This window comes from Catenibacillus scindens, assembly GCF_014202115.1.
Classification (GTDB): Bacteria; Bacillota; Clostridia; order Lachnospirales; family Lachnospiraceae; genus Catenibacillus; species Catenibacillus scindens.
In genome coordinates this window covers 1-57,671 of the sequence record NZ_JACHFW010000010.1, presented here as the reverse complement: position 1 = coordinate 57,671, position 57,671 = coordinate 1, and the positions used below count along the sequence as shown (strand labels likewise).

Sequence of the window (57,671 nt, the reverse complement as noted above, 5' to 3'; positions counted from 1 at the left end):
TGATCGCCATTGACCAGAGTACCCAGGGGACAAAGGCTATGGTCTTTGATCCGGCGGGGAAGATGATCCTTCGCCGGGACCTTCCCCACCGTCAGATCATTAATGAAAAAGGGTGGGTCTCTCACGACCCTTCTGAAATTTATGAAAATACCATTAAAGTTGTTGGAATGGCTGTTAAAGATTCAGGCATTCTGCCGTCGGATATTGCCGGGGTGGGGATCAGCAATCAGAGAGAGACGTCCATGATCTGGGAGCGGTCCACAGGTAAACCTCTGGGCTTGGCTGTTGTCTGGCAATGCTCAAGGGCAGAGGCCATCTGCCGCCGTGTGGGAAAAGAGGGACTGGCCGGCCCTGTTTATGAGAAAACCGGTTTAAAACTATCCCCCTACTTTCCGGCGGCAAAATGGGCGTGGCTTGTGGAGAATACACCTGGAGCAAAGGCATTGGTCAAAGAGCATGGCCTATGCTATGGGACGGTGGATACCTGGCTGATCTGGTGTCTCACCAAAGGAGCGTCGTATAAGACCGATTATTCTAATGCCTCACGGACACAGCTTTTTAACATTTTTGATTTGTGCTGGGATGAAGAAATCTGCCGGGGCTTTAATATAGCGCCCAAAGATCTGCCACAGGTCTGCGATTCGGACAGCTTTTTCGGAAGTACGGATTTTGAAGGACTTTTTGACCATCCGGTACCTATACACGGTGTTTTAGGGGATTCTCACGGTGCCCTCTTTGGACAGGGCTGTTTAAATCCCGGCATGATTAAGACCACATACGGAACAGGCTCATCTATTATGATGAATATTGGGGAAAAGCCTATGCTTTCTTCCCACGGCGTTGTCACATCACTGGCCTGGGGACTTCACGGAAAGGTGAATTATGTGCTGGAAGGAAATATTAATTATACTGGAGCGGTGATCTCATGGCTCAAAGATGATGTGGGGTTAATTTGCGATCCGGGTGAGACGGAAAGATGGTGCCGGGAGGCTGTCAAAGACGATGAGCTTTACTTTGTTCCAGCATTTACAGGGCTTGGGGCACCTTACTGGGTCAGCAGGGCCACAGGGGCGCTTCTTGGGATCACAAGAACTACCGGTAAAGGGGAGATCGTCCGCGCCTGCATTGAGTGTATCGCCTATCAGATCACCGATGTGATCCGGGCCATGAGCCAGGATTGCGGGATCGGAGTGAAAGAACTCCGGGCAGACGGCGGCCCTACAAAGAACAGTTATTTAATGCAGTTTCAGAGCGATCTTTTAGACGGGACGGTTCTCGTCCCGGAATGCGAGGCTCTATCAGGCACCGGGGCAGCTTATGCTGCCGGACTTGGACTTGGGATTTATGATGAGAAGGTTTTTGAAGCCCTTGAGCGAAAAGCATACCGCCCCACAATGGCACAGGATGTGCGGGAGAAGAAATATGGCGGATGGAAAGCCGCGGTGGGACGGATACTAACATAAAGAGACTTCTGTTTGGCCGTCTTCTTCATGATGGCTGAACGGTGAAAGTTATTAATTATATTGAGGAGGTTAAAATTAATGAAAGGGAAAAAATTATTAGCGCTTATGCTCACAGGAGTGATGGCGGCCTTGGCAATTGCCGGCTGCGGAAACTCAGAAAGCACTCAAAGCACATCGGGAAGTACGTCTGTGAATCCGGAGAGTACAGGAGCCGGTGAAAGCCAGACAGCATCGGAGGCACAGTCTCAGGACACAGCTACATCTGAAGTATCAGAGGCAGAATCTGCAGGGGATTATAATGTTACATGGGATGACATGGCTGAAATCATTGTGGTTTATCCATCCATGAGTACAATAATGGCGCAGCGCCATGAATGAAAGCGGATGGAGAGTGAAATGAGCGTTTATAAAACATTTACAACGGTCACGGACTTTGGCCCTTACATTACAAAACTGATTTTGAAGTTTAACCGGAAAACCAGCAAACAGTCGGTAAAGCCGGAAGATTTCAGGGTGCAGGTCCGGCGCAGGAATCCTGAGACAAAAGCGGTTATATTGACAAAGGAGTTTTTCAGGTGGGATGACGCGCCTGAACCGGCTGAAGGAGAACGGCAGGTGTACCGGGCGTATCCCTGCGACAGTATGGGAAATTACTGTGATGCCGGAGATTTTGTGGCGCTGGAAATGGGCACGGACAATCTGGGAAAGAAAATTGAAGGGACTATTGACAGCAGCATTTTTACAGACAATGAGTACAGGATTTCTTTTACCCCTGGTCAGGGGCAGCAGACGCCGGAGTTGGTCTTTGACCAGTGTGCCGGAGACATATGCCCTCAGCTTGAAGGGTGGAGAAGCTGCGAGAGCTTGGGAGAGGGCCGTCTTGGTTTTGGATATTACACCCCGGAAGTGGTCAGGCGTGAAAAAACTACTAAAGAAAAACTCCCTCTTTTAATCTGGCTTCACGGAGCAGGAGAAGGGGGAAATGTTCCGGAGATTGCCTATACCGGCAATAAAGTTGCCAATCTGTCATCCGCAGATATCCAGAAAAAGTTTGGAAACGGGGCCTGGATTCTTGTGCCACAGTGCCCCACGGTATGGATGGACGATGGAAAAGAGCAGCTTGGGCGCAGCAACCAGAGTATTTATACAGAGCCGTTAAAACGGTGCATTGACGAATTTATACGGGACCGCCAGGATCAAATTGACAGCTCACGTATATGGCTTGGCGGCTGCTCCAACGGAGGGTTTATGACGGTGCGGATGGCTGTTGATTATCCCCATACTTTCGCCGCCATTTTTCCTGTGTGTGAGGCGTTTTTTACGGAAAATATCACCGAAGATGTGATCCGGAAGCTGAAAGACATGCCCTGCTGGTTTGTCCACGCCAAAGGTGACAGACTGGTCAATCCCCAGGAGACAGCGATCCCTTTGTATCAGCAGCTCATTAGCTCCGGGGCGGATAATGTCCATATGACTTATTTCGACAATATGGACGAGGAGGCCAGGAAATTTTATAAAAATAACGAACTTTTGCCTCATTTATTTGACCACGGCGTGTGGGTTCGGGTGTATAATGATAAATGTACCACAGATTTTGACGGACAGCCGGTCATGGCCAATGGGCGCCCGGTGACACTTTTTGAGTGGCTTGGAAAACAAAAAAGACCCGATATGGGCCAGATTGGCGGATAAAATGAATTTGAAGGAGGAACCAGGATTGTTTGATTATGGTTTTACAGTGCCGGATAAGAAAAAAATCCGGCTGATCGTACATACCGATTGTAAAAATGAGGCGGATGACCAGTTTGCCCTGGCACACCATCTGATGACGCCAAAGTTTATGATTAAAGCCATCATTGCCGGACATTTTGAAAAGAATCCCCAGGAGTACGGATCGGGAAATACGGTCTATGCCAGCAGGGATGAAATTTTAAAAATATTGTCTCTTATGGGGATTGAGAAAGAATACAGAGATAAAGTCTTTACCGGAGCGCCGGGGCCTGTGCCGGATGATAAAACACCGGTGGATTCTGAGGGCGCCAGAGCTATTATTGCTCAGGCCATGGAAGAAGATGAACATCCTCTGTTCGCTGTTTTTCTGGGAAGCCTTACGGATCTTGCTTCCGCCATCTTGCTTGAGCCAAAGATCTGTGACCGGATGACCGCAGTGTGGATCGGCGGCGGAAAGTATCCATGCGGGGGTTGGGAATTTAATCTCTGGCAGGATATCGCTGCGGCCAATGTGGTTTTTGCTTCTTCCATGCCCCTGTGGCAGATTCCTATTAACGTGTACAAACAGATCGCTGTCTCCCTGACAGAGCTGGCTTTAAAGGTCAGGCCCTGCGGCGCAGTCGGGAAGTATCTCTTTGAGCAGATGGCTGATTTTAATGAAAAACATGGCGATCAGATGGCCTGGCCTCACGGGGAGAGCTGGGGGCTTGGCGATCAGGCAAGTGTGACGGTTCTTCTGGAAGAGAGGGAACGCATGAATTATGACTGGATTCCCGCGCCTGCCATTTCACCGGAATTAAATTATATTCACGGGCAGAATCATCGTCCTATCAGGGTTTATCATACCCTGGACGCAAGGCTGACTATGGAAGACTTTTACGCTAAGCTGCAATTTAATTTTGGCAATGCTTCAGCCTCGTAAGCGGCGGTAAAGCACGATTAGCTGCGAGAATCTTAAAATGCATGGCTGAATCAATGTCAGTTAGTTGATGGCTGAATAGTTACTCAATAAAATATAAGTAAATAAAGGTGAGTTTTATGGAAAAACTGAGAGTATCAAAAGATCACAGACATCTTGAGACTGTCAGCGGAAAGCCCTTTTTCTGGCTGGCGGATACAGACTGGACGCTGCCTATGCGTCTGAAATGGGATGATGTGCTGTATTTAATGGATAAACGTGTGTCCCAGGGATTTACAGTGCTGCAGATTGTTGCCCTTGATCCTGAAATGGATGTGCAGATGCGCACTCCTGTGGGAGAAAAAGCGCTGATCAACGACGATCTGGCCTGCCGCAATGAGAAATATTTTGAATATCTTGACTGGATCATTGATATGGCTGAGGAAAAGGGCCTTTATGTGATGCTTCTCCCGGCATGGGGCCAGTTAGTTGTAGGTGAGGACTGGGGCGGACACACTTATGAAAAGACAGTGACGGAAGATAACGCTTACGAGTATGGGGACTGGATCGGACGCCGCTATAAGGACAAAGCTAACATTATATGGTGTCTTGGCGGGGACCGCCAGCCTATACATAAAGGTGTGGATTATAAAAATGTATGGCGGAAGATGGCGGAAGGTATCGGTCACGGCGTCACCGGCTGCGACCTGAAATGGAATGTTCCGGATCCTTGCTGGTCAGAAGCGCTGATGACCTATCACACATGTTTTGAGATGGAAACAGGAAAATATTCCACCATGACCTACTGGGATGACGGGGAGGCGTGGATCGACTTTATTATGCTCCAGTCTGGCCACGGGGGAAAGACTCAAAATTATCTTCAGGTTAAAGCAGAGTATAACCGGAAAATCCCAATGCCGGTATTTGACGGGGAACCGGCCTATGAGCAGATGCCGTCCAACTGGCCCGACCCCTTCCCTCTTCACGATGAGTGGATTGTGCGCAAGCGGGCTTACTGGTCCTTATTTGCCGGTGCATTTGGACATACTTACGGGCATTCATCGGTGTGGTGTACCATTTCTGAAAAGGAGCGGAGCAAAGGCCGCCCCTATACGTGGTGCGAGGCTCTGGACCGTCCGGGGGCATGGCAGATGCGGGTGCTTAGAGATCTGATAGATTCAAGGCCCTTTGCGGACGTCGTTCCCTGCCAGGATATGATCGGACACAGCCGGCACTGCGGGGAGGGCTGCCTTGATGATCATCGCCAGGCATGTGTGGATAAAAACGGCCGTTTTGCTATGGTCTACCTGTCTTCCGGTGGTACGGAGAAGGTAGATCTCGGACGCCTGAGCGGGGAAAAACTTAATGTGTGGTGGTTTAATCCGAGAAGCGGAGCGTGTGAGAATGGCCAAAATATAGCTAATACAGGCGATTGGACAGACTTTACATCGCCGGATTGGGGAGAAAAGAAAGACTGGATTTTGGTGCTTGACGATGCCGCCGCCGGTTTTGACCGTCCCGGTCGTCCCCTTAAAGAAGTCCTTGAATTTAACAAAACAGAAGAGACTGTGGAAGCGAAAGTTTTTAATTGGTAAAAAACAGCAGGCCGAGAGTTTTTTTGATCTCGGTCTGCTGTTTTTTTGAACCGTATTTTTATTCCCGCAGGCAGTGAGCCAAACAAACGCGCTTGCGCGTCCATAAATTTTATTTTTCCACAGCTTTTCTTAAATCTTCAATATAGGCATTGACCTGCTTTTTGAGATAAAATCCGGCAAAAGGTTTGAAATACCACTTGGCGTCGGCGTCAAGGGTAATCTCCAGGGAAGTCTCCCCTTTGTCGTTGGAGAAACGGTAGGTATAATGTCCTTTCATTAATTTGTTTTCCATATTCAAATCATAACGGCGGCAGGTTTCACTGGCTGTGACCCGGAATGTAGTCTGTCTGCCTTTTTTTGTATGTTCGATAAATTTCTTGCCGCTCTTGATGATTTCTACCTGCTCGATATTGCGGCGCCATGAATAATTGGTCAGCGCGACAACTGTCTGCCATACTTTCTGAACCGGACATTGAAATGATGCTTTCGTATTTATTGTTGCCATTTAAGGCCGAACCTCCTTTTTTCGATATAACCGTTTGACCGTCAGTGCTGGACGGATCAAGCCGTTAATGTCTGTTTTTTATTGTATCATGATTTTCTTGCAAAATAAAGTGTAAAAGTGTATACTGTACCACATTGTGTAACAGTAACAACAGGCCATCCCACTTCATCCCTGATGGCTGAACGGTTGTCACATTGTAATGAGATGTTGGAGGTATTATGAAATATTATTTTGCGCCCCTTGAGGGGATTACCAACTATATATTCAGAAAGATTCACAGTATATATTTTCCCGGACTTGACAAATACTTTGCCCCATTTATCAGCCCTAATCAAAGTAAAAAAGTGATGACTAAAGAGATGCGGGATCTTTTGCCGGAAAACAATGAGGGGATTTATCTTGTGCCCCAGATTCTTACGGCCAGCGGCGGGGATTTTGTGGCGACGGCCAGAAAACTTTCTTCCCTTGGCTATGAGGAAGTCAACCTTAATCTGGGATGTCCTTCGGGCACTGTGGTGGCAAAAAATAAAGGCTCCGGCCTCCTTGCCTTTCCCGAAGCAGTGGAACGGCTATTAGATGAGATATTTTCCAGACTGGATATGAAAATTTCTGTAAAGACCCGGTTGGGAATGACGGAGGGGGATGAGTTTTACCGGCTGCTGGAAATTTATAGTCAATATCCTATGGAGGAATTAATCATTCATCCCAGAGTGAGGGAAGATTTTTATAAGAACAATCCACGGACGGAATATTTTGAGTACGCGGTTTTGGAGAGCAAAAATCCCCTCTGCTACAACGGTAATCTTTATACGAAAGAGGATATTGAAAAGCTCCGCAAACGATTTCCAGATGTGGAACGGCTCATGTGCGGCAGGGGCCTTTTGACTGATCCCGGTTTTATCTGGCAGATCCAAAATGGCGGGAGCGAGGTGCAGGTCTGCCAGCGGATCATGGATTTTCACAATACTCTTTACCAGGCTTACCGGGAATATATGTCCGGGGAGAGGAATGTGCTGTTTAAGATGAAAGAGATATGGTTTTATATGATCAGCTATTTTCCAGGAAATGAGAAGGCCATGAAAAAAATTAAAAAGGCTCAGCGCCTGGCGGATTATGAAGCGGCAGTGAGGGAAGTTTTCAGCTTTAAATAAGACAAAGAAAACCGTCCGCCCCATACACTGAGCTAATCCGTCTATGGAACGGGCGGTAATGCTATTCATGCCCTGTCAGCGTGCTGCAGGGAAAATTGAATCGAGGCTGCCATTACATTAATTTTCTGAACAGTTCTTTCAGATCTTCTATGCAGGTATCTTTCGGATTGCCCGGACAGCAGGCGTCGGCAAATGCGGACTGGGCAAGAAAATCAAGATCCTCCTCTTTAAGTGCCTCAAGCTTGGCTGGAATACCTACATCCGAAGAAAGTTTGCGCACCGCGTCAATAGCAGCCCTGCGGTATTCGTCCACGCTCATGGCGTCAACGCCGGGAACGCCCATGGCTCTTGCAATCTCACGGTATTTTTCACCGGTGCATTCCTGGTTGTATTCCATGACAATGGGGAGCATCATAGCGCAGGCAACGCCGTGAGGCGTATCATAGACGGCGCCAAGGGTGTGGGCCATGGAATGGGCGATGCCAAGACCTACATTGGAAAAGCCCATGCCTGCAATGTACTGTCCAAGGGCCATGCCTTCACGGCCTTCTTTTTTGTTGTCAACGGCGTCTCTTAAAGATCTGGAAATAATCTCAATAGCTTTTAAGTGGAACATATCTGTCATTTCCCACGCGGCTTTTGTTGTGTAGCCTTCAATGGCGTGGGCAAGTGCGTCAAAAAGGGGCGCTGCGTGCAGGCCGGAGCCTAGAAAAACGCGGCAAAGCTGCGAGATGATCGGGAGATCGCGGTAAGGGGATCAGAGGAGTTTAAGGCGGATAAACAATTGTTCCAGCTTGGCTGGCATGGCCTCCACCATAAACGGAGCCAACTGCTCCGGAGGGGTTTTCATCCCTGTTAGAACCCATTTGACAGTCATGTAGATGGAGCTGTAACAGTACATTTCTAAAATAAATTTAAGCTCCTGGGACAGAGAAGCCCCGGTCTTTTTCTCAATTAAGTCTGTATAAAATTGAAAGATCAGTGCAAAGTCATGTTCTTTCAGAGAATTGCAGTCATCGGAGCGGAAGGCGGCCATAAAAAATACCCGTTCCTGCTGGATATATCTGAATTTTTTTACCAGTCCTTCGGTGACAGTCTTGCCGCTGCCCATGTGTTCAAAGGATTCGTGGAGCAGTTTGTCGAAATACCAGTTGATCAGATCGTATTTATCAAGAAAATTCCGGTAGAAGGTCTGACGGCTCAGATGGCATTTTTCAACAATCTGGCGAACAGTGATATGGTCCACAGGGGTGGTCTGCATACATTCTTTGATGGCCTGAGCGAGTTTATACCGGGTCTGCTCTTTTTTATCGGAAGGCGCCATAAAGCCACATCCTTTCATCGTTACTTAATTGAATTTTAGGGAGTTTATCGCGTTTTGTCAATGACAAAAGCAAAGGAGCAATGAAGCTTCATTAGCTGTTGATTTACAGGGGCGTTATATATTATACTGGACATAGAAGTTAATTAAAGCTTTGGCGTCAGGGAAATTAGCCGGCCTATGGGACAGGTGGAGCCCAGTGAAGTGCAGACAGGGGGAGAGAGCCAATGATCGTTCGTATATGCCCGTATTGTGATCAGAGATTAAAAAAGAAGCATCACTGCAATAATTGCAACAGTTTTGTGTGGAAGGCAAATACCATGGAGGTTCACGAAGCTGCTGAAGATGAGGCGTTTGGAGACTTTTCAAAATACAAAACCTCGGAAAATACGGCTTCAGAATATAGGACCTTTGAATACGAAAATTCTGAATATAAAACTCCGGAATACAAATCGTTGGAGCGGGAAGCAGAGGAAACAGGACCTCGGTCTGAGCCTGGGTACATTCAGGTTCAGCTTCCTCTCCAAAATGAGCCGGCGACGGACAAGAAGCCGCAGCCTTCCATGACATCAGACACAAAGGCGCGAGGAACCAGGACACCGACGGCAAAGTCGGCGATGACAAGAGCGGCAGATGTCACCAAGAAATCTGACCGGAAGAAAAGCGGCAAAGGCGCTGTGGCCATTATAGTGATTGTTTTCGTCGTTATCGGGATCTCATGGGTTGTATCGGCCCTGGGAGATATTATCGCGGATTACGAATATACGGACATGGCTGCGGATGAAGCGGAAGAGACATCTTCGGAGATTGATCTGACTAGCGATGATCTGGCCAACTATACCCAAAACTGTACAGAGATTATCCATCTGGATATAAACGGGGAAGAACTCCTCCAGGCCACAGAAACATTTCTTGAAGAAAAAGGTTACGATCTAAGTGAGGCCGACCAAAATTTTTACGGCTACGCCGACCGGATGAATCCGGATGACTGTTTTTATGAATGGGAATATCATGTATATCTGGATGAAAATTATGATCAGTTTATGCAGCTTTCCTATGACGGGGTGACAGGGGACGTTCATGAGATCCGCTACTGCCTTTTATCGCAAGAAGAAGCCATAGAATATCTCTTGCTTGTGTTTAGGGATTTTATGGGGGTAGATACGGTAGAGACCGAAGAACTGGAGACGCTTTTTAGTGAAGATTCGCCAGGGGGTTACTGTATGAACAGCGTTGTCAGTGTGTACCAGAGCAGTTACAGCGGAGGGTATACAGTGAATATTGAAGGGACACAGGAGCCTTATGATTATGCCCAGGAGCCTGAGGAACGCCAGCTTACCCAGCAGGAAGTGATGGATTATGGCCGGGAATGTAATTCAAGCCCCCATCTGGATATAGCCCAGGGGGAAGATGTGACTCTCCTTGTGGAGAACTGGATGGAAGAGCATGGATATACCGGATTTGAATATGATATTTATTCCATAGATACAGTGAGAACTTATACCCAGCTTGGGGGTCTGACCTATGACAAACTCATACTCAATACTCTGGAACACTGGTATAATTATGATAATAATATGTCTGTCTGGGTTGAGACAGATACTTATTCCGGGCGTCTCCACCGGGTCAGCGCCTCAAATTTTGACGAGGACTCGGCATTAAGCCTGTTGGAGCTTATGACGGAAATGGTGGGAAAGGGGGACGCGGCCTCTATTCTTGAAATGTGCCAGTCTCAATTAGATGAGCAGGAGTATGCTTTTGTTGAGATCGAAGACCTGGAATTTTATATGGCTTTGTATGATGGTGATCTTACCGTACAGATGTATGGAGCCTACTAAAACCAATATGCCATTTAAAAAAATGCCGCATTCACCCCGGCTGATGAAAGACCGGGATGGACGCGGCATTTTTCATACCCCGTCAGCCTGCTGCCGGGTATTTGACTGGTCCGATGATCTGGCCAGCAGCTTTTTTCTGTGAAAGAGATAATATCCGAGGCCAAGGACATCGGCGAGAAACCAGCCGATGGGAACGGACCACCAGATTCCCATAACGCCCAGCACCGGTATGGCCGACAGACCGTAGGCCAGGCCCACACGGGTTCCTAAAGATACAACGGTTAAGATTACAGACATGCCCGGTCTGCCAAGGGCGCGGTAAAGGCCGTAGAGTAAAAATAAGATGCCGATCATAAAGTAGAAGGTGCCTTCAATGCGAAGGTAGCCTACGCCCTGGGAAATAACTTCCCTTTCCCCGGCGTCGATAAACATGGACATAAGGGGCTTCGCAAAGATAAATACGCACAGGGATACGGCCAGGCTGAATATGATCGAAGTTAAAAAGGCCAGCCGGATGCCTTTTTTAATCCGATCCGGCTTTTTGGCGCCGGAGTTTTGAGCGACAAAAATGGAAAAGGCATTGCCGAAATCCTGAACCGGGAGATAAGCGAAAGCGTCAATCTTTACGCCGGCGGCGAAGGCGGCCATGATGGTCGTTCCAAAGCTGTTGACAAGCCCCTGAACTGCAAGGATTCCCAGATTCATAATGGACTGCTGCATACAGGTCAGTGCAGAATAGCTGGCGATCTCTTTGATCCGTTCCATCCGAAGCCGTACACCTTTGTCCAGCCGTACAAGCTCCGGAAACTTGATTTTTGTATAAATGGCGATGCCGATGCCTGAGACATACTGGGAGATGACCGTAGCCTCGGCGGCGCCGGCTACGCCCCGGTGAAAGACCGCCACAAACAAAAGATCCAGGCCAATATTTAAAATAGCGGAGATAGCCAGAAAAACAAGGGGAACCACAGAGTTTCCCAGGGAGCGCAGCAGGGAGGCAAAAAAATTGTACAGGAAAATACCGATGATCCCTGCAAAGATGACGATGAGATATTCACGCATCATTCCGGACAGAGAGGCAGGAGTCCTCAGCGCCCATATGATCCAGTCGATCCCGGCAAAAATGATTACATTCATGACCACAGCCACAACGCCCAGGAGGGCGAAGGACGCCAGGATACCTTCTTTTAATCCGGAGGTATCTTTCTGGCCAAAACGGATGGAAAAAACGGTTCCGCTTCCCATGGCAAGGCCAAGTAAAATGGAGGTGAGAAAGGTCATCAGGGAAAAGGCGGAGCCCACAGCCGCCAGGGCGTTAGCTCCGAGAAACTGGCCGACAATAAGAGTATCCGCAATGTTGTAGCACTGCTGTAAAAGATCTCCCAGAATCATGGGAATGGCAAAGCGTACCAGGGATGTCATGACAGGTCCCCGGATCAGGCTTCTTTCCATGGATAGATCACCACTTTCGTTTCGAAAAAAATATATTAACATTCGTAATTTATTATAGTTTTAGTGTTTATATATGTCAAGTTAAACCTTGCCATATTCTTGACGCGGCGGAAAAACTCATTGTATAATAAATGTTGTCAACAAGGTTTTATAATGGGCGGGATATCCGAAGAAAAGGGGACTGTTTTATGTTTTTAGATGGGTTAGATGAGCTGGACCAAAAGATCGTACAGCTCCTTATACAAAATGCCAGAATGCCCTACGCGGACATTGGAAAGCAGGTAGGGCTGTCAAGAGTGGCGGTCAGGACACGGGTACAGGCTCTTGAGAAGAAGGGAATCATTGAGGAGTATACAACGATCATCAATCCTCAGAAGATCAGCGGAGCGATTTCCTGCTATTTTGAAATAGAGACGACGCCGGCAGCTCTTATGGAAGTGGCAAGGTTGCTGGAGAAAAATGATACTATTACGCAAATTTATCGGGTGACGGGGAAAAGCCGGCTTCATGTCCACGCTGTCGCAGCCTCTAATGAGGAAATGGAAAAATTGATTTATGAAACTATAGACCGTCTGCCTGGCGTGACCCAGTGTAGTTGTAATATGATTTTTTCGCGGATCAAGGATATTAAAGGATTAAGGCTTTAGTGCGGCTTGGGGTGTTCTAAAACGTTCGCAGCGTCAGCTCAGGTCTGCTGACGCAGTCCTGAGCTGAGTGCTGGCGCCCTATATGTCTGTAAAAAGATGCGTCCCGGTGAGCAAGCTCCCCGTTCCGTACCTTTTTACAGACATGCACGGCTTGATTGTATCAAAATCCATACAAGATTTTGGTTGATATTTTCTTGACGAGGGGGCGGGGATTGTATTACAATAATAACGAATGTGAATTATATGAAACACATATATGAACACAAATGAAAGGAGATTTTTTAAATGGCAAAAGTTATGAAAACCATGGACGGTAATACAGCGGTTGCTTGGTCGTCCTATGCGTTTACCGAAGTTGCCGGTATCTTCCCAATCACACCATCTTCTCCGATGGCTGAAGTGACAGATGAGTGGGCTGCGAACGGAAAGAAGAACATTTTCGGACAGCCTGTAAAGGTTGTTGAGATGCAGTCTGAGGGAGGTGCTTCAGGTGCCGTTCACGGTTCCCTGGCCGCAGGTGCCCTTACAACCACTTATACAGCTTCCCAGGGTCTGCTCCTTATGATCCCTAATATGTATAAGATCGCTGGTGAGCTTCTTCCATGCGTATTCCATGTAAGCGCCAGAGCGTTAGCTACACATGCGCTTTCTATTTTCGGTGATCATTCCGACGTTATGGCCTGCCGCCAGACAGGTTTTGCCCTGCTCTGCTCCAACTCCGTGCAGGAAGCTATGGACATGGCAGCGGTAGCTCATCTTTCCGCAATCAAAGGAAGAGTTCCATTCCTTCATTTCTTTGACGGTTTCAGAACTTCTCATGAGATTCAGAAAGTTGAATGTCTTGATTACGACGAGCTGGCAAAACTGGTAGATTACGATGCTCTCAATGCGTTTAAACGCCGCGCTCTGAATCCGGAACATCCGGTTGTCAGAGGTACTGCTGAGAACCCTGACATCTTCTTCCAGGGCAGAGAGGCTTCCAACAGCTATTACAATGCACTGCCTGCAGTTGTTGAAGAGTACATGGCAGCTATCAGCAAACTGACTGGCCGCGACTATAAATTATATAATTACTATGGCGCTCCGGACGCTGAAAAGGTGATCATCGCTATGGGTTCTGTCTGCGAAGCAGCAGAGGAGGTTATTGACTACCTGACAGCTAAAGGTGAAAAAGTTGGTCTTGTAAAAGTCCATCTGTACAGACCGTTCGCTATTGAAAAATTCCTTGAAGCTATTCCTGAAACAGCTACAAAGATCGCTGTTCTTGACAGATGCAAAGAGTCCGGTTCCATCGGCGAGCCTCTGTACGAGGATGTATGTACAGCGTTCTTCAAGACAGGAAGAAAAGCAACGATCGTTGGCGGACGTTACGGCCTTGGTTCCAAAGACGTTACACCGGCTCAGATCATCTCTGTATATCAGAACCTTGACGCTGACGAGCCTAAGAACGGCTTCACTGTTGGTATCGTAGATGATGTGACATACACATCTCTGCCTGTCCTTCCGGAAGTTGACGTTGCCGGCGAAGGCACAACAAGCTGCAAGTTCTGGGGCCTTGGCGCAGACGGTACTGTAGGCGCTAACAAGAACTCCATCAAGATCATTGGCGACCATACAGATATGTATGCTCAGGCATATTTCTCCTATGACTCCAAGAAATCCGGTGGTATCACTCAGTCCCATTTACGTTTCGGTAAAAAACCGATCCGTTCCACATACTATGTTAAGACTGCAGATTTCGTTGCCTGCCATAATCAGGCATATGTATATCTCTATGATATGCTTGGCGAGATCAAAGAAAACGGCACATTCCTTTTAAACTGCGAGTGGGATGCCAAAGAGCTGGATGAGAAGCTTCCTGCTTCCATGAAACGCATCATCGCTCAGAAGAACATTAAGTTCTACACCATCAACGCTACAGACATCGCTCAGGAGATCGGTCTTGGAAACCGTACAAATACAGTTCTCCAGGCAGCATTCTTTAAACTTGCCAACATCATTCCTATTGATGACGCTGTAAGATTTATGAAGGAAGCGATCAAGAAGACATACGGCAAGAAAGGCGATGCTATCGTCAACATGAACTATGCCGCAGTTGATGCCGGCGTTGACGGCGCTGTCGCTGTTGAAGTTCCTGCTTCCTGGGCTGACGCTAAAGATGCTGAAGCAGCAGATGTTAAGGATGTTCCGGAATTTATCAAAGACGTTGTAGAACCTGTAAACGCTCAGAAAGGTGATGACCTTCCTGTCAGCACATTTGCCCGCGAAGACCGCGTTGACGGTACATTCCCTCTGGGAACAGCCGCTTATGAAAAACGTGGTGTTGCCGCTATGGTTCCACAGTGGGATTCCAGCAAGTGTATCCAGTGTAACCAGTGTTCCTATGTCTGCCCACATGCGACAATCCGTCCATTCCTCTTAACAGAAGAAGAGAACGCAGCCGCTCCGGCAAACTATGGCGCAGTTAAAGGCAAAGGCAAGGGCGTTGACCAGTACTACTTCAAGATGCAGGTATCCGTACTTGACTGTCTTGGATGCGGAAGCTGTGCAAATGTCTGCCCGGCTAAGGAAAAAGCCCTGACAATGGTTCCTCTTCATACACAGTATGACGAAGCTCCAAACTGGGAATACTCCTTAACTCTTTCTAAGAAAGAGAACCCGATGAAGACTGACACTGTAAAAGGCAGCCAGTTCGAGCAGCCGCTCCTTGAGTTCTCCGGCGCCTGCGCAGGCTGCGGTGAGACACCGTACGCAAAACTGATCACACAGCTTTTTGGCGATAGAATGTACATTGCCAACGCTACAGGATGCTCCTCCATCTGGGGTGGCTCCGCACCTTCTATGCCATACACAACTAACGAGAAGGGTCAGGGTCCTGCATGGGCAAACTCCCTGTTCGAGGATAACGCTGAGTATGGCTATGGTATGTATTTAGGTGTTAAGGCTCAGAGAGAAAGAATCGCTTCCATGGCTAAAGCCGCTATCGAGGCTGGTGCCGGTGATGCTGAAAAAGCCGCTCTCCAGGGCTGGATTGATACAATGAACGATGGCGATGCTTCCAAAGCTGCTTCCGCAAACCTTCTTGAAGTTGCGAAAGCATATAATGGTGACAACGCTGAAGTTAAGGCAGCATTTGATTTTATCGTTGAAAACTCCGACCAGCTTGTTAAGAAGTCCCAGTGGATCTTCGGCGGTGACGGATGGGCTTACGATATCGGTTACGGCGGATTAGATCACGTACTTGCTTCCGGTGAAGATGTAAACGTATTTGTATTCGATACAGAAGTTTACTCCAACACAGGCGGACAGTCCTCCAAATCTACTCCGATCGGTGCTGTTGCGAAATTTGCCGCTGCCGGTAAGAGAGTGAAGAAGAAAGACCTTGGTATGATGGCTATGTCCTATGGCTATGTATATGTAGCTCAGGTTTCCATGGGCGCTAACCAGGCTCAGCTTTTGAAAGCTCTTAAAGAAGCTGAAAGCTATCATGGTCCTTCCCTGATCATCGCATACGCTCCATGTATCAACCATGGTATCAAGGGCGGTATGAAGTTTGCTCAGACAAGAATGAAACAGGCTGTTGAGTGTGGTTACTGGAGCCTTTACAGATTCAATCCTGATCTCGCTAAAGAAGGAAAGAATCCATTCAGCTTAGACTCCAAAGAGCCGACAGGCGATTTCAGAGAGTTCATTATGAGTGAGGTTCGTTATTCTTCACTGACAAGAACATTCCCTGAAGTAGCTGAGGAACTGTTCGAGAAGACAGAAGCGACAGCTAAGGAAAGACTTGAAAATTACAAGAAGCTTGCTGCTCAGTAATAAAAATTAAATGATCAGGCGGCCATTGGCCGCCTGATTTTTTAGTGGGTTTCCGTTTCGGAAGGATTGCCGTCAGAGTCGTCTGTGTCTCCGGTCACTTTGCCGTCTTCCGTATTATAACTGCCCTCGTCAAGATTTTCCGCGATATCTCTGGCAAATTTGCTGAAGATCGTGTCCTCATACATATCTTTGCCCCGGATATATGCCCCGGCCAGACGGTCGTCCACATAGCGCAAAATTGCCGTGCTTCCGTCGGAGAGACTGTAAACGTCCACGTCTTCTTTTTGGGCCAGGTGGTCATCGTCCTGGCCGAGAAGATTTTCTACATCCCGGCGCTCCATGTCCGCAGAAAGTTCCCGAATATTATCCGACGTCAGGTCTGTGCGGGACTGTGCGGAGGTTTCGCTTCCGGAGGAACATGCGGCAATGGTTAAAATACCTGCTAAGATACAGAAAACTAAAAATAATTTTTTCATGGCTGACTTCCTTTCCTTATGATCGCGCTGCGTGCAGCGCCGATATTCTTCTGGCTGTTATCATTATGTCCAAAAGACCATAAAAAAAGCTTTTATCCTGCTGGAAAAAACAGGATAAAAGCTTTTTATTTATTCCCGCGGGCAGTACGCCAAGAGAACACCGCGATGGGGGATTAGATTTAAGTGAAGAACCGTTAAAGTTCTTTTTAGCTGTAAGCCAGGTTTTCGGAAGGATATTCCGCGTCGCAGGTCATATCCACACCCAGCTTGCGCAGCGTTTGTTCGTCGTTGTGGGTCAGCATAATAGTGCTGTGGCCTTGAACGCCATTCAGTTTTTCTAGTTTGTTAAGCGCCATCTGAGCCGTGGGATTTGTCACGGCGCTGATACTCAGCGCGATAAGGATCTCCTCCAGGTTCAGGGCACAGTATTTGGAATGGAGATCATTCTTTTTCAGATTCACGATAGTTTCCAGCACATTAAGGGAGATGAGGGGAATTTCATCGGCAATACCGGCAAGGTATTTGATGGCATTTAAAGTTGCCGCAGCGCAGGATACCATAATGTCGGAACTCTTTCCGGTGATGATCGTGCCGTCATCCATAGCGAGGGCAGTTGCAGAAGAAATATCGTTGTTGCTCAGCTTCTTCATATTCTTCCGGGCGTATTCTCTGGCCGGAGCAACGACAACACGGTCTTCTTCTTTAAGTCCAACTTCCTCCATGATCAGTTTGATCCGCTGCATCGTCGATTCGTCGGCCTGGCCTTTTTTATATTCACAGGCGGTCTTAAAATAGCGGCGGATGATCTCTTGGAGGGAAGCTTCACGGACAACCTCGTCATCCACAATGCCAAAGCCAATACGGTTGACACCCATATCGGTCGGAGATTTATATACGGACTCTTTATTTGTAATCTTCTCAATAATACGCCGTACTACAGGGAACATCTCCAGATCACGGTTATAATTGACGGCGGCGATGCCGTAAGCCTCATAATGGAAATAATCCATCATGTTTACATCTTTAAGGTCGGCGGTGGCTGCCTCGTAGGCGATATTTAGAGGATGCTTTAAAGGTACATTCCATACAGGGAATGTCTCAAATTTAGAGTATCCGGCAGACTTTCCAAGGCGGTGTTCATGGTAGAGCTGATTAAGGCATGTGGCCAGCTTGCCGCTGCCTGGACCGGGAGCGGTAACGACAACGATGGGTTTAGTTGTTGTGATGTAGGGGTTTTGTCCGTAACCTTCAGGGCTGACAATGGTATCCACATCGGCGGGATAGCCTTTGATCGCCTTGTGAGTGTAGACTTTAATATTGCGCTGTTCCAGCTTGTTAATGAAAACAGTGGTTGCCGGCTGATGGTCAAAGCGGGTAATGACAACGCTGTTGACTTCCAGGCCGTATCTTCTCAGATCATCAATCAGGCGAAGCACATCCATATCATAAGTAATGCCAAAGTCACCGCGGATCTTATTGCGCTCAATATCCCCGGCATAGACGCATATAATAATTTCTGCCTGATCTTTAAGCTTTTGAAGCAGTTTGATCTTTGCGTTTTCGTCAAAACCGGGAAGGACTCTCTTGGCGTGGAGATCGTTAATCAATTTACCACCAAATTCAAGGTAGAGTTTGTCGTAATTGTTTACCCGTTCCAGAATATACTGGGACTGCTCTTTGATGTACTTTTCGTGATCAAATCCGATTTTCATAATTTCCTCCTTGCTCGGCTACCCTTAAAGGCTGCGCCTGTATCACCTTGCCGGGTTCCTGTACTCTTAAATTCATTTCATAACATCCGATAATTATATCATACTTTTACAGGCTATGAAATAAGAAATTGAAAAAACTTGAAATGATAATTAAAATTCGATATGATATAGGCTGAGAAATGACAGACAGGAGATTAATAGAGAGAATGGTTATCCGTAAAATACTTGAAAATCACATACGTGTTGTTATGGAACCTATGGAAAATTACAGATCTGTTTCCATTGGCGTCTGGCTGGAGGCGGGATCTGCCGATGAAAATAAAGAAAATAACGGTGTGGCCCATGTGGTGGAGCATATGCTTTTTAAAGGCACTGAGCGTCGCAGCGCCAGGGAGATTGCCGATGAGATGGCAGCTATCGGCGATAACCTGGACGCTTACACAAGCAAAGAGTGTACCTGCTATTATACCCGGACTCTGGGCGAATACGCCTATGAGGCTTTGGATATTCTCGGAGATATGCTCCAGCACGCCAAAATCGACGGTGAAGACCTTAGGAAAGAGCTGGGTGTTGTTCTGGACGAGATGGATATGTATGAAGATGATGCCGACGAATTGTGCCATGAGCTTCTTCAGAAGGAAGTGTGGGGGGATCACCCTTTAGGATATATTATTTCCGGAGAAAAAGAGGTTGTGAGAAACTTTTCTGCCAGCACTGTCCGCCGATTTATGGAAGACTATTATACAGGAGATCATATGCTGATCTCTGTCGCAGGAAATTTTGAACCGGACAAAATGCTGGCCGCCATTGAAATGATTTTTGGAACAGTCCGGCCGGGCTCGAAAACTCTTTCCAGGCCGGATCCGGTATATCGTCCGGTGATGGTCTGCCGGCATAAAGATATTGAACAGATGCACCTGGATCTGGCCTTTGACGCCATACCTTATGAGCATGAGGATAAATATGTTTTGAGCGTTGTCAACAGTATTCTCGGCGGCAACGGCAATTCCAGACTGTTCCAGGAAGTCCGGGAAGATAAAGGGCTGGCCTATTCTATTTATTCATACGGCAGTTCTTTTAAAAACTGCGGTCTGTTCCAGATTTACGCCGCAATGGCGCCCAGACAGACGGATAAAGTCCTGGATGCCATATTGGAGGCTGTTGACCGGATGAAAAGAGTGCCAGTCAGCGAACATGAGCTTGAGCTGACAAAAAGGCAGATATGTACAGAACTTTATCTGGGTTCGGAGAGTACCCATAACCGTATGGATGTCAACGCCAAAACGTGGATTTACATGGAGAAAGAGGAGAGCCTGGAGCAAATTGCGGACAAGGTTCGCCAGGTGTCTGCCGGGGACATACAGAGATTTATGGAGACGTATGTAGATTTTAATAAAATCAGCGGGGCTTTTGTGGGAAATTTCAGTGATATGGACGCAGATCAGGTCAATGAAGTTTTAGCCCGCTGGAAGATTCCACAGAAGATACACAAGGAGGATATATGAGCAAAAAAGATTTTTTAAGGGAACTGAGAAGTTATTTGACGGGCAAAGTGAGCAGCGGCGAGCTGGAAGAAGCTATCCGCTATTATGAAAAATATCTGGACGGGGAGGTTGCTTCCGGCAAATCAGAAGCTGAGGCCACCGCCGGCCTTGGAGATCCCCGGATCATCGGGAAAAGTATCGCGGACGCGGCTGGCCGCAGATCACGTCATCACAGCCGAAACTCCTCCGTCAATGCGTCCCAGAACAGATATGAGAAAAAGCCGGAAAAGGGAAACTGGTCCCGCCTTAAACTTTATGGGGCCATCGGGATTGTGATCCTTCTTGTTCTGGCCGTTCTCATCGTTCTGACGAGAGTGATCGCCTTTTTCTTCCCTCTGCTGGTTGTGGTTTTTGTGATCGCTCTTGTCCTGCGCAGAAACGGAGGCCTTCGATGAAGATGACGCTGCTGGCCGTGGGTAAGGTAAAAGAAAAATTTTATACCCAGGCCATCGCTGAGTTTGAGAAACGGCTGAGCCGGTACTGCCGTCTGGATATTGTGGAGGTGGCCGATGAGAAAACCCCCGACGGTGCCAGCCCTGGTCTTGAGGAGCAGATCCTTCAAAAAGAGGGAGAGCGTCTTTTGAAAAATATACGGGAGGACGCATTTGTCATTGCTCTGGCCATCGACGGAAAGGCGTTGTCTTCCGTGGAATTGGCCAAAAAAATTGAAAAACTGGGCATTGACGGCGTCAGTCATATCCAGTGGGTCATCGGGGGCTCTCTGGGCCTTGCGCCCCAGGTGCTGTCCCGGGCGGACATGCTTCTCAGCTTTTCAAAAATGACTTTTCCCCATCAGTTGATGCGGGTGATCCTCCTGGAGCAGATCTACAGAAGTTTCAGGATTATCCATCATGAGCCATATCACAAGTAAGGGCGGTTTTTTCGCATTTGGGTGTGATATGGTGTGAAGTAATAAATCATGTAGAGTATTTGTAAGGAGAGTGGACAGATGATGTTCTGCTCTCTTTTTGTATGAGTGAAAAATAGTAATGACAGGGAAATATTTAGGGTGTTATAATAGACTAAATCGTTTGACAACTTGGAATTTGAAAGTATCGCTAATGGGATATAATATAAACAATAAATATCGTATAAAAAGCAGGGAGGAACGATAACATGATGTATCCTTTTATGACATTGAATGATGAGACAGAGATTGTTCATTCTGATATGCAGAATGATGGAAGAGTAAAAGTGTATATTGAGAGACCTGATGAACAATATGGCTTTAAACATGCTACATGCTGGCTCCCCGATTATACTTGGGAAGATGTTTACCATTTTTCAGAAGAAGAGATTGAGCAGTTTGAAGAAATCATAAGATCAACGGCACATCTTATTATTGAATTTTCTCAGGAAGGAGGCTTTGAGAATGCCTCAAATCTTTAGAATGGGAGAATACTGGATTTATTTCTGGACAAATGAGAATAAACCCGTTGAACCGATTCATGTACATATCGCAAAAGGAAAGCCTTCTGAAAATGCAACAAAGGTATGGATTACCAGTGCAGGGAACTGTCTGCTTTGCAATAATAATTCAAGAATACCTTCACATACGTTGCGAAATATTATGAGAATGATTGAGGCACGAAGTGCTGATATTATTCAGAAATGGTTTACATATTTTGGCGAAATAAGCTATTACTGTTGATTTTTTATTGGATCGCACTTGGATGTATTATGGGGAAAAATATCGCAAATAGGACGAGAAAGTGCAATTTATTAAGTGGAATGGTGATATAAATGAAGAAATATACGATAATGTCTAAGATTGCTTTAGTAATATGTTCAGGTTTAATCGCTTTAGCTTTGATTAACGGCGCCACAGGATTTATAAATTCAACAATTTCATTTAGCGGGACTGTAATCTGTATTGTCGGATTACTTATTGCTATACTTGCAATTACAATATTGGAGAGGGAAAGGCTAAAAAGGAAGATAGATAAATCTTAACTGTGAAGGGGGGAAAAGTATATGATTTTATATCATGGAAGTAACGTAATAGTTCAAGAACCGCAGATTTTGGAAAATGGTTTTTACAAAGATTTTGGCTATGGGTTTTACTGTACAATTATAGAAAAGCAGGCAAAACGCTGGGCTTTGACAAAACGTAGAAGGCATACTGTAAATTTTTATGAATATTCACCCGATAAGAGCCTGAATATTTAAAAGTTTAGCAAAATGACAGAGGAATGGTTGCAATTTGTTGTAAATTGTCGGCTTGGCCTAAAACATGATTATGATGTTGTCGAGGGACCGATGGCAGATGATACAATCTGGGATTATGTTGAGGACTATATGGCTGAACGAATTTCAAAAGAGGCGTTCTGGGAACTGGTTAAGTTTAAGTATCCGACGCATCAGATGCCGGACCCCTTTAAGAATTAAAGGTTTGCGGTAGGGGGAATTTTTCCAGTCCAGTAATTTTTTCATAAATAAACGTTCCATAGACTCACTCCTCACATTTTCTTTGAAATTTTAGTGAAAAAAATCACATTTTTATTATATGCTAAACGATGGCAAAATACAATGGAAATCACATAATTATATATATTTTAGTGATATAAATCACGTTTTTATAATTTTTTATGTGAATAGAGCAATGCCAATGGCCTGAAAGTGGAAAAGAAGCGGTGCAAGCCGCAGGTCATCGCGCATACGAGGCGAGGCATCCGTGCGAGCGAAACTTCTGAATGTTTAATCAATTAAAACTTTGCAGTAAGTATTGACAAGCGATCTGTAATATGTATCATATAGACAAGTAAACCTGACGTTAAGAAGGCGGAGCTATATAGGTGCATTTGAAAGATAAAATTGGCTGTAAGGGCTGTAAGTCAAATAAGGGGATCATGGATCCAGAATCAACAACCTGAATAACTGGAAAGCCGGAAACTATGTCTATGAGAAATTAAATAATCTGGCACAGGAAAAAGCAAAAGAATTGAAATAAAATGAAAAAGAAAGTATTTATTTTTACGGCAGGCATAGCGGTCATTTTGTGCGCGCTGATCATCCTTTTCCGTTATCAGCATACGTCGTCTCGACGGCCTTCCGATCAATACGGTACGGCTGTGGAGCAGTTTGTCAGCACTACAGACAAGGATGGGGACGGCATTGACGATGAGACGGATATTTTGCAGGGCGCTCTGGAATACGCTGCCACAAAGCCAAAATATAAAAGCAAATATTATTCAACAGGCTATCCGGACGACGGCTATGGCGTGTGTACAGACCTTGTGGCCTTCGCCCTTAAAAATGCAGGTTATGATCTGATGACACTGGTGGATGGGGACATCAGGGACAACCCGTCGGACTACCATGTGGAGCGGCCGGATAAAAATATTGATTTCAGGCGTGTACAAAATCTGAAAGTCTATTTTGAACATTGGGGAATACGTCTGACCACTGATCTTTCTCAGATCGAAGAATGGCAGGGCGGGGATATTGTCATTTTCCAGGATCACATTGGCATTGTCTCTGACCGGAGGAATGAAAAAGGGATTCCCTATGTGATCCACCATAACAGCCCGTGGCAGACGGCCTATGAACAGGACATTCTCGAAATGAGAGATGATCTGGCAGGACATTACAGAATTTCTGAGTAGAGGAGATGAGCGCATGAGAAGAGAATCCGGCCGCATGGAAAAGAATACGCCGGCCCTTGAGACAGAGCGGCTTATTTTAAGAAAATTTGAACCGGCTGATGTGAGGGCTATCTATGAAATTTACAGCGATAAAGACGTGAATCGGTTTCTGCCGTGGTTTCCTGTGAAAACAATGGCGCAAGCCCAGGCTTTTTATGAAAATCATTTCCTGAGCAAATATACTCAGGAAATGGCTTACAACTATGCTGTCTGTCTGAAAAAGGATAATATCCCTGTCGGATATGTCAATGTCAGCACAGAGGACAGTTTCGATCTGGGGTATGGTCTTCGCAAAGAATTTTGGGGGCAGGGGATCACCACTGAAGCTGTCCTGGCTGTCATAGGCCAATTAAAAGGGGACGGGATTCCCTATGTGACGGCGACCCATGATGTGAACAATCCCGGCAGCGGAAAAGTGATGAAAAAGGCCGGGATGAAATATGAGTATTCATACGAAGAACAGTGGCAGCCCAAAAATATCCGGGTCACTTTTCGCATGTATCAGCTTAATCTTGATGGACAGAAAGACAGAGTTTACAGGAAATATTGGGAAAACTCAGCCGTTCATTTTGTGGAGGCGGATATATAGGTAAAGTGCCGCTCCGCCAAATAATAGAAGGGGATACCACAGATTTCCCGGATAAAGACCCTGATCCAGCATCAGGCGGTATCCCCAGAAAGCAGGGAAAAGGCGCCCGATAGCTTCTAAAAAATCAGGCAGCAGATTCACAGGAAACATGATCCCTGAGAGCATAATAGACGGTAAAAATAAAAGCTGGGCGAGCATCGTCAACTTTGCCTGGTTTTTTACTGCCAGTCCCAGTATGCACCCCAGGCATAATGAGACTGTAATAAATATGGCGAGGGCGAGCAGAAAAGGGGGAACATGGGCGGGTAAAACCGCGTCAAACAGCACCGGGGAGAGGAGCAGTATAATGGCGCAGGTGATATACAGATGTATAAAGGCCGAGAAAAACATGGTAATAAGGCCGGAATACAGCGGCACGCCATTAGCTTTGTAAACCTTCTTCACATCTGTGGCGTAAGTTTCCATCAGCGATGGAGGCAGCCCGATAAAAGCGCCCATAGATACCGTCAGTACGATCATAGATTGTATCAGAGTACCTTTCATTTCAGGCATTACAGAAGTAAAAATACGTCCCATGAGAAGAAAGAAAATAAGAGGTACAATATAGCAGGTCACTAATAATGATCTGCTGCGTATGTCTAATTTTAACTGTAATCTCAGGCTATATAAAAATCCGCTCATTTAACGTCCCTCCCTGTCATTTCCATGAAATGCTGTTCCAGTGTGCCCCGATCAACTTTCAGATCCCATATGGGGATCTTTTTATTTTTTAGTTCTCTGAGGAGAGCGATCAGAGTATCTTCAATATCTTCGGCCTCAAAATGCTTCTCGCCTTTTGGGGTCTTTATGTAAATAACATATTTTTTACTGATTTTATCTGTTAATTCTGAGGCTGTGCCGCAAAAGACGATATTGCCTTTATTTAAAATAGCGATGCGGTCACAAAGGGTTTCAACCTCCGCCATGTCGTGGCTTGCTAAAATAATCGTTTTTCCCTGTGATTTAAGCCTCCGGGTGTGTTCATGAAGCGCCAGCCGTCCCTCAACGTCAAGTCCGGCCGTGGGCTCGTCCAGGAAAATAATATCCGGATGGCTGATCAGGGCAAGGGCCAGATGCAGCCGCCTTTTCTGCCCGGTGGACAGCTGAATATACTGTTTTTTCTCTATTTCCCCGATGCCTAAAATATGAAGCATGGAGTGATCAATTTTGGATTTATTCCATTTTGCGAAAAGGGTCACGGCCTCCATTGGCCTGATGTGGGCGGGCAGGGCCGATGATTGAAGCTGGATACCCGTTTTGCCATAGACAATGATCCGGCCGGCGTCATATTTTTTTAATCCTTCTATACACTCAAGAATTGTCGTCTTGCCAGCGCCATTGACGCCCAGAAGGGCGAAAATTTCGCCGGATTGAATTTGCAGATCAACTCCATTGAGAACCAGGTGATCACCGTAGCTTTTTCGTAATCCGTGAACTTCTATAGCGCAGCTCATTGTTCCACCTCCCCAAAGGGATTTTTTTCAAGTTTGGAAAAATAGATTTCAAAAGCCGGGGAAAGATAATCGTTCACTGTTTTTTGTCTGCTTTCCCGCGGCACTGATGCTGTGTCAATACTGCCGATTTCCATTAATTTCGGAATCATACTTAAATCGCCGTCGGCAAACTCCATGATCAGATCCCAATATTTTCTGACTGCCTGCTGGCATTTCTCACTTTCCGGTGGAACGCCCTTCTTTTGCAGTTCTATGATCTCATCGGTCAGGCGGTTAAACCTGTCCATAAAATCCATCCCACTTGCCTTATCAAACTGGCTGCGTATATGGTCAAGGGTGTCATCATCAAAATGTTTGATCAGATAGTATGAGTCATTTTTCATTTGCAGATTGACAATGATATCTGCATACTTTTTAAAATTTACTGTCTGCATCTGAAGGACTTCTTCTTTTAACTGTTCGATTTCGGATAAAGCGATGCTTAATTGTTCAATTTTTTCTCTTATGTCATCCGCCTGTTTTGTGAGAACGCTGGCAACATCCGACGGCGTCTCTAAAGAAACCATGTATTTTCTGATATCCTCCAGAGAAAATCCCAGAGACTTCAGGGACACAATCTGATGAAGGGTGACAAGATCTTTATCAGTATAAAGTCTGCGCCCGCCTTCGCTTTCCGCCGACGGGGAGAGCAGACCTTCTTTATCATAGTACTGTAAAGTGCGGACAGTCACCCCCATTTTCTTTGCTATTTCTCCGACGGTCATATAACCTTCCGGTATTGCTCTGTGTTCTGCCATGCTCATCTACCTCCTGAATTTAAGACTCGCTCGCCAGTCTTGGCGCGGGATTCGGGTCGGCTTTAGCCGACATAATTCCCGTCTGATATATTATAAATTATGACGCTGCGTCACAAGCAAGTTTTTTTCTCAATAAAAATCATTTATGGAACCGATAAAAATGCTAATTTCCATATTAAAAAGGACTGTGTTAAAATTATGACATAACCAAATCAGGCCTGATGAACAGCAGCTATCTGGCCATGTTTTCCGGAATTTTCTCTGCCGGATAGCTGCGCAAAATCTATATTTCAAGCGCGCTTCCACATTTATGGAGGAGGAAAAAATGGGTGATAAAAAGACACGCGACTGGAAGTATTATTTAAAGTCGCTTATCGGTATTCTGATTATGATACTTTTTCCATTACTGCCTGCACCGGACCCAATTACCCCGGCAGGCATGGCAGTTATCGGACAGATGATCGGACTTATTGTTCTTTGGACATTTGTTGACATGATGTGGCCAACCTTTCTGGCGATTATACTTTTTGGATTGCGGGCATTGGAGATTTATCCCATGATCCAGATTGACGATGATCCGTGGGAGATCGGCAAAAACTTTCCTGTAGAATGTGGTATCCTTGGGGATATTCAAAAGTCTGTGGCCCGCCTGAATATTCTGCTTGAACCGGAGACGGAGCTGGCTGAAGCGGCAAGGGCCCGCGCACAGGTTATCGGCAAAAAGACAGGGGTTATCTATGAGGCCTTAATGGCAAAGGCCGGGGCAGAGAAGGACCGTTCTCCTGTGGCAGTTACCGCTCTGGCATCGGCAGTGGCAAAAGTCATGGACGAAGATGTTTGTATTGTGGACGATTGCTGGTCTTCGTTGGCTATTTTGCGCCAGATCGTGGATTTTAAAGATGAAAACACACTGTTTCGTCCGAGAAACGGCGGAAGCATCGGCTTTGGCCTGCCCGGAGGCCTTGGAGTTAAGATGGCTCTGCCAAAGAAAAAGGTTCTTGTCATTTCCGGCGACGGCAGCGCGGCCTGGTCCATGCAGACATTTTGGACAGCGGCTCACTATAAAATCCCTGTTACCTTTGTCATTACCAACAATGGTACTTATCGTCAGGTGAAAAATGTGCGCCAGTGGATTTTGGGGGGGGGAATCCGGCCAAGGAGCGCCATCTAGGCATGGATATTGACCAGCCGGTGATCTCATTTTCAGATCTGGCACAGTCCATGGGAGTCAAGGGCTGCCAGGTAAAGGAACCTTCCCTTCTTGCGGATACCATCAGGGAGGCCATGGACAGCAACGAGCCCAGGGTTGTGGAAGTTTTCATCGAAAGCAAGTAAGATCGGCGGGAGAATATGCTTACCCATACCCCAATATACGGACTTTTGATATTGAGATTCCTGAGTCCCAGATTAATCATATGATCGTCTGGAAAAGCCTAAAAAGCTCCGCGGCTGTAAAGTTTAAGAGCATTGTAGAGGAAATATACGGTTGAAACAGAAAAAAATTTAAAAATACTATTGTGTATTTTACCGAAGTTGTTTATGCTAGTATTGTTACAAAACATAAAGAAGTGAGGTAAATAGAATGAAACCGATTAAAGAAGGAAAAGTTCGTGAAATTTACGACAACGGCGACAATCTGATCATGGTTGCCACAGACCGGATCAGTTGTTTTGACGTTATTTTGAAAAACACCGTGACAAAGAAGGGAACTGTGCTGACACAGATGTCCAAGTTCTGGTTCGATATGACCGAGGACATTGTTCCGAACCATATGATCTCCACAGATGTTAAAGATATGCCGGAATTTTTCCGGCAGCCTCAATTTGACGGCAACAGCATGATGTGCCGCAAGCTGAACATGCTTCCCATCGAATGTATTGTCCGGGGATATATTACAGGAAGCGGCTGGGCAAGCTATCAGAAAGACGGGACTGTGTGCGGTATTAAGCTGCCTGCGGGCCTGAGAGAATCTGACAAGCTGCCGGAGCCTATTTATACACCGTCCACTAAGGCGGAGATCGGCGATCATGATGAGAATATTTCCTATGAGCAGAGTGTTGCCCATCTGGAAAAGTATTTCCCAGGAAAAGGGGAGGAGTACGCTTCCAAACTGAGAGATTATACCATCGCTCTGTACAAGAAGTGTGCTGATTACGCTCTTAGCCGCGGGATTATCATCGCGGATACAAAGTTTGAGTTTGGCCTTGACGAGGACGGCAACATTGTTCTCGGCGATGAGATGCTCACACCGGACAGCTCCCGTTTTTGGCCGGCAGACGGCTATGAGCCTGGACATGGCCAGCCTTCTTTCGACAAACAGATTGCCCGCGACTGGCTCAAAGCCAACCCGGATAGCAATTGGACCCTTCCGGAGGATGTTGTTCAGAAAACGATTGATCAGTATCTTCTTGGCTACGAGATGCTCACAGGCAAGAAACTTCAGTAAATTTCATAGCTTTGAGATAAGCGTTGGGCCGCGGCGGCAGATGATGCCATCGCGGCTCAACGATTATTTTGCTTTGCGCACCGGAACGAAACGATCAGTAGTGCCTCCCCTTTTGGCGGAAGGGAATTGTCTGGAGGATAGCAGGAATTATGGGTTATTCAGATATTGGGGTGACGTTGAATATCTGCATCTATTTGGGATTTGTGGAGGCTGAACCTGAATTGAAAATCAGGACACTTTTCGGCGGTATTGTCTTGGAGACACGCCGTAGTGTCGGGCAAATACCGTAGAAAAGTAAGCTGGAGATAGAAATCCACAGGCAGCACCAATGTCGTGGATTGGCAGGGCTGTGGAGCGAAGAAGCTGTCCTGCCTTTTCCATGCGCAGGCTGGTGATGTATGTGGAGAAAGAGCAGCCTGCACAGGAGCAGAAAAGTTCAGACAGGTAGGCTTTGCTTATATATAAATGATCGGCCACATCCTCCAGATGGAGATTCTCATCCAGGTGGCTGGATATGTATTCTCTCGCCCGGATAATATAAGGGTTATCCTGGAGGTTTAAGGCCAGTTCATGGCAGTAGGCGTGGATAATCTGGCCGGCTTTCTGGAAAAATTCATTTTTGTCTTTGCATCGGTGGATCAGCCGCACATTTTCATAACAGCATTGGTACAGAGAAAGATCCATAGTATATAATATGTAATTATAAAAACTCCGGTTCATGGAGGTCAGGAAAACAAGAATATCCGCCTCGCGGATTTCTCCATCAAACAGGCATCTGGACTGCTTTTCAAGGATTGCCTTTGTCTGGCTGGGGTCTCTGTGGAGAGCCGCGTCGCAGAGGGCCTTAAAATTATAAAATTCTTCTTTGCAAGTCACTTCTTTACTTTTATCATTCATTTTTGCTCACCTTTCCCGTAAAAATGAAAGTTCTGTCAAATATTTTGAAAGACATGGGAGATTTTGTGTGTTATAATCCCAATTGTTGGTTAGATAACACTAACTGCATGGTACCATGTTTTGCCAAAAAAAGGAAGTCCTTAAATAATAAAAAGAAAAGGTGATTGAGTTTGGAGGACGCAGTGAAGCGCAAAATTGCTATTTATGGTAAAGGCGGGATTGGAAAATCTACCACCACGTCCAATTTATCCGCGGCTTTAGCGGGGAAAAATTACCGGGTCATGCAGATTGGCTGCGATCCGAAAGCCGATTCCACAAAAAATCTTATGGGTGGACGGCGCATTCCCACAGTTTTGGAGCAGATTAAGGAAAAGGGCGAGGATATACGTCTGGAAGATATAGTTTTTGAGGGATACGGCGGTGTACTTTGTGTCGAATCGGGAGGACCAACTCCTGGTGTAGGCTGTGCCGGGCGGGGAATTATCTCCGCTTTTGAACAGTTGGAAAGTCTTCATGCTTTTCAGGTCTATGAGCCGGATATTGTTATTTATGATGTTTTGGGCGATGTGGTCTGCGGCGGATTTGCCATGCCGATCCGGGGCGGCTATGCCCGGGAGGTTTACATTGTATCCTCAGGGGAGATGATGAGCCTGTACGCGGCTAACAATATTGCCACGGCCATTCGTGGATTTGGCAGGCGGGGTTACGCCCGGCTGCAGGGGTTGATCCTCAACGCGAAAAATATTGAAAATGAAGAAGCTATTGTCAATGAAGCTCTGAAAGAGATTGGGACCCAGATGGTTCAGTATGTCCCGCGTTCGCCAGATATCCAGGCGGCGGAAGCTAAAGGCGGAACTGTGTTTGAAACTTTAGAAGATTCTCCGATGAAGGAAGTTTACAACGCTCTGGCCGATAAGATTCTGGCCATGGAAGAAAGGAATGAGTAAATATGAAGATGAAAAAAATAATGTCCCTGGCCCTTGGGACGGCTCTTGTGATTTTAGCAGCCGGCTGCGGCCAAAATAGTACGGCCGGCGAGGGCAGCCAGACCGCCGCAGAAACAGAGACGGCTGCGGGAGAAACTGGAGGGGCAGCCGGGGAGGCTAAGGCGCCTTCTGAAACCGGAAATGAGGACAGCGGCAGCACCTCACTGGCCGGGAAAGAGGAGGTGGCCGGAACCTTCTGCCTGGAATATCCGGCCCATATGCAGGAACTTGGATATACTGACATTATTGAAATGGATGTCATGCCGGAGCGTATCGTGTGCCTGACCACATATCCGGTGATGACTCTCTATGATATGGGGGTTCCCCTTTTGGCCGTGCCTACCACCAGTGTTTTGGATTACCCCGATGATCTTAACGCTCAGGAGCTTCCCGCCATAAGCAGTGACACTTTCAGCGCTGAATCCATCGTAGAACTGGAGCCGGATCTTGTGATTATGGCTGCGGGACAGCAGGCAGATTATGGTGATACACTCACATCCCTTGGAATTCCGGTATATTATGTGGCTACCAACTCCCAGACCCACAATATGTACGATGTTATCCGTGAGCAGAGCCAGAGCCTTGTGGATGCCTTCTCAATGACTGAAGAGCTGGCCCGGAAAGGGGCTCAGACCATGGACCGGTTTAACGCTTTGGACGCCCGGGTGGAGGAATTGAAAACCATCTGCCAGGGTAAAACGGTGCTGATGCTTCTGGCCGGCGGACCGACAGATATGTATCTGCAGACGGAAAAAGCCACCCTTGGCTGTATGGCCACCATGTGCGGGCTGGAGAGTGTTTACCACAACGACCAGGCAGCGTCTATGATTCCGCTGGATATGGAGGCGGCTATTGAATATGATCCGGATATTGTACTGATTACAGGTTCCGGCACCTCTGAGGATGTTCAGGCCCTTATGGAGGGCGTTTATGAACTAAATCCTGACTTCTGGAACAGTATTCCGGCGGTGGCCGAGGGCCGGGTAATCTATCTGCCGGGCGAGTATGTGTCAACGGCGGGCATTAATATTATCAATAATATCCAGGATCTTGCCGACCTGCTGGAACAGTATTTCAGTCAGGAGTAGAAAAATGTCAGCAAAACCATTGAAAAAAAATCAGGGAAGCGTGGGCATTCTTAAAGTAAGTATGGTGTGGACTATTCTTATCGCCCTTTTGGCGGTTCTGGCTGTGGCGTCCATGGCCATTGGCAGCGCCGGATATTCTTTTAGGGAAATTTTGTCCGCTATTTTTCTTGACACAGATGCCACCACCCGTGTGGTTGTTTTAAGCCTTCGCCTTCCGAGAGTGATCCTGGCTATACTTATCGGAGCGGCCCTGGCCGCAGGTGGGGCTTTGCTCCAGGCAGTTATGCGCAATCCCCTGGCAGATCCGGGAACCATCGGCGTGTCTGCGGGGGCGGGAACGGCGGCCATCACAGTGCTGTTGATTTTCCCAAACCTTTCCCTTTCCCTGCCGCTGTTCGCCTTTGTGGGAGCGTCCCTGGCATGCGTTTTGATCTATATCATGGCGTGGAAAGGGGGTGTGGACCCGGTGCGCATTATTTTGTCTGGAGTGGCTATTAATTCTGTACTCAGCGGCTATAATTCCCTGCTCCAGCTATTAAATTCCGATAACCTTTCCGGGGTACTGTCCTTTATGAACGGAAGTCTTTCAGGAATGTCCTGGGTCCATGTACGGACCATGGCCGTCTATGCTGTTGTCGGTCTGGGATTGTCCCTTTTGTGTATCCGCCACGCCAACGCCCTCCAACTGGGAGATGAGATGGCTAAAAACCTGGGTATCCGTGTCAATGCCAGCCGCATTTGTCTGTCGGCGGTATCCGCCTTCCTGGCGGCATCTACAGTATCTGTGGCGGGAATGATCGGTTTTGTAGGTCTGGTCGTTCCCCATATTGCCCGGATGCTGATCGGTTCGGATTATAAAGTACTTCTTCCCACATCCATACTTTTAGGCGGAGTTACGCTGTTGCTTGCGGACACTGTGGGAAGAACCATCATTCCCGGGCTGGAAATCCCTGTGGGGATTGTCATGTCTGTAGCCGGCGGTCCATTCTTTCTTTATATGCTCAGAAAGCGGGGGAAATTTAATGGGAGTTAAAGGAGAGCATTTGCAGATCGGCTATGGCGATCATGTCGTTGTGGATGATCTGGACATCTGTATTTCAAAGAATAAGATTACAAGTATTATCGGCCCCAATGGTTCAGGAAAATCTACAGTATTAAAATCTCTGACCCGGCTTTTGCGGTACCAGAAAGGCACAGTATCCATCGACGGCCGTGATCTTCGGGATTTCGGCCCAAAGGAGCTGGCCCGCAGAGTGGGAGTGCTGCCCCAGATTCACTCCGCTCCGGCGGACTTTCGGGTCAAAGAGCTGGTGGGCTATGGCCGCATGCCTTACCAGGGATTGTTTTCAAGACTGACGCCGGAGGATGAGCGAATTGTTGAGAATGCCTTAAAGGCTACGGGTACCTATCATTTGCGGGATAAATCCATCCATGAAATTTCTGGAGGGGAAACTCAGCGGGTGTGGATTGCCACAGTTTTGACTCAGCAGCCGGAAATCTTGTTTCTCGATGAACCTACCACCTATCTGGATATTGGCCATCAGCTTGAGACAATGCGCATGGTAAAAAAGTTGAATCAGGAGACGGGGGTAGGGGTTGTCATGGTTCTTCATGACCTATCCCACGCTCTGGAGGTCAGCGATCACATCGTTGTTATTAAAGATGGCAAAAAATACAGTGAAGGCCCGCCCTGCGAGGTGATTACCAGCAAAATGCTCCGGGAAGTGTATCATGTTAGCGGCACGATCGTCCATATTCCCGGGCGGACAAAACCAGTGATCGCCTTTGGAGAACTGGGATGACAACATTTGAATTGGAGGTATTGATTTGGACGGAGATAAGCTTATTGGGCGGATGAAACGCCTGGCAGACGTTAAAAATATTAAAGAAGTGACGCCATTGTCCAGCGCCATATTTCCCGGATCCCATTGCCCTCTTATGGGGGCGATGATGGCGGTCAAAGGTATCAGGGACAGTATCCTGCTTGTTGTGGGTACGGATGAATGTACTTATTACACAAAAAATACAACGATCAGCAACAGCGCTTTCGGAGGGCTGGACGGGCGGTGCCTGTCTGTTGTACTGGATCAGCATGACATTACTTTTGGGTGCAGGGATAAGCTTTACGATGCTTTTTCCCAGCTTATGGAGGAATACAGTCCCAAAGCTGTCTTTATCGTCACGACCTGTGTGGTGGAGATTACCGGGGATGATGTGGATTCTATGGCGGAAGACCTTGGGGACATATACCGAATTCCCGTCATGGCAGTTCACACAGAACATTTTAAGACGGAAAATCATCTGCCGGGAATCCGGGATACGATTACTGCCTGCTTTTCCATGATGGAGGCCCGGGCTATCGAAAAAACAGTGAATGTTATCGGCCAGAGGATGGGAGATTTCTCCACAACAGAGCTGTACCGGGTGCTGGAAGGGGCAGGTGTTTCTATAGGCATGAAACTCCCCGGCGGGACGACTGTGGAGGAGATCAGGGAGGCCGCCGCTGCCCGGGTAAATATTGTAGTCAACCCCATCGGACTGCCTCTGGCAAAGAAAATGGAGAGTGCCTTTGGGACTCCCTATGTGCTGTTTGATAAATATATTGATCCAGAGCGCATTTACAGTCTGTATGGCCAACTTTTTACTTATCTTGAGCTGCCGCTGCCGGAAAAAGTAAAGCAGCTGTACGTCCAGGCGGCGGAGACGGTGGCCAGGGCGGAATCTGAATTGAGAGGGATCACTTATATTTATGGGAATACGCCTGTGGACTGCTTTGAACTGAATGCTTTTATGACAAAGATTGGCATGGAACCGCTTCTGATCCAGACGAACGCTATACCAGAGAAAGGGGATGAAAAGCTGGAGGCTATTTTGGAAAGATATAATCCTTATGTGACAAAGACTGCCAACATAGCGCCTCTCCAGTATGTCTATGATGTTTTAAAGCCAAACCTTTATCTGGGCCATGAATACGGGGAACGGCTGCGGGCCAAAGGGATTGAGATTGCCCATATGGATCTTGTCTCCCCTATGCTTGGTATGGAGACAGCCATTACCGGCATCGGTGAGTTGGTGCGGGCGAGCCGGGCTGCCAGAGAACTTGAAAAAGGGAGGAATATAAGATGAGTCTTTGCCGTTATTTGCCAGTGCCATCAGACCGGATGGCTATTATGTGGACCCTTCTGGGGGTAGAGGATGGGATTGTGCTGGAATATGGCCCTGCGGGAACGACCCATTACTGTGTCAGTCTCTTTGCGCAGATGGGAATTTCTCCGGATCAGAATCTTTTTACAACTCACATGAGTGAGGACGATGTAATCATGGGGGATGTAACACGCCTTGAAAACGCTATATGTGAAATTGATGAGGGATATCATCCCAGGGTAATTTTTGTCATTGCCTCGGCGGTGACGTCCGTCATCGGCACAGATCTTGCCGGGGTCTGTAAATACATGCAGTCCCAGGTCAGCGCCCGCCTCATCCCTGTAGAAAACGGCGGTTTTTCCGGAGATTATACTCTGGGTCTTTCTAAGATTTATACGTTGCTTGTCAGAGAATTAGCCGGAGCCAAAGCCCAGTCAGTTCCCCACAAGCTGACTGCCAATGAAATGTCCGCAGATAAAAAAACGGCAGGAGACAGGGGAGGATCTGAAACCAGGAAGCCCGGGACTTACAACGTTCTTGGCGCCTCCGCCGGAGCTTACCGGATCTCTTCGGATTTATGGGAAATTGAAGATTTAATGAGACGGGCCTTTGGACTTACCCGGGGGGCTGTTTTAGGAGTTCATTCGTCTCTGGATCAACTTTCAGCTATGGGAACAGCCCAGGTCAATCTTGTCCTGCGGCGGGAGGCACTTGAAGCTGCCAGATATTTATGGGAGGTATATGGCGTTCCCTATGTGTACGGGGCGCCCTACGGCTACGAAGGTACGCAAAAGTGGCTGGAGGAGACCGCCAAAGCTGTGGGCTATGAGATGTCTTTGGAGGTTAAAACTTGGTTGGATGCCAGAAAATCCCAGGCCGCCACGTTTCGCATGTATGCCAGTATGTATGCTGCCAGGCCCCATCAGCCGTCGGCGGCTATTATCGGAGATTTTGATACGATCCTTGGCTTTTCTTCCATATGCCGGGAGCTTGAGATTAAGCCGGATCTTTGTATCTGTCCACATACATTAAAAAATACGGACATACCAGAGGATCTTGATATTCGTCATCCGGCATCTGAAAAAGAGCAGATCCGGTGGCTTAAGAGTCTTGAGTATCATCTCGTTTTTGGGGATGATGTGTCTCTCCATCTTTGCGGCGGCACTAACACAGGGCTGTGTGTCAGTTTCCCGCTGGTCAGCCATGTGCAGACCGCTGAACATTTGCCTTTCATGGGAATCCGGGGCATGGATTTCATCCTTGAAACTGTGGACCGGTATTATCAGGTATTGGAATAGTAAAGACTGTCAATAGTTTTTCAATATGAGATGAAAACACCCCACCCGTCGCTATCATTAAAAACTATGCGGAGTTTCTCTCAGGTGACTATGTGACAGAGGAGCAGCGAAAAGCTTACGCCGTGAATATTGAGCAGGCATCGGTTCGGCTCACCGACCTGAGCAGCAATATTCTCTGGCTGAACAAGCTGGAAAAATCAGACCATTGACATGGAACAGGAACGACGATTACCGCCATTATTGTGGGGATTATCGGAACTGTGTTTACGGCTTGCTCTGTCTTTGTGTGACCGCACAGACTCCTCTGGTCATCCTGAGCTTTTTTAACAGACTGATCCATTTAGATCGGTCTGTTTTTGGCGTTTAGCCCGCTCTATTCCTGATGGCTGAGATGGGCGCTAAATTTTCCTGATTATGCCTGACAGGCATATGCCTTTATAAAACTAAAGTATTAGAATTAATACAGGTTTTGACTTATAATATAAATACGGCAAAAAAAGAATTTTTTTGCCGCACTTATTTTTAGAATGTGAATAACTGATATTTAGGAGGTTTTTGTTATGAAAACAATTCAGGATATGACGTTTGATGAGGAACGCGCCCTTTATGGCAGCGATGGGATTATTATTAAAAACTGCGCTTTTGATGGTCCGGCAGATGGCGAGAGCGCGTTTAAGGAATGCCGGGATGTGGAAGTCTGGCATAGTTTCTTTAATCTCAGATATCCATTCTGGCACGACCATGGACTGACGATCCAAGATAGCGAGATGACTGAACTTTGCCGGGCAGCCCTGTGGTATTCGGATCATATTACGATTGAGCATACAAAGCTTCACGGCATTAAGGCTCTGCGGGAATGCGCCGATGTGAAGATGGAAGATTGTCATATTGTTTCCCCGGAATTTGGCTGGTTTGTCCATAATGTAACAATGGAAGATTGTGACGCTGAGAGCGAATATTTTATGATGCGCTCGAACGGCCTTCATTTTAACAATGTCCGCATGAAAGGCAAATATTCTTTCCAGTATATTGAAGATTCAGTTTTTGAAAACTGCACCTTTGATACAAAAGACGCTTTCTGGCACGCCAAAAATGTCACTGTCCGCAACAGTGTTGTTAAAGGGGAGTACCTGGCCTGGTACTGCGAAAATGTTACTTTTGAAAACTGCAGGATTATCGGTACACAGCCTCTGTGCTACTGCAAAGGGCTGAAACTGATTAACTGCGAGATGGAGGACTGTGATCTGGCCTTTGAGCGCAGCAATGTGGAAGCTGAGATTACAACCCCCGTGGTGAGCATTAAAAATCCTCTTCCCGAAAGTCACATTAAAGTGCCTTCGGTTGGCGAGATCATCCGCGATATTCCCGAGGGAACCGGCGCTGTTTTGATACAGCAGCCTGCGGAGCAGCGAACCTGTTATGCCTGAGAGGTATAGTGGGCCGCACATTATGCAGTGTATTTTTTCTGTATCACATACAATATTAAAAAAGAACATTTGCAACAGTTGGGGTCATTGGACATGGCCGGGCAGACTGCTGAGAAAATAAAAAGGAGAGATCATTATGCGTAAAAATTTTGGAGTAAAATCATGGTTTTATCCACTTCCGGTGCTGATCATCGGTACTTACAATGAGGACGGCAGCGCCAACGCCATGAACGCCGCCTGGGGCGGACTGTATGACGCCGACAAGGTTGTCCTGTGCCTGAGCGCAGGACATAAGACTACAAAAAATATTAAAGCCAGAGGCGCCTTTACCGTAGCCTTTGCTGACGCCGCCCATGTAGTTCCCTCGGATTATGTAGGTATGGCTTCCGGCAATAATGATCCCGGAAAAATGGAAAAATCCGGATTTCATACGACAAAGAGCAGTTTTGTCGATGCTCCTCTCATTGACGAACTTCCGGTAGCCTTGGAGTGCCGACTGGATAAAGTCAATGAGGACGGGAATATTATTGGCCAGATCGTCAATGTAAGTATTGATGAGAGTGTCCTGGATGAATCAGGGAGACTGGACATGAATATGTTCCAGCCCATCGCCTTTGAACCGGCCAATAATGGCTATCATGTTTTAGGTCAGCGGGTGGGCAGCGCCTTTCATGATGGCAGCGCCCTGAAATAAATGGGCAAGTCTTTACAGACAGCGGAGTATAGGATTTGATTATGGATAAGTATAATTAATAACTATTTGCTATGCGGCCGTATTCCAATTATACTAAGATATAAAGGCATTGGGATCGTAAGTTTCTACTTTATTAATGCATGGCCTTGCGATCCATAAAAATATGTAAAGTATAGAAAGGAACCGTGAGTGATCCAATGAATTTAGATATGTTTTTAGACCATTTAAACAGCGGCAGGACGATTATCGCTGGCTCACCGGAACATGTATATATGTGCCAGCTCTCCCAGGAGGCTATCCGCCTGACAACTGAGCTGAACAGCCATTATCATACCCCTGAGGAGATCCGGGAGATTTTTGAAAAATTGACAGGAAGGCCGGTGGATGAAGGACTAAGCGTATTTCCTCCCTTTTTTACAGACTGTGGCAAGAACCTGTTTATCGGAAAAAATGTATTTTTTAACAGCGGATGCAAAGTTCAGGATCAGGGAGGACTTTATATTGGCGATGGAGCCCTCATTGGCCATAACGTTGTCCTGGCTACTCTCAACCATCACAAAGATCCGAACCGCAGAGGTGATCTGATCCCCGCGCCGACCCATATCGGAAAAAATGTGTGGATTGGGTCAAACGCCACCATTCTCCCGGGAGTGACTATCGGCGACGGCGCCATTGTTGCCGCCGGGGCAGTCGTAACAAAGGATGTGCCGGCCGGGATGATCGCCGGCGGCGTGCCGGCAAGAGTCATAGGCTCTGTCAGCGAGGACAGCCGGCCCTGACGATATATAAAAAAATCTCTCAAGTCAGCATAATGCAGGTGAAATGTAAGTGGCTGCGGCGCGGGCAAAGACTGTAGAGATAAAATGAGCGGGAGTGGTCATAAACAGGAGAAAACTATTCAGAGGAGATTATTTTTATGATGCTTAGAAAATATGAGCCTGGGGATGCGGAGAAAATGGCGGCTCTTTTTTATGACACGGTCCACAGCGTCAATATCCGGGATTACACAAAGGATCAGGTGGACGCCTGGGCTGCAGGGAATGTGGATCTTGAGGCGTGGAACAAAAGTTTCCTGGAACATAATACTCTCGTGGCTGTGGAAGATGGAAGAATCATAGGGTTTGGGGATATGGATCTGTCCGGCTATTTTGACCGGCTTTATATTCACAAAGATTATCAGGGAAGGGGCATTGCCACAGCCATCTGCGATGCCCTGGAAGAAAAGGTCTGTCCCAAAACCATTACCGTCGCCGCTTCCATTACTGCCCGGCCCTTTTTTGAAAATCGGGGCTATCATGTGGTGAGAAAACAGCAGGTGGAGCGCCGGGGTGTGCTTTTGACCAATTTTGTCATGGAAAAACATTTTTCATGAGTTTATTCCACCGATGATCATATCGGGGGGATTGTGTTCAGCCATGGCGCATTTCAGAGTGTATTATGGTTATGGAACAGGGCCGGATCATTGAGCAGAGACGGTGACTGTGGAGGATATCAAGCGTTATCTCTTGATTATGCTGGGAAGTGAAAAAGCCTTTTCTTTTTTCATCTATTGTAGGGGAAGAAACCAGGAGCAGGCTGTTCAAAATCTCTGCCCGGCGGCAAAACAACTTGAAAAGAGGTGGCTTTATGAAAAAGAAAGTGACTATGGCATTGGCGGCCGCTATGGCTTTTTCCGGGATACTGACCGGTTGTGGCGGGACTGACACTATTGCAGAGGAGACGCCCGGCAAGGTTTTGGTTCAGACAGAAAATGGGATGGCAGAGACTTCCGGGGCTGGAAATACAGAAAGTGTGGATGGAAGAGAAAGTATAGAAAGTGGAGAGAAGGCAGAAAGCATAGACGTTACATCGGGATATCCGGCGGTTTATATGATTTCAGATATCAGCTCCGATGGTCTGATTGCCGTCTACCAGGCCCTTGAGGCATCACCGGAGGGAAATATCGCGGTTAAGCTTTCCACCGGGGAGCCGGGCAGTAATTATCTTAGGCCGGACTTGATCGGAGATCTGGTACAGTCATTTGATGATCCCACCATTGTGGAATGCAATACAGCATACGGCGGTTCCCGGGCCAGCACTGCGATGCATTATCAGGTAGCTGAGGATCACGGGTACACGGCCATCGCCGATGTTGACATTATGGATGAGGAAGGCTCCATGACTCTTCCGGTTACCGGCGGAACAAATCTGGAAGAAAATTATGTGGGAAGTCATTTCTCCAATTATGATTATTATATCGTGCTTTCTCACTTTAAGGGACATTCTATGGCAGGCTACGGCGGCGCTATTAAAAATATTTCCATTGGCATTGCTTCGGCCGAAGGCAAGTCCCATATTCACAGCGGCGGCACCGGTGGCAGTATGTGGGGCGGAGATCAGGACGCTTTCCTTGAGTCTATGGCGGAAGCCGGAAAATCGGTGGTAGATTATCTGAATGGAAATATTCTCTATATTAATGTAATGAACCGGCTCTCAGTGGACTGTGACTGTGATGGAAGTCCGGCAGAGCCGGATATGCATGATATCGGCATTCTCGCCTCTTACGACCCGGTGGCGCTGGATCAGGCATGTATTGATTTGGTCTACGGCGCGGAGGACGGCAATTCTCTTGTAGAGCGGATTGAGTCCAGAAACGGTTTGCACACACTGGAACATGCGGAGTCTATCGGCCTTGGAAGCAGAACCTATGAACTGATCCATATTGACGGCTGAAAGTGTGGAGGGCGCGGGAATGGAGTATAGCAGGAACCGGCTCCGCCCCATGTAAACAAAGATGGGGAAAGGCGTGAGCGGATGGATATTATAAGAAGAGAATTTATTTATATATGGTATTATTTCAGCATCCAGATGGAGCAGGTATTTTTCTACTGGGTGATGGGCATGGCAATCGGTTCTCTCATCTCTGTGTTCGGCAAAGGGAAGATCCATTCCGCACTTCAGTCTCTGGACGGGAAAAAACTGGGCGTTCTGGGGCTGATCCCTGCCAGTCTGCTGGGCATTGCTTCTCCGCTGTGTATGTATGGCACCATACCTATCGCTGCGTCTTTTTCCCAGAAGGGGATGAGAGACGATATACTGGCAGCTTTTATGATGACTTCCATCCTTTTGAACCCTCAGCGCCTGATTACAAGCGGAATCCTTGGCCCGGAGGCTGTGGCAGTGAGATTTATCTCCTGTTTTGCCGGCGGTCTGGGAGCAGGGATCTGCGTAAGGTATTTTTATAAGAATCGAAGTTTTTTTGATTTCACCGGTTTTTTCCAGACATCGGGGAGGGACATAGATCCCAATCCTGTTATGCGTTTCCTGAAAAACTTGGGGAGAAATATACGGACCACTGCGCCATGGTTTCTTCTGGGAGTTTTTCTTTCCGCTCTGTTTCAGCGATATGTGCCTGCAGATGCCTTTGTAAAACTTTTCGGCGAACAGGAAGGTTTCGGCGTACTACTGGCCGCGACCATCGGAGTACCCCTGTATGCCTGCGGTGGAGGAACAGTACCCCTATTGCAGCAGTGGCTTATCTCAGGTATGAGTATGGGGTCAGCGGCGGCCTTTATGATTACCGGACCGGCAACGAAAATCACAAATCTTGGGGCGCTGAAGATCGTATTGGGCGTAAAAAAATTTGTCATTTACCTTCTCTATGTCATCACAGTATCCCTGGTGATCGGGCTGGCAGTGGACCGGATTATGTAAAAAGGAGAATGAAAAATATTTAAAGAACAGGAGGATATTAATGAAAGCAAAGATATTAAAAAAGATAGACTTGGGAGCAGTGCAGCGGCAGACTCTGCAAATGCTGTCTCTGGTTGGCTGAACACTATTGGTCTGGCGGGATAAGGATAAAAAGCTGATAATATGAAAAAACAGGAGCTGCCCCATTTTTTCGGCGGCTTCTGTTTTTTTCTTATTAAGATTAGCGTATGATTCTTGCTTGAAGGGTATAGTGGTCTGAAGGACCCCGCGGAAATCAGCGATCATATTAAAAATGTTTGGATGGAGCGATAAAAGTATAGATCGGATATGAAAAGTATTACAGACGTCAGAATTGTTACTAAATATTATAATTATCCCCAAAGAGCGTATCAATTAAATGTGTTGCTTGAGAGAACGGACATATTATGATAAAATCCTGGGAAAGAGGTGATTTTTGTGGCAAAAGAAGTGAATCCGAAAAACACAAGCCGGGCAGCGGCCTATGAACTTTGGATGAAGGCGCCCAATCCCATGGTGACATTTTTTAAGACCATGGATGTGACCAATCTTGTCAGAATAAGCAGAAAAGGAAACTTAAAGTTTAATATGCTTATGGATTACTGTATTGGGAAAGGAGCTTCGTGTGTGAAAGAATTTTATATGCTTCCGGTAGGCGATAAACTTATGGTCTATGACAAAATTGCAGTCAATACGATCGTCAAAAATAAAGATGGCGAGGTCAGTTCTTGTGACATTGCCTATAGCTCTGATTTGAAAGTATTTAACCGGCAATATTTAAAATACACCCGAGAAGTGGCTGAAAGCTGTCGGGATAGAGATTTGTCACGGGACTATATGGTGATCGGCACATCGGCAGTTATAGATACAGAGATTGACGGCGCTGTTGGAATGAACAGCGGTATTTTTAATAACCCCTTTATTATCTGGGGAAGATATAGAAAGAAATGGTTTAAATACAATCTGCCTCTTTCTTTTCAATTTCACCATACACAGATGGACGGAGCCCACGCGGGAACTTTTCTGGCCAATCTCCAGAGGGCGATTAATGCATTGGATTTATAGTAAGTTTGAGATTGTAACCTGAAACGAAGAATGAGGAGCTGGCCTCTGACTTTTCCATTTGATCCTTACCGCCTTTGTGAGACACTGCTGGATTTTGAAAAAAATTCTCACTATCCCTAAAACCCCTATAAAATGGCTGGTATGCCGGTATGGCCTCCCTTGACAAATACTGTAGAGTGATTTATTATAACACTGTTATATAACATTGTTATATGGAGGCTTTCATGGAAGAAAAAGGATTAGATACACTGGAAAGAATACAGCAGGCCGCAATGGAAGAATTTTCTGAAAAGGGATTTTTGGGCGCTTCTCTGCGGAAGATCGTAAAGAACGCCGGAGTGACTACCGGGGCATTTTACGGCTATTTTTCCAGTAAAGAAGCGTTGTTCGCTTCTTTAGTGGAACCCCATGCTGCCGCTTTAATGGGTAAATTTATGGAGGCGCAAACCCGTTTTGCCGAGCTTCCGGAGGAAGAGCAGCCGGGAAAGATGGGTGTGGAGTCTGGCAACTATGTGACTTGGATGGTGGAGTATATCTGTCAGCACCGTGAGCCGGTGAAGCTGCTGCTGTGTCGGGCGGAAGGAACGTCCTATGAGTTCTTTATCCACAATATGGTGGAGATGGAGGTGGAATACACTCTGAAATATATGGAAGTGCTGCGCCGGCTGGGCAGAGACATTCCCAAATTAGACCGCTCCCTTTGCCATATTATTGCCAGTGGGATGTTTAGCGGACTTTTTGAAATTGTAATCCATGATATGCCCTGTGAACAGGCACACATGGATGTGGCACAGTTTCGGGATTTTTACACAGCAGGCTGGCTGAAATTAATGGGGGAATAATCTTTTTTGAATATAAGTTAGTTATTTCTAACTTAGTGAGGAGGTTGTTTTATGGAAAGAAAAAGAAGAACGATGTGAGGGAGCTACTGGAATATGGCGGAAGCCGTAAATGGCTCACTTTTCTTGGACTGGCCCTGTCGGCGCTGTCTATGCTTTTGACTATGATACCCTACATCTGTATATGGCTGGCGGCCAGGGACCTGATTGCTGTAGCGCCTGACTGGACACGGGCTGAAAATGTGCCACAGTATGGCTGGATGGCTTTTGTTTTCGCGGCAGGCGGTATTGTCCTGTATTTTCTGGGGCTGATGTGTACACACCTGGCGGCTTTCCGCACCGCGTCCAATATCCGCAAGCAGGGAGTGTCCCATGTGATGAAAGCTCCGTTGGGCTATTTTGATGCCAACGCATCCGGCCTTATCCGCGGACGGCTTGACGCGGCAGCAGCGGATACGGAGACTCTTCTGGCGCACAATCTGGCGGACATTGTGGGTACAGTGGTTTTATTTACGGCGATGATTGTCCTTATGTTTGTCTTTGACTGGCGTATGGGCGCTGCATGCCTGTTATCCGCAGTGATTTCAGTGATCGCTATGTTTTCCATGATGGGCGGAAAAAATGCCGCTTTGATGGCGGAATACCAGGCGGCTCAGGACCGTATGACAAAGGCGGGAACAGAGTATGTCCGGGGGATTCCTGTTGTGAAAATTTTCCAACAGACAGTTTATTCCTTCAAGGCATTTCAGCAGGCCATCGAGGACTACAGTTCTAAAGCGGAGCATTATCAGGCGGATGTGTGCCGGGGCCCTCAGTCAGTCAATCTGACTTTCACCGAAGGCGCTTTCGTGTTTCTTGTGCCTGCGGCTTTGTTCCTGGCTCCCGGTGCCCTGGCAGGCGGAAATTTTGCGGGATTTGTCACGAACTTCGCTTTTTATGCCGTTTTTTCAGCTATTATTTCCACAGCTTTGGCAAGAATTATGTTTGCCTCGGCGGGAACCATGCTGGCTCACACATCTCTTGGCAGAATCAACAAGGTTATGGAGGCTCCCACCCTGAAAGTACCAAAAAATCCTCAGAGGCCTCATGGCAACAAGGTTGAATTTAAAGATGTAAGTTTTACATATGATGGCGGGCAAAATCCAGCCCTTTCCCATGTTTCTTTTACAGCTTTTTCTGGACAGACGGTGGCTCTTGTGGGGCCGTCCGGTGGGGGAAAGACAACGGCTGCCAGCCTGATTCCCAGATTTTGGGATGCAAGTTCAGGCTCGGTGGAAGTGGGCGGTGTGGATGTGCGTCAGATTGATCCCCATGTACTTATGGATCAGGTAGCCTTTGTTTTTCAGAACAGCCGTCTGTTTAAGGCATCAGTTTTAGAGAATGTCCGGGCTGCCAGACCAGGCGCGACAAGAGATCAGGTATTGGAGGCCTTGAAGGCTGCTCAGTGCCAGGACATCCTGGAGAAATTGCCGGAGGGGATGGATACTCAGATCGGTACGGAAGGAACTTATCTTTCCGGCGGTGAGCAGCAGCGCATTGCCCTGGCCCGGGCGATTTTAAAGGATGCTCCCATTGTGGTTCTTGATGAGGCCACCGCGTTTGCTGATCCAGAGAACGAGGTGCTGATCCAGAAAGCCTTTGCTACCCTTACTAAAGGGCGTACGGTTATTATGATCGCCCACCGGTTGTCTACTGTTGTAGGCGCGGATAAAATCATCGTCCTGAAAGAGGGACGGGTCGCCGAGGCGGGAACCCATGCTGAGCTGACAGCCGCGGGAGGACTGTATGCCCGGATGTGGGCGGATTATAATCAAGCGGCTCAGTGGAAACTTGCCAGTGAAAAGGAGGCGGAGTAAATGTTTGGGAAAAATTTTCAGCGAAAATATGCTCTGACGGATCAGGGCGTCCGAAATACAAAAAAGGGTGCTTTCTGGACGGTGGTAGTTAATCTGGTCGTGATGGGCGGCGTTTCCATCCTGTACCTGATGATGTCCGGCTTTATGGGAACGCTCACAGATGGGAACCCGCTTCCAGGGGCTTTGCTGTTTATCGGCCTTGTAGCCGTGTTTGTGATTCTTTCCTTTGTGACCCATATGCAGCAATACAAAGCTACCTATGGTCTGGTTTATAATGAAATTAAAGCGACACGATTAAGTCTGGCGGAACAGCTAAGAAAACTGCCTTTAGGATATTTTGGAAAACGTGATCTGGCTGATCTTACAGAAACTCTTATGGGGGATGTCAACCGTATGGAGCATGTGTGGAGCCATGTGTTGGGATATCTCTACGGCGCCTATATTTCCACAGCTATTATTGCCGTATGCCTGTTAGTATATGACTGGAGACTGGCTCTGGCCTGCCTGTGGGGCGTGCCGGTGGCCTTCGGCCTTTTGTTCGGAAGCCGGAGACTGGCTGACCAGGCTTCCAGACAGACGAAAAAAGCTGCTGTGCGGGTGTCTGACGGTATCCAGGAAGCGCTGGAGAATGTGCGGGAGATCCGGGCCACAAACCAGGAGGAGCGGTATCTTGCAGGGCTGTATGAAAAAATTGATGAACATGAAAAAGTGATGATCAAGGGGGAACTGTCCACCGGACTGTTTGTCAATGCTGCCAGCGTAGTCATGCGTATGGGGGTGGCCACCACAATCCTTGTCGGGGCCAATCTGATCCTTTCAGGCCACATTGATTTTATGCTGTTGTTTCTGTTTTTGCTGGTCATCACCCGGGTTTATGCTCCCTTTGACCAGAGCCTGGCGTTGATCGCAGAGATGTTTATATCCCAGGTATCGGCAAACCGGATGAATGAAATTTATGATACACCTATCGCAGAAGGTACTCAAAACTTCAAACCCGACGGACACGATATTGTTTTTGACCATGTTGCATTTGCCTATGATAAAAAGGATGTTCTGCGAGACGTAAGTTTTACTGCCAAAGAGGGAGAAATCACAGCGCTGGTAGGGCCTTCCGGCTCAGGAAAAAGCACATGCGCCCGCCTTGCCGCCAGATTGTGGGATGTTACCAGAGGTTCCATAAAAGTAGGCGGCGTCGATATTTCTACCGTGGATCCGGAAGTGCTGCTCAGTGACTATTCTATGGTTTTCCAGGATGTTGTCCTTTTTGATGACACAGTTATGGCAAATATCCGTCTTGGCCGGCACGGCGCGACGGATGAGGAGGTGCTGGCCGCGGCAAAAGCCGCCAATTGTGATGAATTTGTCCGCAGACTGCCAGAGGGCTACAATACACCCATTGGTGAAAACGGCGCCAGACTTTCCGGCGGTGAACGGCAGCGCATTTCAATTGCCCGGGCTCTTTTAAAGGATGCGCCCATTGTACTGCTTGACGAGGCTACGGCAAGTCTTGATGTAGAAAATGAAACAAAGGTTCAGGGGGCCCTGTCCCGCCTGCTGGCCGGCAAGACAGTGCTGGTCATTGCTCACCGTATGCGTACGGTGGAGGCGGCAGATAAGATTGTCGTCCTTTCTGACGGTCGTGTGGCGGAGGAAGGTTCACCGGCAGAACTGATGGCTAAAGACGGCCTTTTTTGCCGGATGGTAAAACTGCAGCAGCAGAGCGCCGGCTGGCGGTTGGAAAACTGAATATAGCCGTGTACGAATATTTAATTTGAAGGGAGATGGCTGGAATGTATCAGGAGGATGAATGATGAGCGATAATATTTTGGAAATTCGAGAATTATCGAAAGACTATGGCGATTTTTTCTTGACAAAGTAAGCTTTTCACTTCCCCGCAGTGTTATTATGGGGCTGATTGGAGAAAGCGGCCACGCCGGGGAGCGTGGCCGTGGGGGTATTCTTATAGCGCGGCAATCTCTTGAGCCACTTCCGCGGCGCTTTTTCCAGATGTGTTCACTTTGATTGTGTTTAATTTCTGATAAAGGGGAATACGCTGTACGCTCCGCTCAATTATATCAGAAGTACGAATACCTGCCGTTACATCCTTTTGTAAGCGTTGAGTAAGTTCTTGTTCTGAACAAAGCAGCGAAACAGCAATAATGCGACTGTTTGCGGTGTCCAGACCAGAAATGATTGTATCAATAATGGCTTGTTCGTGCATAACCCAGCAAAAAATAACATTCTCATACACGGAGCATTTGAGAAAGTTGTTTAGTACCGCGCAAATATTTTTAATGACCATCTCTTGTGTTTCAGCGGTAACTTGAAACGGGCTGGAATCCCAACACCAATCTCCGTCGAGAAATACGCTGTTAGGCAGATTTTGCTTTAAGATTTGACTTACGGTACTTTTCCCGATTCCCATAGTACCGCCGATAATAAACAACTTCTTCATGCGTAGTCTCCTCAATATAATTTGTTTACTGCTTTTTGAATAAGTATAGCATAAATTTGGGGGATAAGCTACCGGTAATATCGTGATAACTCTTATAAACAAAACCGTCAAGTATGTCTGTCATGGAAACAACCCCCAATCCTCCTGTATTCTCGATAGTCAGAGTATATATAGGAAAGTTCATCTTAAATCTTCTGTACATTCCCATCCTTCCGGGGGATAATAAATTTACAGGAGGAATAAAAGAATTCTGTGATTTTCCCTTGTCAAAAACACCGCTGTACAGATACACTTATCGTAACATCTGCCGCGAAAATAGAGAACGTCTGGAGGATGGATGTGCCACTATTTTTCTGAGTACCTGCGTCGAGAATGAGGCGGATGTCCCCAAAGCGCTGGTGGATTTTTTTGGTATATTGAAAACTTTCACAGAAACTGATATGACAGCTATTTTACAGAAATTTGCAAAGAGCCGCAGAAATCGTCACATTCTATGGCAATGTAGTTATCCTGGCTGGTGAGGGAGAGGATATATGTGTCGCTGGCCGAAGTGTCTGCGATAAGTTGTTCATCAGTTCCTCTGGTCTGGTAAAGTCTGACTGAGCCGGAATCGGCTTTCAGTTTATAGGTTACGGTCAGGTCATTCCCCTTTTCTCGTATAAGGCCGGTTCCGCCAAAGAGATATTCCGTGCCGGAAAAATTTTCATAGTTGGCGGTATAGGAACCGGTGTAAGTGTCCGAGCCTTCAGTCTTTTCGCCCTGAAGATTCTTCTTGGGGGTTAAAGCAAATTGACTTGTAAAATGAAGTAAGTTATTGTAGCCGTCTAAAATGAGATCTTTGCTGCAGCCGGTACAGGACAGGATCAGGCATAAGGCCAGTGCGGCAAAAATCCGGTATTTTTTTAAAAACATAATATTTCCTCCTGACTGTTTTTTAGAAACGCCCGGCAATGACCATGCAAAGAGCAGCGGCTCCTCCGACAGCGTAAACGCAATTGATGACTGTGCAGACCTGCATACCTTTATTTTTTACCTTGCCTTTAGTGTAGGCGAGGATAGAAAAGACACCGGAGAAGATCATAAAGGCAGCGTATCCGCAGATCATGATCTGTGCCACAGGGGATTTCAGAGCCCAGTCAAAGGAACGCAGGGGAAGGATGGTCCACGGAATAAACAGCATAACAGCGGAAATAGCAGTACAGATTTTATCTTTCATAATAAAACTCCTTTCGTCAAAATTATCTTTTTTGGACAGAGCCAAACCTTATGCAGGCGATCCCAAGGGCGAGGACAGTGATCAAAACGGCGGTTGGAAGCCAGGGCAGCCAGTCAATCTCACTGGTATAAATGCCGTCGGCGCAGCGCCCGTATTCCACCATGAGCAGGTAAAAGGGATAGCTCATAGGATAGGCAAACCAGATCTTTGTGTTGATCAATAAAACGGATGGGACGATGGAGGCCAGACCGATACCTGCGGCAAAGACCGGCGTATGGATCAGGATGGCGATCATCCAAAAGACCGCCGCCGTGGGAATAGCCCCGGCGTAAATGCTTAAAGCGACCCGGAACACATACAGAGGCTCCAGGAAAAAATTGTAATCCAGCATGGAGGAAGCTATAGCTGCGCATATGTAGTAGGCGGCCACGGTCATGACCATCTGGACAAAGGATAGCAGGATCAGCACCATAAATTTGGTCAAGCAAAGCTTTGCGGTACTGACAGGCAGGGAGAGCATTTTCAGAATCCCGTTGTTGGAGCGCTCGGTCTGTGTGAGAAGTACCGTGCCTATGACCAGAGTGGCGGGGATCATGAACCATACCATACCCATAAAGCCCTGAATAAAGAAGTTATTTTCTGGAGTAATGGGAATCCCCCGGGTGTCAAAATTCATATCCCCGTAGATAACGCTGGGAATCCACATAATGACCACCGGGATGAGCAGGATCAGCATGATCCAGGAGCGGCGGATTTTTTTAAGTTCCACAGTTGTTAAAGATAAAAAACTCATTGGACACACCTCCTGATTTTCTGGTAAAACATTTCCAGCAGCCCTAAACCTGGGGTTTCCACAGGGCAGAGGATTAAAAACAGAGAAACGCGATCATTTTGGACGGCCATGGCATACGTCTGATAAGGAGAGCTAAAGGGACAGAGATTTAAAATCAGGAGATCCTGGGGTAAAATGGAGAGGGCAAATACCAGGATGACGCCGATGCCAAGGGATATCCACATATTTTTCCAGGCCGACGCTATGACAAGCATCATCATCACTGTGGGCAGAGTGATCAGCCATTGGAAACCGGCAGTTTTTAGAAGCTCCCACAGACTTAATCCCCGGCCGGGAAACCAGTGAAGAGCGCACCCGGCGAGAACAGCCGTTTCCATGACGATGATGATGGCAAGGATTAGGGCGGTGATCACAAATTTTGTGATAAACAGAGCGCCTGACCGGACAGGAAGCACATCCATTTTCTGTAAGCCATTGTCCGCGTATTCTGTGTGGTACATGATACAGGAGCCGCAGACGCAGATAAGAATATTGATCATGGCCATCATTTGCCAGTTGGCGTCCATGAGGATGGTCAGCGGATCGCCTGAAAGGGCGGTAAAGGTCTGGGCGCGGGCCAGCATATTGATCACAGGAAAGGCCGACGCTATAAACCCGGCGCCGATAAAGGCGGGGAAATATCCGGTTCGTTTCAGTTTTTTTATTTCCAGTGAAAGTGTCATTTTACCGGCCTCCCCTTTGATTATCCGCGTCGATCATGGCAAGAAAGGTATCTTCCAGGTTATCTGTGGGAAAACCTGCGTTTCTGGCGCTGGCTTTTAAGTCATCCAGCGTCCCCTCAAAGAGCAGTCGTCCGTGGTTGAGAATCCCGATATCATCAGCCATCAGCTCAACTTCGGGCAGCAGATGGGAGGAGACAAGGACAGTGCAGTCATATTGCCGGGGAAGGGATCGGATCAGTGTCCGGATTTCATGGATACCTGCCGGGTCAAGGCCGTTGGTTGGCTCATCAAGTAAAAGAATGGGAGGATGGCCGATGAGGGCGCCGGCCAGGCCCAGCCGCTGTTTCATGCCAAGAGAATATTTTTTTGCCAGGCGTTTACGGAAGGGGCCAAGCCCCACCAGTTCCAGCGCGTCAGAAACGCTGCCTTTTGGCAGGCCGAGAAGTTTTTGGATGATCTCAAGGTTTTCCTCGCCGGTGAGATTGCCGTAAAAGGCAGGAGATTCAATAAATGAACCAATTTCTTTTAAAATAGACATTCTGTCTTTGGGGTAGGTTTTGCCGTCAATATAAAACTGGCCCTCTGTGGGCCGTGTAAGGCCGAGGAACATTTTCATTGTGGTAGATTTTCCTGCCCCGTTGGGGCCTAAAAATCCGTAGACCCGTCTTTTTTGTATATGCATATTTAAGTGGGAGACAGCGGTAAAATCCCCATAGGTTTTGGTCAGATTTCTTGTTTCAATCATATTCATATTCCATTAAACTCCTTTCTCTTTATGCCATCAGTATAAAACGCCAACCTTGCGCTGTCCTTCTGCGAACCTTACATTTACTTTACATTTGAAGACACTTGCAGTCAGAAAGGGGATTGTGTGGTAAAATAAAGATCAGGAGGTAAGAGTATGGAGCAATATTATTTCAAAGATAAGAAAATACTTCTTGTGGATGATGAGAAGGCTCTTTTAGATATGATTTCGGATTTTCTCAGAGAAGATGGCTACAGCCAGGTAAAGACTGCCGACAGCGTCCAAAGCGCTCTTGATGCCGCCAGGCAGTGGCAGCCGGATATGGCTGTTTTGGATGTTATGCTCCCTGATGGAGATGGATTTTCTCTGTTTGAAAAAATACGGGAGTTCACCAATATCCCGGTGCTTTTTCTGACAGCAAAGGGGGAAGATGAGGACCGGCTTTACGGTCTTGGCCTTGGGGCTGACGATTATATGGTGAAACCTTTTTTGCCAAAAGAATTGCTGCTGCGGATCGGTATTATCCTGCGGCGCTATTATAAGGAGGAAAATCCTCTGGTACATCTTGCCGGAAGCATGATTGATTTTTCCAGGGCAGAAGTCATCAGAGACGGAAAACATCTTCCCCTAACGGCAAAAGAATATGAGATCCTTCAGGCCCTTTACCGCAGCGCCGGGCGGATCGTCACCATTGACCAGCTATGCGAGGCAGCCTGGGGAGATAACCCATTCGGCTATGAAAACAGTCTCATGGCCCATATCCGCCGTATCCGTGAAAAAATTGAAAAAAAACCTTCCCGGCCGGTGTCGCTGATCACAGTCAAGGGGCTTGGATATAAACTTGTACTGGAGGGATAGAGGATGAAAAGTACGTTCAGACTGATCCGCCGGTTTGTAAAAATCCTGCTGCTGTCTCTGATCGGACTGTTTATTTTAAATGTTGCGCTCTTAATTTTTGTTTTTACACAGGCTGAGCCAAACTTCGGCGGATGGACGCGGGCCAATGAGCTTGGTGACGCGCTCATAAAAAATTCGGACGGCACTTTTACCCTTTCAGAGAATGGCACCAAAATTTTGGAGGAAACCAGCGCCTGGGCAATACTTGTGGAAGATAAAACTGGAGACGTCATCTGGCACAGCGACAATCTTCCCGGAGAAGTACCCCTCCATTATTCAGTGGCACAGATTTCCTACTGCACCCGGGGCTATATTGAAGATTATCCCACAACAACGGCTTCCTACGGCGATGATCTGATTTTTATGGGTTACCCAAAGGACGTCTATTGGAAGCATATGTGGCCGGCATTTGATTATCAGCTTATCGCCAACGCGCCGAAACTTGTTTTGCTGTTTTTGGCGGTGAACTGCCTGGCCATTCTTTTTATTTATTTCGCGTCAACCTCCGGGGTGTTAAAATCGGTGAAGCCTATTGTGGCGGCCATTGAGGATTTGCCTGCAGGAAAAGAAATCTATGTCAAAGAAAAAGGACTGTGGTCCGATCTGGCGGCGGCGTTAAACCGCAGTTGTGAAAAACTGATGCGCCAGGATCGGGAATTAAAGAAAAAGGAGAGGGCCAGGGCCAACTGGATTTCCGGAGTTTCCCACGATATCCGCACACCTCTTTCCATGGTCATGGGTTATGCCAGCCAGCTTGAGGAAAGTATGTCCCTGTCAGAAAAGGACCGGCACAAAGCCGCGATTATCTGCCAGCAGAGTCTAAAAATAAAAAATCTCATCAATGATCTGAACCTTTCTTCTAAGCTGGAGTACAATATGCAGCCTCTTTGCCTGGAAACTGTAAATCTGGTTGGGATAGCCAGACAGTGCGCTGTTGATTTTATGAATACAGATCTGGACGGCAAGTATCCCCTGACATGGGAGATGGATGAGGATATGCCGCCTTGTATCATCCGGGGGGATAAAAATCTGCTGAGCCGGGCTCTGAACAATCTGCTCAATAACGTCCAGTCCCACAATCCTGACGGGTGCGCCATTGCAGTGAAGGTCAGAAAAGATCAGGATATTTGCAGTATTTGTGTGGCAGATAACGGTGTTGGGATTTCCGATGCCCAGATGGAGCGGCTGCAAAATACGCCCCATTATATGATGAGCGATGACGGGACGGAAGAGCCGCGCCACGGACTCGGACTACTGATTGTCCGGCAGATCGTCTTGGCCCATCATGGCATCCTGTCCTTTAGGCCAGGAAATGAGGGGGGATTTTTAGTGGAAATGAAGTTTCATTGCGATTCTTTAAAGGAAAAATAATTACTAGAGGAATGTATCTTGACAAACAGAATGTACACATCTATAATGAATACATACCAAACGAATGTATTTATTGGTTAAAGTCGATAAAAATCCAAGTCAGGGCTCTAAGAGTCCTAAATCGAAGAAGGAGGGCGAATCATGGCCAGGAACAAATATCCGGAATTAACTGTTGAGAAGATTCTTGATACGGCACAGCGGCTGTTTCTGGAGAAAGGCTATGATAACACAACGATCCAGGATATTGTGGATCACCTGGATGGCTTGTCTAAAGGGGCTGTTTATCATCATTTTAAATCGAAAGAGGAGATTATGGACGCGGTGGGAGACCGTATGTTTGCGGCAAACAACCCATTTGAGAAAGTCAAAAATCGAAAGGATCTTAATGGCCTTCAGAAATTGCAGGAGGCGATACGCTTAAATCAGTCTGATGATGACCGTACCAGCATGGTTATCCAATCCATCCCCCTGACAAGGAATCCCAGACTGCTGGTGGAGATGATTCAGTCCAACCTGAATGTTTTGACACCATATTATGAGGCGTTGCTTGAGGAAGGGAATAAGGATGGCTCTGTTCATACGGAGTATGTTAAGGAGATTGCCGAACTTATGCCTCTGCTCACCAGTCTGTGGCTGTTGCCTTCAGTTTTTCCCACAGATAAGGAAGGCATGAAACATAAGTTTCGCTTTATTGGAGAAATGCTGGAAAAGATGGGCGTACCTCTGATGGATGATTCTATTTACCAGTTGGTGGAAGAATTTTTTGAAAAAATGCCAGATGAGATGCCATCGGATCAAAAGAAAAAATAATGCTCTGTGGAGATCGCACTGCGGCGGAGGCGGACGTGTCTCCGGCGCAGTTTGCCGCAGACGGAGAATCCTGCAAAGTAGGATTCTTTTTTAAAAACATACATTCGTTCGGACGGTATTATAAAAATACCGCTTTTATTTGAGATTATACATACCAACGTACGGTATTAAAAGGAGGATGCAATGAAAGAAACAATGAAAAAAACTGCCATTTTTACAGACAACTTGACAAAATCGTTTTCCAGGAAAGAAGTCATCAGAGAGTTCTGTCTTTCCGTGGAGCGGGGTTCAATCTATGGTCTGCTGGGAAAAAATGGGGCGGGTAAGACAACTCTGTTTAAACTACTTCTTGGTTTTTTAAGGCCAAACTCCGGGATTGCGTCAGTTTTAGGCATGGATAGTTTAAAAGATAATTGTGAAATCTTGCGTCACACCGGAAGTCTGATCGGCGCTCCAACATTTTATGAACATTTATCTGCGGTTGAAAATCTGAGGATTCATCTGGCCTATATGGGATTGGAAGATATTGAGATTGATCCGATGTTAAAGCGTGTGGGCCTGCCCGCTCCAGGTCCGCAGCCGGTGAGAGAGTTTTCTCTCGGCATGAGACAGAGATTGGCTATCGCCAGGGCCGTGATCCACAGACCTGAAGTACTGATTTTAGATGAGCCGGTTAATGGCCTTGACCCTGGAGGAATGCGCCAGATGCGTATGCTTTTTTGCCAGCTCGCCAGAGAGGAAGGTGTGACCATTTTGCTGTCCAGTCACCTTTTATCGGAAGTGGGGCAGGTGGCGGACAGAATCGGTGTGATTGTGGATGGACGTCTGGCTCTGGAGATGGACACAGATAAACTCCGGGAAATCCACAAGGATGATATGGAAGATTTTCTCATTGAAATTATGGAGGGAGGGGAAAGAAGTGATACGTCTGATTACTTTAGAAATTAAAAGATGCCGTCTGACAACTTATCATAGGGCGGCATCCATTGGGGGCATAACGATGCTAGGCTTTTTATATTTCATGGCAGCTATCCCGTGGATTGATCCCACAGACACGGATATTGAACTGTTTGCTTCCTATGATTTTCTTTTTAATCTGGAGCATCTGCTGTCCATGGCTATATTTTCTATTATGGGAGCCGTTATGGGGGCCCGGTTTGTCGTGGAAGAATACGCTGGTGAGAGGGCTGTTTTGCTCTTTTCTTATCCAATAAGACGTGAAATGATTCTTGGCGCGAAACTGTGCCTTGTATTTTTCTATACACTTTTCGCTATGTTAGTGTGGAGCGCTGCTACAGAAATTATCTTTTTCGTGACCGAAAGTCTGTTTCCCATAGGTTCAGGCACATTTTCATGGGAGAGGGTGTTATGGATATTCTTATCCCTGCTGTGTCATTCTTTGATTGCAGGCGCAGTAGCGATAGTTTCCCTGTGGATAGGATTTTTGAAAAAATCTGTCTCTGCTACTATTGTAGCGTCAGTTATCACGGCAACTTTATTGTGTCAGATGCTTTCCGCCGTTTTTGCCTTCCGGCAGGCCCTTTTTATTCTGTCAGTAGTATTAGCCGCAGCAGCAATAGCGGCCGTAAAACATTTGTTTTATCAGATAGGGAAAATGGAGGTGTGATCAATGTCAGAGCAAAAGATTCCAGAAAAGCGAAGGAAGGAAAAGCTTTTTACTGCCAATTTTACCTTTTTGATCTTAGGACAGGCTAGTTCCCTTTTGGGAAATAATACACTTAAATTTGCCCTGTCCATGTACGTGTTGGAGCAAACCGGATCGGCCTCAGTATTTGCGGGTTTGCTGTCCCTGGCCATGCTTCCCACAATTTTTCTCTCACCTTTTGGCGGTATCCTGGCTGACCGCGTAAACCGGCGCAATATTATGGTGGCTCTGGACGCGCTATCCGGCGGGACGGTGCTAATCGCCAGCTTTGCCATGGCGCTGGAACATAAGATTTTTGTCGTTGGGGTCCTGCTTATGTTACTGTCAGTTTTTGGCGCCTTTGAGTCGCCTACAGTACAGGCATGTATCCCCCAAATGCTTTCCGGGGAAAATATCGTCAAGGGAAACGCGGTGGTCAATCAGGTAGCCTCCATAGCCTCTTTAGTTACGCCCTTTTTAGGCAGTGTTTTTTATACAGTCTTTGGCATCAGACCTGTATTTTATGCTGCAGTACTGTGTTTTTTTATGACAGCTTTCTTTGAATGCTTTATTCATCTTAATGCTCAGAAAGCAGATTCTAAATCAGAAATGGGCGCAGCGATCAGAGATGATTTTTTGATGAGCCTCCATTTTCTGCGCCGGGAACAGCCCGAAATTTTAAAGCTTTTACTTTTAGCCGCGGCGGTGAGTTTGTTTGTGGCGGGAACTGCTGTGGTGGGATTCCCTTATCTGGTGCGAACCGTCCTTGGACTGTCGGCAGCTCATTATGGCGCTTCAGAGAGTGTCATGGGATTGGCCTCTGTTTTAGGCAGTATTCTGGTCGTAGCGCTGGGATCAAAAGGTCAGATGCGGGGGTTATTTGGTGTCATT

At 47.0% G+C, this 57,671-nt stretch carries 57 protein-coding genes and 2 pseudogenes (1 of these 59 running past the window's edge); 43 read left to right on the top strand and 16 right to left on the bottom strand.

Annotated elements, in window-relative coordinates; translation table 11 throughout:
* From HNP82_RS11955 to HNP82_RS11935, 5 genes are all read left to right on the top strand, one after another.
* A protein-coding gene (locus HNP82_RS11955; RefSeq protein ID WP_183775103.1) for an FGGY-family carbohydrate kinase crosses the window boundary here: on the top strand, nt 1-1,463 show its 3' portion. Its footprint begins 19 nt before the window's first position; 1,463 of the gene's 1,482 nt are visible here — the last part of the coding sequence; the start codon falls outside the window, past its left edge; it ends in the stop codon at nt 1,461-1,463.
* 78 nt (nt 1,464-1,541) lie between these two features.
* Entirely contained in the window at nt 1,542-1,841 is a 300-nt protein-coding gene (locus tag HNP82_RS11950; RefSeq protein WP_183775100.1) for a hypothetical protein, read from the top strand.
* Nucleotides 1,842-1,859: 18 nt separating this feature from the next.
* Nucleotides 1,860-3,155 (top strand): hypothetical protein, encoded by a 1,296-nt coding sequence (locus HNP82_RS11945; protein ID WP_183775097.1) that lies wholly within the window; start codon nt 1,860-1,862, stop codon nt 3,153-3,155.
* Nucleotides 3,156-3,180: 25 nt separating this feature from the next.
* Nucleotides 3,181-4,116 (top strand): nucleoside hydrolase, encoded by a 936-nt coding sequence (locus HNP82_RS11940; protein ID WP_207720611.1) that lies wholly within the window; start codon nt 3,181-3,183, stop codon nt 4,114-4,116.
* 116 nt (nt 4,117-4,232) lie between these two features.
* Nucleotides 4,233-5,687, top strand: coding sequence for a glycoside hydrolase family 140 protein (locus HNP82_RS11935; protein WP_183775091.1), 1,455 nt, complete (start codon nt 4,233-4,235; stop codon nt 5,685-5,687).
* A 109-nt stretch (nt 5,688-5,796) separates the two neighbouring features.
* Here the strand turns inward: HNP82_RS11935 and HNP82_RS11930 are convergent, their stop codons facing one another.
* Entirely contained in the window at nt 5,797-6,192 is a 396-nt protein-coding gene (locus HNP82_RS11930; protein ID WP_183775088.1) for an SRPBCC family protein, read from the bottom strand.
* 218 nt (nt 6,193-6,410) lie between these two features.
* Between HNP82_RS11930 and HNP82_RS11925 the strand changes: the two genes are divergently transcribed.
* Nucleotides 6,411-7,343, top strand: coding sequence for a tRNA dihydrouridine synthase (locus tag HNP82_RS11925; RefSeq protein ID WP_183775085.1), 933 nt, complete (start codon nt 6,411-6,413; stop codon nt 7,341-7,343).
* A 112-nt stretch (nt 7,344-7,455) separates the two neighbouring features.
* Here HNP82_RS11925 and HNP82_RS11920 read toward each other — a convergent pair.
* Together HNP82_RS11920 and HNP82_RS11915 are read right to left on the bottom strand one after the other, a co-directional pair.
* A pseudogene (locus HNP82_RS11920) lies at nt 7,456-8,043 on the bottom strand (lactaldehyde reductase); the annotation flags it as partial.
* A gap of 57 nt (nt 8,044-8,100) precedes the next feature.
* Nucleotides 8,101-8,667 (bottom strand): TetR/AcrR family transcriptional regulator C-terminal domain-containing protein, encoded by a 567-nt coding sequence (locus HNP82_RS11915; protein WP_183775082.1) that lies wholly within the window; start codon nt 8,665-8,667, stop codon nt 8,101-8,103.
* Nucleotides 8,668-8,891: 224 nt separating this feature from the next.
* Between HNP82_RS11915 and HNP82_RS11910 the strand changes: the two genes are divergently transcribed.
* Nucleotides 8,892-10,502, top strand: a complete 1,611-nt coding sequence (locus tag HNP82_RS11910) for a hypothetical protein (RefSeq protein WP_183775079.1) — start codon at nt 8,892-8,894, stop codon at nt 10,500-10,502.
* A gap of 72 nt (nt 10,503-10,574) precedes the next feature.
* Here HNP82_RS11910 and HNP82_RS11905 read toward each other — a convergent pair whose 3' ends face one another.
* Nucleotides 10,575-11,954 carry an MATE family efflux transporter gene (locus HNP82_RS11905; RefSeq protein WP_183775076.1) on the bottom strand — a complete coding sequence of 460 codons (1,380 nt, stop codon included), beginning with the start codon at nt 11,952-11,954 and terminating at the stop codon, nt 10,575-10,577.
* A gap of 188 nt (nt 11,955-12,142) precedes the next feature.
* On the opposite strand from HNP82_RS11905, the gene HNP82_RS11900 reads away from it, so the two are divergent.
* Both HNP82_RS11900 and nifJ read left to right on the top strand, forming a co-directional pair.
* Entirely contained in the window at nt 12,143-12,601 is a 459-nt protein-coding gene (locus HNP82_RS11900; protein WP_183775073.1) for an Lrp/AsnC family transcriptional regulator, read from the top strand.
* 285 nt (nt 12,602-12,886) lie between these two features.
* Nucleotides 12,887-16,420: a pyruvate:ferredoxin (flavodoxin) oxidoreductase gene (gene nifJ, locus HNP82_RS11895; protein ID WP_183775070.1), complete on the top strand. Its 3,534-nt coding sequence runs from the start codon at nt 12,887-12,889 to the stop codon at nt 16,418-16,420.
* 41 nt (nt 16,421-16,461) lie between these two features.
* On the opposite strand, the gene HNP82_RS11890 is transcribed toward nifJ, so the two are convergent.
* On the bottom strand, nt 16,462-16,896 hold the full coding sequence (locus HNP82_RS11890; protein ID WP_183775068.1) for a hypothetical protein: 435 nt from the start codon (nt 16,894-16,896) through the stop codon (nt 16,462-16,464).
* A 206-nt stretch (nt 16,897-17,102) separates the two neighbouring features.
* Complete coding sequence (locus tag HNP82_RS11885; RefSeq protein WP_183775065.1) at nt 17,103-18,608, bottom strand: DUF1846 domain-containing protein; 1,506 nt, start codon at nt 18,606-18,608, stop codon at nt 17,103-17,105.
* Nucleotides 18,609-18,814: 206 nt separating this feature from the next.
* Here HNP82_RS11885 and HNP82_RS11880 point away from each other — a divergent pair, with 206 nt between their 5' ends.
* The 9 genes and pseudogenes from HNP82_RS11880 (at nt 18,815) to HNP82_RS11840 (ending at nt 24,385) form a co-directional block, all read left to right on the top strand.
* Nucleotides 18,815-20,113, top strand: coding sequence for a M16 family metallopeptidase (locus HNP82_RS11880; RefSeq protein WP_183775063.1), 1,299 nt, complete (start codon nt 18,815-18,817; stop codon nt 20,111-20,113).
* A complete protein-coding gene (locus HNP82_RS11875) occupies nt 20,110-20,547 on the top strand; it encodes a DUF1700 domain-containing protein (RefSeq protein WP_183775061.1) in 438 nt (145 codons plus the stop codon). Before HNP82_RS11880 ends, HNP82_RS11875 begins: the two co-directional genes overlap by 4 nt.
* Nucleotides 20,544-21,023, top strand: a complete 480-nt coding sequence (gene rlmH / locus HNP82_RS11870) for a 23S rRNA (pseudouridine(1915)-N(3))-methyltransferase RlmH (protein ID WP_183775059.1) — start codon at nt 20,544-20,546, stop codon at nt 21,021-21,023. The genes HNP82_RS11875 and rlmH overlap by 4 nt, the downstream gene beginning before the upstream one ends.
* A gap of 245 nt (nt 21,024-21,268) precedes the next feature.
* Nucleotides 21,269-21,541, top strand: coding sequence for a hypothetical protein (locus HNP82_RS11865; RefSeq protein ID WP_183775057.1), 273 nt, complete (start codon nt 21,269-21,271; stop codon nt 21,539-21,541).
* On the top strand, nt 21,525-21,803 hold the full coding sequence (locus HNP82_RS11860; protein WP_183775055.1) for a DUF4160 domain-containing protein: 279 nt from the start codon (nt 21,525-21,527) through the stop codon (nt 21,801-21,803). Before HNP82_RS11865 ends, HNP82_RS11860 begins: the two co-directional genes overlap by 17 nt.
* Nucleotides 21,804-21,895: 92 nt before the next feature.
* Nucleotides 21,896-22,105, top strand: a complete 210-nt coding sequence (locus HNP82_RS11855; protein WP_183775053.1) for a hypothetical protein — start codon at nt 21,896-21,898, stop codon at nt 22,103-22,105.
* Between the two features lie 21 nt (nt 22,106-22,126).
* Nucleotides 22,127-22,540 (top strand): annotated as a pseudogene (locus tag HNP82_RS11850) (DUF3990 domain-containing protein).
* A gap of 563 nt (nt 22,541-23,103) precedes the next feature.
* On the top strand, nt 23,104-23,757 hold the full coding sequence (locus HNP82_RS11845) for a DUF1287 domain-containing protein (RefSeq protein ID WP_183775051.1): 654 nt from the start codon (nt 23,104-23,106) through the stop codon (nt 23,755-23,757).
* A 13-nt stretch (nt 23,758-23,770) separates the two neighbouring features.
* Nucleotides 23,771-24,385: a GNAT family N-acetyltransferase gene (locus HNP82_RS11840; RefSeq protein ID WP_243164751.1), complete on the top strand. Its 615-nt coding sequence runs from the start codon at nt 23,771-23,773 to the stop codon at nt 24,383-24,385.
* On the opposite strand, the gene HNP82_RS11835 is transcribed toward HNP82_RS11840, so the two are convergent.
* From HNP82_RS11835 to HNP82_RS11825, 3 genes are read right to left on the bottom strand one after another with little or no spacing between them, the layout of a single operon-like run.
* The gene (locus HNP82_RS11835; RefSeq protein WP_183775049.1) at nt 24,353-25,066 is read right to left on the bottom strand and encodes an ABC transporter permease; all 714 of its coding nucleotides are present in this window, start codon (nt 25,064-25,066) and stop codon (nt 24,353-24,355) included. The genes HNP82_RS11840 and HNP82_RS11835 overlap by 33 nt on opposite strands.
* Nucleotides 25,063-25,878 (bottom strand): ABC transporter ATP-binding protein, encoded by an 816-nt coding sequence (locus HNP82_RS11830; RefSeq protein ID WP_183775047.1) that lies wholly within the window; start codon nt 25,876-25,878, stop codon nt 25,063-25,065. Before HNP82_RS11830 ends, HNP82_RS11835 begins: the two co-directional genes overlap by 4 nt.
* A complete protein-coding gene (locus HNP82_RS11825; protein WP_183775044.1) occupies nt 25,875-26,675 on the bottom strand; it encodes a MerR family transcriptional regulator in 801 nt (266 codons plus the stop codon). The genes HNP82_RS11830 and HNP82_RS11825 overlap by 4 nt, the downstream gene beginning before the upstream one ends.
* A gap of 325 nt (nt 26,676-27,000) precedes the next feature.
* Here HNP82_RS11825 and HNP82_RS18245 point away from each other — a divergent pair, with 325 nt between their 5' ends.
* The 3 genes from HNP82_RS18245 (at nt 27,001) to HNP82_RS11810 (ending at nt 29,121) form a co-directional block, all read left to right on the top strand.
* Nucleotides 27,001-27,846 (top strand): thiamine pyrophosphate-dependent enzyme, encoded by an 846-nt coding sequence (locus tag HNP82_RS18245; protein ID WP_183775041.1) that lies wholly within the window; start codon nt 27,001-27,003, stop codon nt 27,844-27,846.
* Between the two features lie 2 nt (nt 27,847-27,848).
* Complete coding sequence (locus HNP82_RS18240) at nt 27,849-28,010, top strand: thiamine pyrophosphate-dependent enzyme (protein ID WP_183775038.1); 162 nt, start codon at nt 27,849-27,851, stop codon at nt 28,008-28,010.
* A gap of 247 nt (nt 28,011-28,257) precedes the next feature.
* On the top strand, nt 28,258-29,121 hold the full coding sequence (locus HNP82_RS11810) for a phosphoribosylaminoimidazolesuccinocarboxamide synthase (protein WP_183775035.1): 864 nt from the start codon (nt 28,258-28,260) through the stop codon (nt 29,119-29,121).
* A 228-nt stretch (nt 29,122-29,349) separates the two neighbouring features.
* Here HNP82_RS11810 and HNP82_RS11805 read toward each other — a convergent pair whose 3' ends face one another.
* On the bottom strand, nt 29,350-30,018 hold the full coding sequence (locus HNP82_RS11805) for a helix-turn-helix transcriptional regulator (protein ID WP_183775032.1): 669 nt from the start codon (nt 30,016-30,018) through the stop codon (nt 29,350-29,352).
* 182 nt (nt 30,019-30,200) lie between these two features.
* Here HNP82_RS11805 and HNP82_RS11800 point away from each other — a divergent pair, with 182 nt between their 5' ends.
* The 16 genes from HNP82_RS11800 (at nt 30,201) to HNP82_RS11725 (ending at nt 47,872) form a co-directional block, all read left to right on the top strand.
* On the top strand, nt 30,201-30,965 hold the full coding sequence (locus tag HNP82_RS11800) for a nucleotide-binding protein (protein WP_183775029.1): 765 nt from the start codon (nt 30,201-30,203) through the stop codon (nt 30,963-30,965).
* Nucleotides 30,966-30,967: 2 nt separating this feature from the next.
* Nucleotides 30,968-32,092: an ABC transporter substrate-binding protein gene (locus tag HNP82_RS11795; protein ID WP_183775026.1), complete on the top strand. Its 1,125-nt coding sequence runs from the start codon at nt 30,968-30,970 to the stop codon at nt 32,090-32,092.
* Nucleotides 32,093-32,096: 4 nt separating this feature from the next.
* Nucleotides 32,097-33,125 carry a FecCD family ABC transporter permease gene (locus HNP82_RS11790; protein ID WP_183775023.1) on the top strand — a complete coding sequence of 343 codons (1,029 nt, stop codon included), beginning with the start codon at nt 32,097-32,099 and terminating at the stop codon, nt 33,123-33,125.
* A complete protein-coding gene (locus HNP82_RS11785; protein ID WP_183775021.1) occupies nt 33,115-33,894 on the top strand; it encodes an ABC transporter ATP-binding protein in 780 nt (259 codons plus the stop codon). The genes HNP82_RS11790 and HNP82_RS11785 overlap by 11 nt, the downstream gene beginning before the upstream one ends.
* Before the next feature lie 25 nt (nt 33,895-33,919).
* Complete coding sequence (locus tag HNP82_RS11780; RefSeq protein ID WP_183775017.1) at nt 33,920-35,218, top strand: nitrogenase component 1; 1,299 nt, start codon at nt 33,920-33,922, stop codon at nt 35,216-35,218.
* Nucleotides 35,215-36,534: a nitrogenase component 1 gene (locus HNP82_RS11775; protein WP_183775014.1), complete on the top strand. Its 1,320-nt coding sequence runs from the start codon at nt 35,215-35,217 to the stop codon at nt 36,532-36,534. The genes HNP82_RS11780 and HNP82_RS11775 overlap by 4 nt, the downstream gene beginning before the upstream one ends.
* 560 nt (nt 36,535-37,094) lie before the next feature.
* A complete protein-coding gene (locus HNP82_RS11770; protein ID WP_183775011.1) occupies nt 37,095-37,961 on the top strand; it encodes a DUF3737 family protein in 867 nt (288 codons plus the stop codon).
* 136 nt (nt 37,962-38,097) lie between these two features.
* Nucleotides 38,098-38,655 (top strand): flavin reductase family protein, encoded by a 558-nt coding sequence (locus HNP82_RS11765; RefSeq protein ID WP_183775006.1) that lies wholly within the window; start codon nt 38,098-38,100, stop codon nt 38,653-38,655.
* 197 nt (nt 38,656-38,852) lie between these two features.
* The gene (locus tag HNP82_RS11760) at nt 38,853-39,434 is read left to right on the top strand and encodes a sugar O-acetyltransferase (protein WP_183775003.1); all 582 of its coding nucleotides are present in this window, start codon (nt 38,853-38,855) and stop codon (nt 39,432-39,434) included.
* Between the two features lie 137 nt (nt 39,435-39,571).
* Nucleotides 39,572-40,027, top strand: a complete 456-nt coding sequence (locus tag HNP82_RS11755; protein WP_183775000.1) for a GNAT family N-acetyltransferase — start codon at nt 39,572-39,574, stop codon at nt 40,025-40,027.
* 497 nt (nt 40,028-40,524) lie between these two features.
* A complete protein-coding gene (locus HNP82_RS11750; protein WP_334298282.1) occupies nt 40,525-41,367 on the top strand; it encodes a DUF362 domain-containing protein in 843 nt (280 codons plus the stop codon).
* Between the two features lie 81 nt (nt 41,368-41,448).
* The gene (locus tag HNP82_RS11745; protein WP_183774995.1) at nt 41,449-42,348 is read left to right on the top strand and encodes a permease; all 900 of its coding nucleotides are present in this window, start codon (nt 41,449-41,451) and stop codon (nt 42,346-42,348) included.
* 456 nt (nt 42,349-42,804) lie between these two features.
* Nucleotides 42,805-43,431 carry a CatA-like O-acetyltransferase, family 2 gene (locus tag HNP82_RS11740; protein ID WP_183774993.1) on the top strand — a complete coding sequence of 209 codons (627 nt, stop codon included), beginning with the start codon at nt 42,805-42,807 and terminating at the stop codon, nt 43,429-43,431.
* 224 nt (nt 43,432-43,655) lie between these two features.
* On the top strand, nt 43,656-44,273 hold the full coding sequence (locus tag HNP82_RS11735; RefSeq protein ID WP_183774991.1) for a TetR/AcrR family transcriptional regulator: 618 nt from the start codon (nt 43,656-43,658) through the stop codon (nt 44,271-44,273).
* 44 nt (nt 44,274-44,317) lie between these two features.
* On the top strand, nt 44,318-46,126 hold the full coding sequence (locus HNP82_RS11730) for an ABC transporter ATP-binding protein (protein WP_183774989.1): 1,809 nt from the start codon (nt 44,318-44,320) through the stop codon (nt 46,124-46,126).
* The gene (locus HNP82_RS11725) at nt 46,127-47,872 is read left to right on the top strand and encodes an ABC transporter ATP-binding protein (protein WP_183774987.1); all 1,746 of its coding nucleotides are present in this window, start codon (nt 46,127-46,129) and stop codon (nt 47,870-47,872) included.
* A gap of 214 nt (nt 47,873-48,086) precedes the next feature.
* Here the strand turns inward: HNP82_RS11725 and HNP82_RS11720 are convergent, their stop codons facing one another.
* The 6 genes from HNP82_RS11720 to HNP82_RS11695 all read right to left on the bottom strand — a co-directional run bounded on the left by HNP82_RS11720 (nt 48,087) and on the right by HNP82_RS11695 (nt 52,063).
* Entirely contained in the window at nt 48,087-48,581 is a 495-nt protein-coding gene (locus HNP82_RS11720; RefSeq protein WP_183774984.1) for an AAA family ATPase, read from the bottom strand.
* 447 nt (nt 48,582-49,028) lie between these two features.
* Nucleotides 49,029-49,493 (bottom strand): hypothetical protein, encoded by a 465-nt coding sequence (locus HNP82_RS11715; protein WP_183774982.1) that lies wholly within the window; start codon nt 49,491-49,493, stop codon nt 49,029-49,031.
* Nucleotides 49,494-49,515: 22 nt separating this feature from the next.
* A complete protein-coding gene (locus HNP82_RS11710) occupies nt 49,516-49,797 on the bottom strand; it encodes a hypothetical protein (protein ID WP_183774979.1) in 282 nt (93 codons plus the stop codon).
* A 22-nt stretch (nt 49,798-49,819) separates the two neighbouring features.
* Complete coding sequence (locus HNP82_RS11705; protein WP_183774976.1) at nt 49,820-50,590, bottom strand: ABC transporter permease; 771 nt, start codon at nt 50,588-50,590, stop codon at nt 49,820-49,822.
* Nucleotides 50,587-51,312, bottom strand: coding sequence for an ABC transporter permease (locus HNP82_RS11700; protein WP_183774973.1), 726 nt, complete (start codon nt 51,310-51,312; stop codon nt 50,587-50,589). The genes HNP82_RS11705 and HNP82_RS11700 overlap by 4 nt, the downstream gene beginning before the upstream one ends.
* A 1-nt stretch (nt 51,313) precedes the next feature.
* The gene (locus HNP82_RS11695) at nt 51,314-52,063 is read right to left on the bottom strand and encodes an ABC transporter ATP-binding protein (protein WP_183774970.1); all 750 of its coding nucleotides are present in this window, start codon (nt 52,061-52,063) and stop codon (nt 51,314-51,316) included.
* A gap of 150 nt (nt 52,064-52,213) precedes the next feature.
* Here HNP82_RS11695 and HNP82_RS11690 point away from each other — a divergent pair, with 150 nt between their 5' ends.
* The 6 genes from HNP82_RS11690 to HNP82_RS11665 all read left to right on the top strand — a co-directional run.
* Nucleotides 52,214-52,915 (top strand): response regulator transcription factor, encoded by a 702-nt coding sequence (locus HNP82_RS11690; RefSeq protein WP_183774967.1) that lies wholly within the window; start codon nt 52,214-52,216, stop codon nt 52,913-52,915.
* A 3-nt stretch (nt 52,916-52,918) separates the two neighbouring features.
* The gene (locus HNP82_RS11685; protein WP_183774964.1) at nt 52,919-54,325 is read left to right on the top strand and encodes a sensor histidine kinase; all 1,407 of its coding nucleotides are present in this window, start codon (nt 52,919-52,921) and stop codon (nt 54,323-54,325) included.
* Between the two features lie 141 nt (nt 54,326-54,466).
* On the top strand, nt 54,467-55,135 hold the full coding sequence (locus HNP82_RS11680) for a TetR/AcrR family transcriptional regulator (protein WP_183774961.1): 669 nt from the start codon (nt 54,467-54,469) through the stop codon (nt 55,133-55,135).
* Between the two features lie 183 nt (nt 55,136-55,318).
* Complete coding sequence (locus HNP82_RS11675; protein ID WP_183774958.1) at nt 55,319-56,083, top strand: ABC transporter ATP-binding protein; 765 nt, start codon at nt 55,319-55,321, stop codon at nt 56,081-56,083.
* Nucleotides 56,084-56,249: 166 nt separating this feature from the next.
* Nucleotides 56,250-56,762, top strand: a complete 513-nt coding sequence (locus tag HNP82_RS11670; protein WP_183774955.1) for a hypothetical protein — start codon at nt 56,250-56,252, stop codon at nt 56,760-56,762.
* 3 nt (nt 56,763-56,765) lie between these two features.
* The coding region (locus tag HNP82_RS11665; RefSeq protein ID WP_183774952.1) for an MFS transporter at nt 56,766-57,671 on the top strand (906 nt) is incomplete at its 3' end.

Coding starts and splice junctions, on each gene's coding strand:
- HNP82_RS11690 (WP_183774967.1), top strand. CDS start 52,214: ATGGAGCAATATTATTTCAAAGATAAGAAAATACTTCTTGTGGATGAT.
- HNP82_RS11810 (WP_183775035.1), top strand. CDS start 28,258: ATGAAACCGATTAAAGAAGGAAAAGTTCGTGAAATTTACGACAACGGC.
- HNP82_RS18240 (WP_183775038.1), top strand. CDS start 27,849: ATGGATATTGACCAGCCGGTGATCTCATTTTCAGATCTGGCACAGTCC.
- HNP82_RS11880 (WP_183775063.1), top strand. CDS start 18,815: ATGGTTATCCGTAAAATACTTGAAAATCACATACGTGTTGTTATGGAA.
- HNP82_RS11900 (WP_183775073.1), top strand. CDS start 12,143: ATGTTTTTAGATGGGTTAGATGAGCTGGACCAAAAGATCGTACAGCTC.
- HNP82_RS11910 (WP_183775079.1), top strand. CDS start 8,892: ATGATCGTTCGTATATGCCCGTATTGTGATCAGAGATTAAAAAAGAAG.
- HNP82_RS11760 (WP_183775003.1), top strand. CDS start 38,853: ATGAATTTAGATATGTTTTTAGACCATTTAAACAGCGGCAGGACGATT.
- HNP82_RS11775 (WP_183775014.1), top strand. CDS start 35,215: ATGAGTCTTTGCCGTTATTTGCCAGTGCCATCAGACCGGATGGCTATT.
- HNP82_RS18245 (WP_183775041.1), top strand. CDS start 27,001: ATGGGTGATAAAAAGACACGCGACTGGAAGTATTATTTAAAGTCGCTT.
- HNP82_RS11725 (WP_183774987.1), top strand. CDS start 46,127: ATGTTTGGGAAAAATTTTCAGCGAAAATATGCTCTGACGGATCAGGGC.
- HNP82_RS11705 (WP_183774976.1), bottom strand. CDS start 50,590: ATGAGTTTTTTATCTTTAACAACTGTGGAACTTAAAAAAATCCGCCGC.
- HNP82_RS11875 (WP_183775061.1), top strand. CDS start 20,110: ATGAGCAAAAAAGATTTTTTAAGGGAACTGAGAAGTTATTTGACGGGC.
- HNP82_RS11865 (WP_183775057.1), top strand. CDS start 21,269: ATGATGTATCCTTTTATGACATTGAATGATGAGACAGAGATTGTTCAT.
- HNP82_RS11685 (WP_183774964.1), top strand. CDS start 52,919: ATGAAAAGTACGTTCAGACTGATCCGCCGGTTTGTAAAAATCCTGCTG.
- HNP82_RS11885 (WP_183775065.1), bottom strand. CDS start 18,608: ATGAAAATCGGATTTGATCACGAAAAGTACATCAAAGAGCAGTCCCAG.
- HNP82_RS11765 (WP_183775006.1), top strand. CDS start 38,098: ATGCGTAAAAATTTTGGAGTAAAATCATGGTTTTATCCACTTCCGGTG.
- HNP82_RS11835 (WP_183775049.1), bottom strand. CDS start 25,066: ATGAGCGGATTTTTATATAGCCTGAGATTACAGTTAAAATTAGACATA.
- HNP82_RS11925 (WP_183775085.1), top strand. CDS start 6,411: ATGAAATATTATTTTGCGCCCCTTGAGGGGATTACCAACTATATATTC.
- HNP82_RS11825 (WP_183775044.1), bottom strand. CDS start 26,675: ATGGCAGAACACAGAGCAATACCGGAAGGTTATATGACCGTCGGAGAA.
- HNP82_RS11745 (WP_183774995.1), top strand. CDS start 41,449: ATGGATATTATAAGAAGAGAATTTATTTATATATGGTATTATTTCAGC.
- HNP82_RS11935 (WP_183775091.1), top strand. CDS start 4,233: ATGGAAAAACTGAGAGTATCAAAAGATCACAGACATCTTGAGACTGTC.
- nifJ (WP_183775070.1), top strand. CDS start 12,887: ATGGCAAAAGTTATGAAAACCATGGACGGTAATACAGCGGTTGCTTGG.
- HNP82_RS11805 (WP_183775032.1), bottom strand. CDS start 30,018: ATGAATGATAAAAGTAAAGAAGTGACTTGCAAAGAAGAATTTTATAAT.
- HNP82_RS11670 (WP_183774955.1), top strand. CDS start 56,250: ATGGCTATATTTTCTATTATGGGAGCCGTTATGGGGGCCCGGTTTGTC.
- HNP82_RS11695 (WP_183774970.1), bottom strand. CDS start 52,063: ATGAATATGATTGAAACAAGAAATCTGACCAAAACCTATGGGGATTTT.
- HNP82_RS11720 (WP_183774984.1), bottom strand. CDS start 48,581: ATGAAGAAGTTGTTTATTATCGGCGGTACTATGGGAATCGGGAAAAGT.
- HNP82_RS11860 (WP_183775055.1), top strand. CDS start 21,525: ATGCCTCAAATCTTTAGAATGGGAGAATACTGGATTTATTTCTGGACA.
- HNP82_RS11785 (WP_183775021.1), top strand. CDS start 33,115: ATGGGAGTTAAAGGAGAGCATTTGCAGATCGGCTATGGCGATCATGTC.
- HNP82_RS11855 (WP_183775053.1), top strand. CDS start 21,896: ATGAAGAAATATACGATAATGTCTAAGATTGCTTTAGTAATATGTTCA.
- HNP82_RS11675 (WP_183774958.1), top strand. CDS start 55,319: ATGAAAGAAACAATGAAAAAAACTGCCATTTTTACAGACAACTTGACA.
- rlmH (WP_183775059.1), top strand. CDS start 20,544: ATGAAGATGACGCTGCTGGCCGTGGGTAAGGTAAAAGAAAAATTTTAT.
- HNP82_RS11915 (WP_183775082.1), bottom strand. CDS start 8,667: ATGGCGCCTTCCGATAAAAAAGAGCAGACCCGGTATAAACTCGCTCAG.
- HNP82_RS11945 (WP_183775097.1), top strand. CDS start 1,860: ATGAGCGTTTATAAAACATTTACAACGGTCACGGACTTTGGCCCTTAC.
- HNP82_RS11700 (WP_183774973.1), bottom strand. CDS start 51,312: ATGACACTTTCACTGGAAATAAAAAAACTGAAACGAACCGGATATTTC.
- HNP82_RS11715 (WP_183774982.1), bottom strand. CDS start 49,493: ATGTTTTTAAAAAAATACCGGATTTTTGCCGCACTGGCCTTATGCCTG.
- HNP82_RS11840 (WP_243164751.1), top strand. CDS start 23,771: ATGAGAAGAGAATCCGGCCGCATGGAAAAGAATACGCCGGCCCTTGAG.
- HNP82_RS11680 (WP_183774961.1), top strand. CDS start 54,467: ATGGCCAGGAACAAATATCCGGAATTAACTGTTGAGAAGATTCTTGAT.
- HNP82_RS11890 (WP_183775068.1), bottom strand. CDS start 16,896: ATGAAAAAATTATTTTTAGTTTTCTGTATCTTAGCAGGTATTTTAACC.
- HNP82_RS11790 (WP_183775023.1), top strand. CDS start 32,097: ATGTCAGCAAAACCATTGAAAAAAAATCAGGGAAGCGTGGGCATTCTT.
- HNP82_RS11845 (WP_183775051.1), top strand. CDS start 23,104: ATGAAAAAGAAAGTATTTATTTTTACGGCAGGCATAGCGGTCATTTTG.
- HNP82_RS11905 (WP_183775076.1), bottom strand. CDS start 11,954: ATGGAAAGAAGCCTGATCCGGGGACCTGTCATGACATCCCTGGTACGC.
- HNP82_RS11750 (WP_334298282.1), top strand. CDS start 40,525: ATGATTTCAGATATCAGCTCCGATGGTCTGATTGCCGTCTACCAGGCC.
- HNP82_RS11830 (WP_183775047.1), bottom strand. CDS start 25,878: ATGAGCTGCGCTATAGAAGTTCACGGATTACGAAAAAGCTACGGTGAT.
- HNP82_RS11735 (WP_183774991.1), top strand. CDS start 43,656: ATGGAAGAAAAAGGATTAGATACACTGGAAAGAATACAGCAGGCCGCA.
- HNP82_RS11710 (WP_183774979.1), bottom strand. CDS start 49,797: ATGAAAGATAAAATCTGTACTGCTATTTCCGCTGTTATGCTGTTTATT.
- HNP82_RS11950 (WP_183775100.1), top strand. CDS start 1,542: ATGAAAGGGAAAAAATTATTAGCGCTTATGCTCACAGGAGTGATGGCG.
- HNP82_RS11930 (WP_183775088.1), bottom strand. CDS start 6,192: ATGGCAACAATAAATACGAAAGCATCATTTCAATGTCCGGTTCAGAAA.
- HNP82_RS11795 (WP_183775026.1), top strand. CDS start 30,968: ATGAAGATGAAAAAAATAATGTCCCTGGCCCTTGGGACGGCTCTTGTG.
- HNP82_RS11770 (WP_183775011.1), top strand. CDS start 37,095: ATGAAAACAATTCAGGATATGACGTTTGATGAGGAACGCGCCCTTTAT.
- HNP82_RS11755 (WP_183775000.1), top strand. CDS start 39,572: ATGATGCTTAGAAAATATGAGCCTGGGGATGCGGAGAAAATGGCGGCT.